The organism is Chryseobacterium sp. RU33C (genome assembly GCF_900156015.1).
Lineage (GTDB): Bacteria > Bacteroidota > Bacteroidia > Flavobacteriales > Weeksellaceae > Chryseobacterium > Chryseobacterium candidae.
In genome coordinates, this window is record NZ_FTMT01000005.1 from 57,672 (window position 1) to 115,342 (window position 57,671).

The 57,671-nt window shown below is 37.0% G+C and carries 49 protein-coding genes and 1 riboswitch (2 of these 50 cut by a window edge); of the genes, 32 read left to right on the forward strand and 17 right to left on the reverse strand.

What is annotated here, in order from left to right; genetic code table 11:
• The 17 genes from BW946_RS06385 to BW946_RS06465 form a co-directional block, all read left to right on the forward strand.
• Nucleotides 1-760 carry the 3' portion of a hypothetical protein gene (locus BW946_RS06385; protein ID WP_076595372.1) on the forward strand. The gene continues 245 nt to the left of window position 1, outside the view, so the window shows 760 of its 1,005 coding nt (coding positions 246-1,005); its start codon lies off the left edge, out of view; it ends in the stop codon at nucleotides 758-760.
• Nucleotides 761-815: 55 nt separating this feature from the next.
• The gene (locus tag BW946_RS06390) at nucleotides 816-2,423 is read left to right on the forward strand and encodes a fumarate hydratase (RefSeq protein ID WP_076595373.1); all 1,608 of its coding nucleotides are present in this window, start codon (nucleotides 816-818) and stop codon (nucleotides 2,421-2,423) included.
• A gap of 93 nt (nucleotides 2,424-2,516) precedes the next feature.
• Nucleotides 2,517-2,801, forward strand: coding sequence for a hypothetical protein (locus BW946_RS06395; protein ID WP_170872059.1), 285 nt, complete (start codon nucleotides 2,517-2,519; stop codon nucleotides 2,799-2,801).
• 249 nt (nucleotides 2,802-3,050) lie between these two features.
• On the forward strand, nucleotides 3,051-5,888 hold the full coding sequence (locus BW946_RS06400) for an alpha-amylase family glycosyl hydrolase (RefSeq protein ID WP_076595374.1): 2,838 nt from the start codon (nucleotides 3,051-3,053) through the stop codon (nucleotides 5,886-5,888).
• A 92-nt stretch (nucleotides 5,889-5,980) separates the two neighbouring features.
• Nucleotides 5,981-6,085: riboswitch (SAM riboswitch) on the forward strand.
• 92 nt (nucleotides 6,086-6,177) lie between these two features.
• Nucleotides 6,178-8,610, forward strand: coding sequence for a TonB-dependent receptor plug domain-containing protein (locus BW946_RS06405; RefSeq protein ID WP_076595375.1), 2,433 nt, complete (start codon nucleotides 6,178-6,180; stop codon nucleotides 8,608-8,610).
• Nucleotides 8,611-8,617: 7 nt separating this feature from the next.
• Nucleotides 8,618-9,916, forward strand: coding sequence for an APC family permease (locus BW946_RS06410; protein ID WP_076595376.1), 1,299 nt, complete (start codon nucleotides 8,618-8,620; stop codon nucleotides 9,914-9,916).
• Nucleotides 9,917-10,235: 319 nt separating this feature from the next.
• Nucleotides 10,236-11,321 carry a peptide chain release factor 1 gene (gene prfA / locus BW946_RS06415; protein WP_076595377.1) on the forward strand — a complete coding sequence of 362 codons (1,086 nt, stop codon included), beginning with the start codon at nucleotides 10,236-10,238 and terminating at the stop codon, nucleotides 11,319-11,321.
• Nucleotides 11,322-11,398: 77 nt separating this feature from the next.
• Nucleotides 11,399-12,076, forward strand: coding sequence for a hypothetical protein (locus BW946_RS06420; RefSeq protein ID WP_076595378.1), 678 nt, complete (start codon nucleotides 11,399-11,401; stop codon nucleotides 12,074-12,076).
• 92 nt (nucleotides 12,077-12,168) lie between these two features.
• The gene (locus BW946_RS06425) at nucleotides 12,169-14,271 is read left to right on the forward strand and encodes a prolyl oligopeptidase family serine peptidase (RefSeq protein WP_076595379.1); all 2,103 of its coding nucleotides are present in this window, start codon (nucleotides 12,169-12,171) and stop codon (nucleotides 14,269-14,271) included.
• A 137-nt stretch (nucleotides 14,272-14,408) separates the two neighbouring features.
• Nucleotides 14,409-17,462: a reprolysin-like metallopeptidase gene (locus tag BW946_RS06430; protein WP_076595380.1), complete on the forward strand. Its 3,054-nt coding sequence runs from the start codon at nucleotides 14,409-14,411 to the stop codon at nucleotides 17,460-17,462.
• A gap of 138 nt (nucleotides 17,463-17,600) precedes the next feature.
• Nucleotides 17,601-19,721, forward strand: a complete 2,121-nt coding sequence (gene scpA / locus BW946_RS06435; RefSeq protein ID WP_076595381.1) for a methylmalonyl-CoA mutase — start codon at nucleotides 17,601-17,603, stop codon at nucleotides 19,719-19,721.
• Between the two features lie 42 nt (nucleotides 19,722-19,763).
• Nucleotides 19,764-20,750 (forward strand): M28 family peptidase, encoded by a 987-nt coding sequence (locus BW946_RS06440; protein WP_076595519.1) that lies wholly within the window; start codon nucleotides 19,764-19,766, stop codon nucleotides 20,748-20,750.
• A gap of 406 nt (nucleotides 20,751-21,156) precedes the next feature.
• Complete coding sequence (locus BW946_RS06445; protein ID WP_076595382.1) at nucleotides 21,157-21,891, forward strand: hypothetical protein; 735 nt, start codon at nucleotides 21,157-21,159, stop codon at nucleotides 21,889-21,891.
• 27 nt (nucleotides 21,892-21,918) lie between these two features.
• Nucleotides 21,919-23,310, forward strand: coding sequence for an RtcB family protein (locus BW946_RS06450; RefSeq protein ID WP_076595383.1), 1,392 nt, complete (start codon nucleotides 21,919-21,921; stop codon nucleotides 23,308-23,310).
• Nucleotides 23,311-23,382: 72 nt separating this feature from the next.
• The gene (locus tag BW946_RS06455; RefSeq protein ID WP_076595384.1) at nucleotides 23,383-23,928 is read left to right on the forward strand and encodes a hypothetical protein; all 546 of its coding nucleotides are present in this window, start codon (nucleotides 23,383-23,385) and stop codon (nucleotides 23,926-23,928) included.
• Between the two features lie 3 nt (nucleotides 23,929-23,931).
• Nucleotides 23,932-24,630 carry a peptide chain release factor H gene (gene prfH / locus BW946_RS06460; protein ID WP_076595385.1) on the forward strand — a complete coding sequence of 233 codons (699 nt, stop codon included), beginning with the start codon at nucleotides 23,932-23,934 and terminating at the stop codon, nucleotides 24,628-24,630.
• The gene (locus BW946_RS06465; protein ID WP_076595520.1) at nucleotides 24,617-25,123 is read left to right on the forward strand and encodes a tetratricopeptide repeat protein; all 507 of its coding nucleotides are present in this window, start codon (nucleotides 24,617-24,619) and stop codon (nucleotides 25,121-25,123) included. The genes prfH and BW946_RS06465 overlap by 14 nt, the downstream gene beginning before the upstream one ends.
• 158 nt (nucleotides 25,124-25,281) lie before the next feature.
• Here BW946_RS06465 and BW946_RS06470 read toward each other — a convergent pair whose 3' ends face one another.
• Together BW946_RS06470 and BW946_RS06475 are read right to left on the reverse strand one after the other, a co-directional pair.
• A complete protein-coding gene (locus BW946_RS06470) occupies nucleotides 25,282-25,569 on the reverse strand; it encodes a c-type cytochrome (RefSeq protein ID WP_076595386.1) in 288 nt (95 codons plus the stop codon).
• A 22-nt stretch (nucleotides 25,570-25,591) separates the two neighbouring features.
• Nucleotides 25,592-25,885, reverse strand: a complete 294-nt coding sequence (locus BW946_RS06475; RefSeq protein ID WP_076595387.1) for a c-type cytochrome — start codon at nucleotides 25,883-25,885, stop codon at nucleotides 25,592-25,594.
• Nucleotides 25,886-26,080: 195 nt separating this feature from the next.
• On the opposite strand from BW946_RS06475, the gene meaB reads away from it, so the two are divergent.
• A complete protein-coding gene (gene meaB, locus BW946_RS06480) occupies nucleotides 26,081-27,073 on the forward strand; it encodes a methylmalonyl Co-A mutase-associated GTPase MeaB (protein ID WP_076595388.1) in 993 nt (330 codons plus the stop codon).
• Here meaB and BW946_RS06485 read toward each other — a convergent pair.
• Nucleotides 27,070-27,618, reverse strand: coding sequence for a DUF4251 domain-containing protein (locus BW946_RS06485; RefSeq protein WP_076595389.1), 549 nt, complete (start codon nucleotides 27,616-27,618; stop codon nucleotides 27,070-27,072). The two genes, meaB and BW946_RS06485, sit on opposite strands and share 4 nt — an antisense overlap.
• Nucleotides 27,619-27,723: 105 nt before the next feature.
• Between BW946_RS06485 and BW946_RS06490 the strand changes: the two genes are divergently transcribed.
• Together BW946_RS06490 and BW946_RS06495 are read left to right on the forward strand one after the other, a co-directional pair.
• Complete coding sequence (locus BW946_RS06490; RefSeq protein ID WP_076595390.1) at nucleotides 27,724-28,530, forward strand: M48 family metallopeptidase; 807 nt, start codon at nucleotides 27,724-27,726, stop codon at nucleotides 28,528-28,530.
• Between the two features lie 85 nt (nucleotides 28,531-28,615).
• On the forward strand, nucleotides 28,616-28,927 hold the full coding sequence (locus BW946_RS06495; RefSeq protein WP_076595391.1) for a hypothetical protein: 312 nt from the start codon (nucleotides 28,616-28,618) through the stop codon (nucleotides 28,925-28,927).
• 36 nt (nucleotides 28,928-28,963) lie between these two features.
• Here the strand turns inward: BW946_RS06495 and BW946_RS06500 are convergent, their stop codons facing one another.
• The 11 genes from BW946_RS06500 to BW946_RS06550 form a co-directional block, all read right to left on the reverse strand.
• Nucleotides 28,964-29,575: an outer membrane beta-barrel protein gene (locus BW946_RS06500; RefSeq protein ID WP_076595392.1), complete on the reverse strand. Its 612-nt coding sequence runs from the start codon at nucleotides 29,573-29,575 to the stop codon at nucleotides 28,964-28,966.
• Nucleotides 29,559-30,374, reverse strand: a complete 816-nt coding sequence (locus BW946_RS06505) for an ABC transporter ATP-binding protein (protein WP_076595393.1) — start codon at nucleotides 30,372-30,374, stop codon at nucleotides 29,559-29,561. The genes BW946_RS06500 and BW946_RS06505 overlap by 17 nt, the downstream gene beginning before the upstream one ends.
• Nucleotides 30,374-31,126 (reverse strand): MlaE family ABC transporter permease, encoded by a 753-nt coding sequence (locus tag BW946_RS06510; RefSeq protein WP_076595394.1) that lies wholly within the window; start codon nucleotides 31,124-31,126, stop codon nucleotides 30,374-30,376. The genes BW946_RS06505 and BW946_RS06510 overlap by 1 nt, the downstream gene beginning before the upstream one ends.
• A gap of 103 nt (nucleotides 31,127-31,229) precedes the next feature.
• Complete coding sequence (locus tag BW946_RS06515) at nucleotides 31,230-32,600, reverse strand: exopolysaccharide biosynthesis polyprenyl glycosylphosphotransferase (RefSeq protein ID WP_076595395.1); 1,371 nt, start codon at nucleotides 32,598-32,600, stop codon at nucleotides 31,230-31,232.
• Nucleotides 32,601-32,643: 43 nt separating this feature from the next.
• Nucleotides 32,644-33,273 carry a 7-carboxy-7-deazaguanine synthase QueE gene (locus BW946_RS06520; protein ID WP_076595396.1) on the reverse strand — a complete coding sequence of 210 codons (630 nt, stop codon included), beginning with the start codon at nucleotides 33,271-33,273 and terminating at the stop codon, nucleotides 32,644-32,646.
• 7 nt (nucleotides 33,274-33,280) lie between these two features.
• A complete protein-coding gene (locus BW946_RS06525; protein WP_034692667.1) occupies nucleotides 33,281-34,165 on the reverse strand; it encodes a bifunctional 5,10-methylenetetrahydrofolate dehydrogenase/5,10-methenyltetrahydrofolate cyclohydrolase in 885 nt (294 codons plus the stop codon).
• A 47-nt stretch (nucleotides 34,166-34,212) separates the two neighbouring features.
• Nucleotides 34,213-35,853 (reverse strand): glucose-6-phosphate isomerase, encoded by a 1,641-nt coding sequence (gene pgi / locus BW946_RS06530; RefSeq protein WP_076595397.1) that lies wholly within the window; start codon nucleotides 35,851-35,853, stop codon nucleotides 34,213-34,215.
• A 208-nt stretch (nucleotides 35,854-36,061) separates the two neighbouring features.
• The gene (locus BW946_RS06535; RefSeq protein ID WP_076595398.1) at nucleotides 36,062-36,667 is read right to left on the reverse strand and encodes a hypothetical protein; all 606 of its coding nucleotides are present in this window, start codon (nucleotides 36,665-36,667) and stop codon (nucleotides 36,062-36,064) included.
• Nucleotides 36,657-37,166, reverse strand: coding sequence for an RNA polymerase sigma factor (locus BW946_RS06540; RefSeq protein WP_076595399.1), 510 nt, complete (start codon nucleotides 37,164-37,166; stop codon nucleotides 36,657-36,659). Before BW946_RS06540 ends, BW946_RS06535 begins: the two co-directional genes overlap by 11 nt.
• A 24-nt stretch (nucleotides 37,167-37,190) precedes the next feature.
• Complete coding sequence (locus tag BW946_RS06545) at nucleotides 37,191-38,060, reverse strand: TraB/GumN family protein (RefSeq protein ID WP_076595400.1); 870 nt, start codon at nucleotides 38,058-38,060, stop codon at nucleotides 37,191-37,193.
• Between the two features lie 154 nt (nucleotides 38,061-38,214).
• Nucleotides 38,215-39,126, reverse strand: coding sequence for a DUF4349 domain-containing protein (locus BW946_RS06550; protein WP_076595401.1), 912 nt, complete (start codon nucleotides 39,124-39,126; stop codon nucleotides 38,215-38,217).
• A gap of 207 nt (nucleotides 39,127-39,333) precedes the next feature.
• On the opposite strand from BW946_RS06550, the gene BW946_RS06555 reads away from it, so the two are divergent.
• Entirely contained in the window at nucleotides 39,334-40,692 is a 1,359-nt protein-coding gene (locus BW946_RS06555) for an acyl-CoA dehydrogenase family protein (RefSeq protein ID WP_076595402.1), read from the forward strand.
• 113 nt (nucleotides 40,693-40,805) lie between these two features.
• Here BW946_RS06555 and BW946_RS06560 read toward each other — a convergent pair whose 3' ends face one another.
• Entirely contained in the window at nucleotides 40,806-41,183 is a 378-nt protein-coding gene (locus BW946_RS06560) for a DoxX family protein (RefSeq protein ID WP_076595403.1), read from the reverse strand.
• Nucleotides 41,184-41,335: 152 nt separating this feature from the next.
• Here BW946_RS06560 and BW946_RS06565 point away from each other — a divergent pair, with 152 nt between their 5' ends.
• Entirely contained in the window at nucleotides 41,336-41,584 is a 249-nt protein-coding gene (locus tag BW946_RS06565) for a bacteriocin-like protein (RefSeq protein ID WP_076595404.1), read from the forward strand.
• Nucleotides 41,585-41,663: 79 nt separating this feature from the next.
• On the opposite strand, the gene BW946_RS06570 is transcribed toward BW946_RS06565, so the two are convergent.
• Complete coding sequence (locus BW946_RS06570; RefSeq protein WP_076595405.1) at nucleotides 41,664-42,776, reverse strand: AI-2E family transporter; 1,113 nt, start codon at nucleotides 42,774-42,776, stop codon at nucleotides 41,664-41,666.
• A gap of 203 nt (nucleotides 42,777-42,979) precedes the next feature.
• A complete protein-coding gene (gene lon / locus BW946_RS06575) occupies nucleotides 42,980-45,385 on the reverse strand; it encodes an endopeptidase La (protein WP_076595406.1) in 2,406 nt (801 codons plus the stop codon).
• A gap of 260 nt (nucleotides 45,386-45,645) precedes the next feature.
• Between lon and BW946_RS06580 the strand changes: the two genes are divergently transcribed.
• From BW946_RS06580 to BW946_RS06625, 10 genes are all read left to right on the forward strand, one after another.
• Nucleotides 45,646-47,799 carry a SurA N-terminal domain-containing protein gene (locus tag BW946_RS06580; RefSeq protein ID WP_076595407.1) on the forward strand — a complete coding sequence of 718 codons (2,154 nt, stop codon included), beginning with the start codon at nucleotides 45,646-45,648 and terminating at the stop codon, nucleotides 47,797-47,799.
• A 129-nt stretch (nucleotides 47,800-47,928) separates the two neighbouring features.
• Complete coding sequence (locus BW946_RS06585; protein ID WP_076595408.1) at nucleotides 47,929-48,879, forward strand: MlaD family protein; 951 nt, start codon at nucleotides 47,929-47,931, stop codon at nucleotides 48,877-48,879.
• Nucleotides 48,880-48,887: 8 nt separating this feature from the next.
• Entirely contained in the window at nucleotides 48,888-50,225 is a 1,338-nt protein-coding gene (locus BW946_RS06590; protein WP_076595409.1) for a 4Fe-4S dicluster domain-containing protein, read from the forward strand.
• A gap of 89 nt (nucleotides 50,226-50,314) precedes the next feature.
• Complete coding sequence (locus tag BW946_RS06595; protein WP_076595410.1) at nucleotides 50,315-51,100, forward strand: (Fe-S)-binding protein; 786 nt, start codon at nucleotides 50,315-50,317, stop codon at nucleotides 51,098-51,100.
• 20 nt (nucleotides 51,101-51,120) lie between these two features.
• Nucleotides 51,121-52,257, forward strand: coding sequence for a hypothetical protein (locus tag BW946_RS06600; RefSeq protein WP_076595411.1), 1,137 nt, complete (start codon nucleotides 51,121-51,123; stop codon nucleotides 52,255-52,257).
• An 86-nt stretch (nucleotides 52,258-52,343) separates the two neighbouring features.
• On the forward strand, nucleotides 52,344-52,832 hold the full coding sequence (locus BW946_RS06605) for a hypothetical protein (RefSeq protein WP_076595412.1): 489 nt from the start codon (nucleotides 52,344-52,346) through the stop codon (nucleotides 52,830-52,832).
• A 99-nt stretch (nucleotides 52,833-52,931) separates the two neighbouring features.
• Nucleotides 52,932-54,065 (forward strand): glycosyltransferase, encoded by a 1,134-nt coding sequence (locus tag BW946_RS06610; RefSeq protein WP_076595413.1) that lies wholly within the window; start codon nucleotides 52,932-52,934, stop codon nucleotides 54,063-54,065.
• Between the two features lie 5 nt (nucleotides 54,066-54,070).
• Nucleotides 54,071-55,324 (forward strand): lipopolysaccharide biosynthesis protein, encoded by a 1,254-nt coding sequence (locus BW946_RS06615; RefSeq protein WP_076595414.1) that lies wholly within the window; start codon nucleotides 54,071-54,073, stop codon nucleotides 55,322-55,324.
• A 66-nt stretch (nucleotides 55,325-55,390) separates the two neighbouring features.
• A complete protein-coding gene (gene asnB / locus BW946_RS06620) occupies nucleotides 55,391-57,289 on the forward strand; it encodes an asparagine synthase (glutamine-hydrolyzing) (RefSeq protein WP_076595415.1) in 1,899 nt (632 codons plus the stop codon).
• 38 nt (nucleotides 57,290-57,327) lie between these two features.
• Nucleotides 57,328-57,671, forward strand: the 5' portion of a protein-coding gene (locus tag BW946_RS06625; protein ID WP_076595416.1) for a hypothetical protein. 175 nt of this gene lie beyond the right edge of the window; only the first 344 of its 519 coding nucleotides appear in the window; it begins with the start codon at nucleotides 57,328-57,330; its stop codon lies off the right edge, out of view.

Here is a 57,671-nt window from a genome sequence, read left to right on the forward strand (position 1 = left end):
TACCGATTTCATGAGTGATAAATACTCATTTGCAACGGTGGATGGGAAGATAGTGGAGAAAAATATCTCAACATCTATCTATACTTATTTTTCTTTTTTTACATTCGATATGAAAGAAAAAACGAAAGAAATTGAGAAATTTTTAAGCAAAAGCAAAAAGAAGGAGGACTATGATTTATTTGAAAAGTATAGACAGTATGTAGGGGGATTTTATTTGTTTCAAAAAGGGGAATTAGTACAGTCATCATACGCTAATTCAATTAAAGAAACCTCTAAATTGGCACAGTCTGAAGACATATTTTTTAATTTTAAACCAGGGTTTTTGAAAAATTATTTTCAATCTGTTCAAAAAGGGATCAGTGATAAAGCGGCGAGTAGTGTGTACGATGTTTTTAAAACTCCTGAATTAAAAAAACTTCAAACAGCAACTTTATATGTGCCCAATTATATTGGAATCAAATTTAATCCCAATCTATATAAACTTGAGGATAAGGAGCGGAGCGAAGAGGATAAGGCAGATTTATTTTCAAAATATGAATTTAAATATGAATACATAGATGACAATGCATTGAGTGAAAAGATTTTGAATAATGAAGATATTTATTATTTCCGTTATGTGAGAATGAATAACGGGAAATTTTTAAATATAGTAGAAGCAAAAACAGGAAAAATTATCTACTCTGAAAGTATCTTTGGAATGTCGTACAATTTAAAGCCTGACTATATTAAAGATATTAAAACAGCAATAAAGAAGTTCTAATCTAAAATGATTCTTAGTAGTATAATTCTTAATTTTGCACAAACAAAAAAATTGAATGGATTTTAGATATCAGGATCCGTATCCTATTCAGAAAGATGATACGGTGTACAAAAAACTTACATCAGACTATGTAAAGGTGGATAAACTGGGTGACAGAGAAATTTTAACAATTGATCCGAAAGGGTTGGAGTTATTGGCTGAAGAAGCGATGGCAGATGTTTCTTTCATGCTTCGTTCTTCACACCTGGAAAGCCTTAGAAGAATCATTGATGATCCTGAGGCTACCGATAATGACAGATTTGTTGCCTATAACCTTTTGCAGAATGCTGCAGTAGCTGTAGAGGGAGCTCTTCCTTCATGTCAGGATACAGGTACAGCTATTGTAATGGGAAAAAAAGGAGAAAATGTTTATACAGGAGTAGATGATGGTGAATATCTAAGTAAGGGGATCTTCAATACCTATCAGAAAAGAAACCTAAGATATTCCCAGGTGGTTCCTTTGACGATGTTTGATGAGAAAAATTCAGGATCTAACCTTCCTGCACAGATTGATATCTATGCTAAAAAAGGAGATTACTACGAATTTTTATTCTTAACAAAAGGTGGAGGTTCTGCCAACAAAACATTTTTGTATCAAAAGACAAAATCTTTACTGAACGAAAAATCTCTTGAAGAATTCATCAAAGAAAAGATTTCAGACCTTGGTACGGCTGCATGCCCGCCTTACCACTTAGCATTGGTAATCGGAGGAACTTCAGCAGAAGCCAATCTTGCAGCTGTTAAAAAAGCATCAGCAAAATATTATGACAATCTTCCTACAGAAGGAAATGAAGCCGGACAGGCTTTCAGAGACCTTGAATGGGAAGCAAAAGTTCAGAAAATCTGCCAGGAAAGTGCCATCGGAGCACAGTTTGGAGGAAAATATCTTACGCATGACGTAAGAGTAATCAGACTTCCAAGACACGCAGCATCCTGTCCTGTAGGAATGGGAGTTTCTTGTTCTGCAGACAGAAATATCAAAGGGAAAATCACAAAAGAAGGGATTTTCCTTGAGCAATTGGAACAGAATCCGAAAAGATTCTTACCTGATACTCCTCCACACCTGGAAGAAGCTGTTGAAATTAACCTTAACAAGCCAATGCCGGAAATTCTTGCTGAACTTTCCAAATATCCGATCAAAACAAGATTAAAACTGAACGGAACATTAATCGTAGCAAGAGATATCGCTCACGCAAAAATTAAAGAAATTATCGACAGCGGGAAACCAATGCCGGAATATTTCAAAAACCACCCAATTTATTACGCAGGGCCTGCAAAAACTCCGGAAGGAATGGCTTCAGGAAGTTTCGGACCTACTACTGCCGGAAGAATGGATGTTTACGTAGACGAATTCCAAAGCCATGGCGGAAGTATGATCATGCTGGCAAAAGGAAACAGAAGTAAAGATGTTACCAATGCCTGCGGAAAATACGGAGGTTTCTATCTTGGATCTATCGGAGGGCCGGCCGCTATCCTTGCCAAAGACAATATTGTATCTGTAGATGTTGTAGACTTCCCTGAATTAGGAATGGAAGCCGTAAGAAAAATTGAAGTAAAAGACTTCCCTGCATTCATCATTACCGATGATAAAGGCAACGATTTCTTCGCAGATCTTGCCCACTAATTAGTTTAAAATTAAAATAAATAACAAAATAGAACGCTGATCTTTTGTGTAAAAAGGAAAAAAGTTCTATTTTTGCCTAAAATCTTTAAGAGAATGATAACGATATTATCAGCATTTTGGCCGTTCTACCAGTTCCTTTGGACTATATTCTTCATTACTATGTTCTTAGTAGGATTCTGGTGTATTTTCATGTTCTTCGGATTAGTAATCCCAATGTGGCTAACTGAAGGTTTGAAAGAGTATTTCGGAAAAGTAAAGCCTTTCGACCCTGAAGATATCAGAAGAAAGCTTATTTCTGAGCAGGAAGGTGTAGAAGTTATCTATAGCGAGCCTAAAGGAAACGGACCTTTCCTTCACGATCACGGACATCATCATTAATTGATTGTCATTGCTTTTTCACCTGAATTCTGAAAAAGTAATATCAAAGCAAAACAACATATATAAACCGCTTAAGCAATTAAGCGGTTTTTCTATTTATTATTTCTCAGACTTTCCGGAGATATTCGAATTTGTTTTTGAAGGGCCGCGTAAAGTTTTTTTTCTTCTGTAAATGAAATATTTGATGTACAGCGATGAAAATACTCGTTATGAAGAAAAATTTATACTATATTCGATAAAAAATAATAAATGAAAAAGTTTTATTCTGTTGTTTTTCTGCTGATTACATTGAGTGTTTTCGGGCAGATCAATTATACGATTTCTCCCAATCCATTCAATGAATCTGATGCTGTTACGCTTACGGTTCCGGGAGATCAGATTGACGAATCTGCATGGGGAGTTTCCAATAATGCCATTTACATCTGGACATGGTCGTTTGATACCAATTATCAGAATAGTCAGGATTGTCCTACCAATGGAAGCTGGAACAATTCCAATGACCTGAATAAGCTGAATTATAATGCGGTAACAGACAGTTATTCACTTACTTTTACTCCCACAGCTTTTTTTGGAAGAACAGGGATCGGAAGGTTTGGTTTTTTATTAAAAGATAAGACGGGATCACACCAGACTTTACCTGATATTTTTGTAAACGTAGGTACTTTAAGCTTAACGCTTACAAATCCATTAGTAAACAGCCTCACTTCGGTTCCTGTAGGAAATTCCATTACTATTACTGCTACAACCAGTACCAATGCAACATTTCAGTTAAAAGCAAACGGAACTGTTATCAATTCTACAACAACTCCTTCACAATCTTATTCTTACAGTTATACAGTCACTCAGGATGCCAGTATGGAACTTGTGGCAACACAGGGAACCAATTCCAAGGCTGCGGCATTCATTGTGCAGGTTCCAAGAAATGTAGTGTCCCAGTCAATACCAAACTGGATAAGGCAGGGAATTAATTATGATCCGGCAGATCCTACCAGGGTGGGATTGGCTTTATATGCTCCGGGGAAAAGTTTTGTACATGTTATAGGAAGTTTCAATAACTGGACGGTGAATGATACATATCTGATGAATAAAGATACCACAAATCCTGATCTGTACTGGATTGAGCTCAATGGAATTACCCCTCAGCAGCTCAATACTTTCCAATACAGAACCAATGATTTAAGAAAAGTAGCAGACCCCTATTCGCCGCAAATCTTATCTTCCTATGATGATCCATGGATTTCGGCTTCTACCTATCCAAACTTGCCTGCATTTCCTGCCGGACAGGGCTTTGAAGTGTCAACATTTAAAACAGGTCAGACCGCTTATAACTGGCAGGTTACCAATTTTCAAAGACCTGCGAAACAGGATCTTGTAGTCTATGAATTACTATTGAGAGACTTTACACAGGAAAAGAACTGGCAGTCATTGATCGATAAAATTGCTTATTTAAAAAACTTAAAAATCAATGCCATAGAATTAATGCCCATCATGGAATTTGATGGAAATCTTTCATGGGGATACAATACTTCCTTCCATTATGCATTGGACAAAGCCTATGGTACTCCCGAAAAATTCAAAGAATTTGTAGATCTATGCCATCAGAACGGAATTGCAGTCATTCTGGATGTAGCATTTAATCACGCTACAGGACGTTCTCCTCTGGTAAGACTCTGGAATGTAGATCCGGATGGCGATGGCTATGGCGATGTTGCGGCCAACAATCCTTACTTCAATCAGGTTCCGAAACATTCATACAACGTATTTAATGATTTTAACCATACAAGCCTTTCAACGCAATATTACGTTGAGAGATGTCTTGAGCAATGGCTGACTGAATATCACATAGACGGATTCCGCTGGGATTTGACAAAAGGATTTACACAAAGCTGTTCCGAAAATGATGAAGCCTGTACCAATGCCTATCAGCAGGACAGAGTGGATATTATGAAGCATTACGCAGACAGGCAATGGGCTATTGATCCCAACTCTTATATGATCTTTGAACATTTGGGAACAGATGCGGAAGAACAGCAATGGGCCAACTACAGAATAGCAGAAGGAAAAGGTGTTATGCTTTGGAATAAGCAGACAGATCCTTACAATCAGAATACGATGGGATATAAGGAAAACAGCAACTACGACCGTATGAATCACAGTCTTCACGGCTTCACCAATATGAGTGCCGTAGGTTATGGAGAAAGCCATGATGAAGAGAGACTGATGTTTAAAAATCTTGCCTATGGTGCTATAAACGGAAGTTACAATGTGAAAGACCTGAATACCGCTCTTGAAAGAATGAAAACCTTCGGGGCAACTTTCTTTACTATTCCAGGTCCGAAAATGATCTGGCAGTTTGGAGAATTAGGATATGAATTCAGCATCAACAGATGCGCAAACGGTACCATAGACAACGGATGCAGAACCGATGAAAAACCCGTGGCATTCACTTTAGGATATGATACCAATGCGAACAGAAAGGCTGTTTATGATACATGGGCTAAAATCATCAATATCAGAAATACCTATCCGGTTTTTAAATCTAAAACCTACAGTATAGAATCCAATAACCTTACGAATGATCCTAATGGTCTCATTACAAGAATTTATGTGTACGATGCAGCTATTACTACAGGAATAAAGAATGTTGTCGTATTGGCTAATTATACTACTTCCGCACAGAATGTCGTGCCTTATTTTCCTTACACAGGTCAATGGCAGAATCTGATGGACAACAGTATTTCAAATGTAGCCTCCACAACAGCTCCAATCACTTTACAACCTGGAGAATTCAGAATCTTTGGAAATTATGCGGGCGCTTTGTCAACTGTAGATACCAATGCAGTCAACAAGCTATCCCTTCAGATTGCAGATAATCCGGTTCGGAACGGAATCGCTAAACTCATTTTCAGTAAAGCAAAAAACGGAGAGATTTCAATTTTTGATATGACGGGTAAAAAACTGGATACTTTCAAACTGGATAAAGAGAATGGAGCTTATAATATGAAGGTTAATTATCCGGCAGGAACGTATCTTGTACAGCTGAAATCAGATACAGGAATAGCCATTCAAAAGATGATGATTCAATAAGCTAAAACATAGAATAATAATAAAGGCAAATTTGCAGATCAGCAGATTTGCCTTTTTTTGTAAGTTCAGAAAAATAGTCTACTTTTGCAGTAGATTTATCAAGAAAGGTGGAGGGATTTGGCCCGGAGAAACCTTAGCAACCTGCACGGTTCCAGAGTGTAAAGGTGCTAATTCCAACCCTTTGGGGGAGATAAGTGAAGTCAATACTCTATATGAATTCCATTTCTTGAAGTCTTGTGTATCTGCGGAAAGATCCGTCAGGTACGTATTATTAATTGGCAGGAATAACATGAAAAAATTAATCACAGCTGTACTATTGCTTGGAGCAATTCTCGTAGCTGCTCAGGAAAGTGAGGAAAAAGGAAAACAGATCGAAGATATCATCATCGTCGGAAACCGAAATGTTAAAAGAACAAAGCTGGAAACGCCGGTTCCTGTAGATGTTATCAATATCGACAAGATCCAGAGAAGTTCTCCGCAAATGACCGCCCAGGATCTCCTGAATTATGTGATCCCTTCATTTAATGCAGTGAGACAGTCTGCTTCTGATGGTACCGAACATATTGACCCTGTTACTTTAAGAGGGATGGGTCCTGATCAGGTTTTAGTATTGCTTAACGGAAAAAGAAGACATACTACTTCTTTGGTGAATTATCAGAATACCGTCGGAAATGGCTCTGTAGGAACAGATTTGAGCACTATTCCGGTTATTGCTATTGACCGGATTGAAGTCCTGAGAGACGGAGCCGCCGCACAATATGGCTCTGATGCTATTGCGGGAGTCATCAATATTATTCTTAAGAAAAATGCAGGAGCTTCGGCAAGTCTTACCTACGGATTAACCGGAAGAAATGATGGAGATACTTACCAGGCAGGAGTTAACTATGGAACTTCATTAGGAAAAAAAGACGGTTATATTAATCTTTCCCTGCAATTAAGCCACAGAGGAAAAACCACAAGAACGCAAAATCACGATCTGGATATTTTCGGAGATAATTTCGCTTATGAATTTGCAGGTGACGCTGAAGCCGTAAAAGCTGCCAGGGCTGCAGATGATGCAGAAATTGAAAAAAGAGGATTAACGCGCGACGATTTTAATTTTCAGATCGGAGATGCCCAGATCAGACAGGGACAGTTGTTTTTCAATTCAGAATACCCTTTTAATGATAATTTTAAACTCTATTCTTTCGGAGGTTTCAGTATTAAAGAAGGAGAAGGGTTTGGTTTCAGAAGACTTCCCAGTGAAAAGTCTAATGTGGCTTCATCCATTTACCCGAATGGTTTTCAGGCAATTCTTGGATCTCAGGTATATGATATTTCTTATGCTGTAGGAGCAAAATATAATGTTAATGACTGGCTATTCGATGTAAGTAATACATTCGGGAGCAATACCTTCAATTATAATGTAAGCCATACCAATAATGCTTCTCTGGGAGCAAAATCACCAACAGATTTTTATGCCGGAGCACACAGCTTCCTTCAGAATACGGTGAATCTTGATGTTTCCAAAAATATAAACCGCTTCAATATTGCTTTCGGTGGTGAATTCAGGTTTGAGCAATACCAGATCAAAGCGGGTGACGAAGCATCTTATACTCAATATGACGTCAGTGGAAACGTTGCCACTGAAGGATCTACAGTGTTGGGAGCAGGCGGATCTCAATCCTTTATCGGATTTTCTCCCAACAATGCACTAAAAAAAGACAGACATTCCACCGCGGTATATGCAGATATTTCTTATGATTTAGATAAAAAACTCAATATTGATGCCGCTGCCAGGTTTGAAAATTATTCGGATTTCGGAAATACCTTGAATGGAAAACTTGCGCTACGATATGAGTTTGTAAAAAATTATGCAATAAGGGCAGCGGTAGGAACAGGCTTCAGAGCGCCTTCCCTTCAGCAGCAGTATTTCAATAATTCCTATGCGGATATTTCTACTTCCGGTTCAAAGATTGTGACCAAAGGAATATTCAGCAACGATAGCGAAGCCGCTAAAATTCTGGGATTTGATAAACTCAAACAGGAAACCTCAGTCAATGCAAGTGCAGGATTTACTCTGAAGCCATTTAATAAGTTGACTGTTTCCATAGATGGATACTGGATCAAAGTAAAGGACAGAATTGTGATCACCAGCAATATTACAGATCCAAGATTAGATCAGTTTAAGGTAGAAAGCGGAAGGTTCTTCGCCAATGCTATTGATACAGAAACGAAAGGAGTAGATATAGTGCTATCCTATGACTGGATTCTCGGGAATGGAAAATTAAATATGAATCTTGCCGGAAACTATACGGAAACTAAAATTACAGACTTTCATTTTCCTGAAAACTTAGGAACACCTCAGGATCAGTTTTTTGGCCCGGATCAGATCAATATCATTGAAACTCTGTCTCCAAAAACAAAAGCTTCATTAGTATTAAATTATGGAATCGGGAAATTCAGTTTTCTCGTAAGAAATACCTATTTTGGTAAAGTAATAAGAGATGGTTATCCTTTTGGAGACGTGCAGGAGTTTTCTCCAAAAGTTGTAACAGACATCAGCGTTGGGTATGATATCAACAAAAATATCAATTTTACCGTAGGTGCCAACAATGTATTTGATGTCTTCCCGGACCGTCAGATTTATAAAAATTCATATTATGGAGTATTCAAATATGCGCCGGTGCAGATGGGAACTTTGGGGAATTATTTCTTCGGAAGGCTTAATTTTAACTTTTAATCATTAAATGAGTACTGCCTCACATCAGATTGGCTGGAAAACAGCCGCAGCCATTGTCGTTTCCAATATGATCGGAACCGGAATTTTTACCACCCTGGGATTTCAGCTTTCTGATATTACCAATACCTACAGCATTTTCCTGCTGTGGAGTATCGGAGGAGTACTCGCTTTGTTCGGAGCTTTTTGTTACGCAGAACTGGGTTCCCATTTTAAAGGAAACGGAGGCGATTTTATTTATCTCAAAGAAACCTATCATCCCATATTCGGATATCTCATAAGCTGGATTTCACTCATCATAGGATTTTCCTCTCCCGTAGCGCTGGCAGCTTTGGCTATGTCAAAATATCTTTCGGTATTTGATTATAGCTTCGGAAACGGTTTTGCGATAGCTGTGATCTTTCTGGTTGCGGCCGCACTTTCATTTAGCTTGAAAACATCCAGCAGGTTTCATAACTTTTTTACCTTCATTAAGATAGCTTTTATTATTGTACTGGTTATTCTTGGAGTAGGGATTTCAAATTCACCACAGATGGGCAATAGTCTTAATTTCAGTGACAGCTGGCAGAATGAGATTATGCTTCCTGCCTTTGCGACTTCCCTGGTATTTGTGACCTATTCCTACACTGGCTGGAATTCCGCATCCTATATCGCCGGAGAAATAAAAGATGTTCAGAAAAACCTCCCCAAATCACTCATCATAGGAACTGTTTTTGTGACGGTAAGCTATATTCTGGTGAATTATATTATGCTGAAACACGCACCTGTCAATCAGCTGGCAGGAAAAGAAGATGTGATGGGAGAAGCAGCGGTCAATATGCTGGGGCCGGCTTTCGGAAAGATTGTCAATATTTTTATTGCCCTGCAGCTGGTGGCAACCATAAGCGGATACTTGTGGGTAGGCTCAAGATTAACACAGGCTTTTGCAAAACATACCAACATCTGGGAACCCTTATCTGCAGGAAACGAAAAAGGAATTCCGGTAAAAGCTGTTTTTACCCATGCCGTGATTGCAGCCATCATTATTTTAACGGGAAGCTTTAAAGAAATTTTTGTGTATACTGCTTTTATTTTACAGCTTTTCGCAAGTCTTGCAATCTCAACGGTTTTCTTCCTGAAGAAAAAAGACAGGAAAATCTTTAAATCTAATGCTTTTCATATTTTTCCGGCTGTTTTTCTGTTATTCAGTATGTATATCCTTTATTTTACATTCATTCATAATCCTAAAGAAAGCCTGATAGGATTAGGAATTATTGCAGTAGGAATTATTTTATATGTAATAGACAGAAGACTCTCCAAAAGATCTTAGAGTCTGAATTCAATATCATACACCATTTTATAATTAAGTTTTTCGCCTATCCCTTTTATTGATAATAGCTTCGACAGGCTCAGTCTGACAATGCTCAAAAATTTGGGTTGGTATTCGGCTTGTCACCCTGAGCCTCTGGAAGGGTTTTCAATAAGAAAACCTTTGTTAATCATTAATCTCTAGTATTGATTAAAAGGATAAGTCAGAAAGTTTTTTTGACTGTTTGTCCTTTTACCCCTAATGCTCAAAAATTTATGATGATTCGGAATTTTAATTTTGAATTAATAATCCTTATCTTTGCACCCACAAAATTTCTACAATGTCTAAATCATTAATTCCAAAATTAGAAGCTATAAAACAAAGATATAATGAGGTGGCAGACCTTATTATACAGCCTGATGTCATTTCAGACCAAAAAAGATATTCTTCTTTGAACAAAGAATATAGTGATTTGGGAAAAATTGTAAGAGTTTATGACCAGTACAAAGGCGCTTTGGACAGTATCGCAGAATCTGAAGAAATCATTGCAGATGGTTCAGACAGAGATCTGGTAGATCTGGCTAAAGAAGAAAAAATGGAAGCTCAGGCTAAACTTCCGGGATTGGAAGAAGAGCTGAAAGTATTGCTGATCCCTAAAGATCCTGCCGATGACAAAAACGTTATCGTAGAATTACGTGCCGGAACAGGAGGTGATGAGGCAGCTATCTTCGTGGAAGATATCTACAGAATGTATACCATGTATTTCAAAACAAAAGGATGGAGACATGAAGTGACAGATTCTAATGAAGCTGCAAAAGGGTACAAAGAACTGATCATGAAAGTGGAAGGAGAGGGTGTTTACGGAATCATGAAGTTTGAATCAGGAGTTCACCGTGTGCAGCGTGTACCTGAAACAGAATCTCAGGGAAGAGTACACACTTCCGCCATTACCGTTGCTGTTCTTCCTGAAGCTGAAGAAGTAGATTTCGAACTGAATCCTGCAGATATTGAAATGCAGACTTCCCGTTCAGGAGGTGCCGGAGGTCAGAACGTAAACAAAGTTGAAACGAAAGTTCAGCTTACCCACAAGCCTTCAGGACTTGTTGTGGTTTGCCAGCAGGCTCGTTCTCAGCTCGCTAACCGTGAGTTGGCAATGGAAATGCTGAGAACAAAATTATACGATATCGAATTGCAAAAAGTACAGGGAGATATTGCAGCACAGCGTAAGTCTATGGTGTCTACAGGAGACCGTTCTGCAAAAATTAAAACCTACAATTACCCGCAAGGTAGAGTTACAGATCACAGAATCAATAAGTCTATGTACAACCTTGACGCCTATATGAATGGTGATATTTCTGAAATGATTGATGCAGTAATCATGGCAGAAAATGCAGAGAAGATGAAAGGGGAAGAAGAGAATTATTAAAATTACAATCAATAAAAACAAAGCCTCTGACTTTTCAGGGGCTTTGTTTTTTCCAATAACAAAACAAAATATTAACTATGAAAAACTACAAAATTATTTTCCTGCTGCTGCTTACCGTGATGGGACAGCAGCTGATGGCGCAGACAGAAGTAAAAAAACCTAAAGAAGCCTTTGAACTCTTCTTTGGAACTTTTGTGAATAATGATGACACAGCATTGAATAAACTTAATGATTATTTAAAACCTACAGTAGACGGACAGACTGCCTATCAGGTGGATTTTAAAGAAACTTCACAGGAAATGATCAATGGCAGTGTAGATAATTTTCTCGCTGCTTTCCCTAAATCTACGGCCGCAGATTGTAAAAAAGAAGCTGAAGATTATTTCAAAGCTATGTTTGGAAACTTTAAAACCGGAAAACTTACCGTTAAAGACGTAAAAGTAGTTCCGAATGAATATGTTGAAGGGCAAAAAATTGCAGAAATAAACTATTCCGTAAGCTTCCTGGTGCCATCAAAACTGACTTCGGGGCCCAAAGGAGATCTGAAAAAAATAAAAACGGAAGACCTTAAAAAATATTTAATTCAGGCAGTTCAGGACTTTAAAAAGGCTGATAAAACCGTTACGACAGATCAGAAATTCAGCTTATACGAACTGAAAGAAGGTGATAAAATATATTACTGGAACGGAAGCCCGGATGAGATTGTTTCCAACCTTACCGATTTTTATTTTGAAAGCTTCGGAGCCAATGAATAACCATATAAGATTATAAAGAATAGAAAGTCCCGATATAACGGGACTTTTTTTATTTCATATACTTTACGTATTTTTGAGAAAAACCGATCAGTATGAATTTTAAACCTATATTGTTAACGGCTGGAGTACTATTTTCAGCATCTTTTTATTCTCAGAAAATGAATTATCCTAAAGCGTTAAAAGGAAGCCAGACAGATACCTATTTTGGTACCGCCGTTTCTGATCCCTTCAGAGATCTGGAAAATGATTCCGAGCCTACCAAAAAATGGGTGGACGAAGAAGTAGCTTACAGCCAGAATTACCTTTCTAAAATTCCGTTCAGGGATAAAATTAAAAATCAGTTGAAGGAAATCTGGAACTATGAAAAGATTTCAGCACCTTTCAAAGAAGGAGATTATACCTATTATTATAAAAATGACGGTCTGCAGGCGCAATCTGTTTTGTACAGAACAAACAATAAGACCAATGCTACAGAAGTATTTTTAGATCCTAATAAATTTTCAGAAAAAGGAACTACTTCACTTTCCAATCTTTCATTCAACAAAAAAGGAAATCTTGCGGCGTATTCTATTTCTGAAGGCGGAAGTGACTGGAATAAGATCATCATCATTGATGCTGTTACCAAGAAACAAATTGACGAGACTTTACTGGATGTGAAATTCAGTGGAATTTCATGGCAGGGAGACGAAGGTTTCTATTATTCAAGCTATGATAAACCGAAAGAAGGAACTGTACTTTCCGGAATGACGGATAAGCATAAAGTATACTTTCACAAATTGGGAACAAAACAGTCTGAGGATAAACTGATTTTCGGAGGTGAAAAGACACCAAGAAGATACCTGAGCGCTGGTGTTTCTGAAGACCAGAGATACCTTATCATTTCTGCAGCTAATGCAACCAATGGTAATGAATTATATATCAAAGACCTGAAAAAAGGAGGAGACTTTGTACAAATTGTAAGCGGATTTGATATCAATGCTGACATTGTAGATACACAAGGTGATGACCTTTTCATTTTTACCGATAAAGATGCCCCGAATATGCGTCTTGTAAAAACTACAATCGCTAATCCGGCTCCTGCAACATGGAAAGATGTAATTCCACAGACAGAAAATGTACTGGGAATCTCTTCCGGGGGAGGCTATTTCTTTGCAACTTATATGATTGATGCCATCGATCAGGTAAAGCAGTTTGATAAAACAGGAAAACTGGTTAGAGAAATTACACTTCCCGGTAAAGGAAATATTTCAGGATTCGGAGGAAAAGAAAAAGAGAAAGATGTTTATTTCTCTTTCAGCAATTATATTACACCAGGAACTACTTATAAATTTAATGTAGACTCAGGAAAATCTGAAGTCTATCAAAAGCCTAAAGTGAAGTTTAATCCGGATGATTATGTTTCAGAACAGGTATTTTACACGTCAAAAGACGGGACAAAAGTTCCTATGATGATCAACTATAAGAAAGGAACAAAGCTGGATGGTAAAAATCCTACTATTCTATACTCTTACGGAGGTTTCAATATCAGTCTGCAGCCTTCATTCTCTGTAGTAAACGCTATCTGGATGGAAAATGGCGGCATCTATGCTGTTCCAAACATCCGTGGAGGAGGAGAATATGGTAAGAAATGGCATGATGCAGGAACAAAACAGCAGAAGAAAAACGTTTTTGAAGACTTTATCGCTGCCGGAGAATACCTTCAGAGTAAAGGATATACTTCAAAAGAATACATGGCGTTGTCAGGAAGATCAAACGGAGGATTGCTGGTAGGGGCAACAATGACCATGAGACCGGATCTGGCAAGAGTTGCCTTCCCTGGAGTTGGAGTTTTGGATATGCTGAGGTATAATAAATTTACTGCCGGAGCAGGATGGTCTTACGACTATGGTACTGCAGAGGACAGCAAAGAAATGTTTGAATACCTTAAGTCCTACTCTCCTGTACACAATGTAAAAGCAGGAACATGCTATCCATCTACAATGATCATCACCAGTGATCATGATGACAGAGTAGTTCCGGCACACTCGTTCAAATTCGGAGCAGAACTTCAGGAGAAACAGGCATGTAAAAATCCTATTCTACTGAGAATTGAGAAAAATGCAGGTCATGGAGCCGGAAGATCAACAGATCAGGTAATTAGTGAAAATGCAGATCTTATATCATTTGCTTTATTTGAGATGGGAATAAAGAAATAATTCTAAAAAAGAATAATATTTATCAAACCGGCTATTTTTTTTAAAATTAACCGGTTTTTTTATGGAGTTATTGTTTATAATTCTTATTTTTATGCCGGATATTTAAAGTTTATTAATTCTAAATTAATTAGGTAATTATGAAAAAAAGAATTTTACTGGTTTGTGCATTGGCTGCTGGGCTGTCCAGCTTTAATGCGCAGAGGTGGGAACCGGCCTCGCAAAGAACATCAGAGATCAGAAAAGAAGTAGAAGTTCAGTATTCTTACAGGTTTGATTTGCAGTCTCTTAGGAATATTCTGAAAGACGCTGTAGAAACTGGAAAAGGAGCTCAGGCGGTTATTGTATCTCTACCAACTGCGGAGGGAAAAATTGAAAAATTTGCTGTTTATAGTGATCCTGTTATGGAAAAATCTATGGCAGAAAGATACCAGTTGGGTTCTTACGTTGGTGTAGGAGTAGATGATCCTGGTAAATATGTAAGATTCAGTACTGCACCTACTGAAATGCAGTCGATGATTATCAAAGACGGGAAATTTCAGTTTATAGAACCTATTACTACAGATAAGCAGGTTTATGGTGTTTTCTATAAAACGAAAAGAACAGAAAGCGAGCACGGATTTGAATGCTCTACGGACGAAAAGAACTTAAAAGACATAAAGTCATTAGAAGCCAATGGAAAAAAGACTCTTTCTAATGTAGGAATCACAAGCCGACCGTCAAGTACAAAATTCAGAACGTACAGATTAGCAATTTCTGTTACAGGAGAATATACCCAATACTTTATGAATTTGGCAGGTGTACCAGCCACAGCTACAGATGATCAAAAGAGAGCTCCGGCATTGGTTGCAATTAACAATACGATGAGCCGTGTGAACGGAGTATTTCAAAAAGACTTTGGAATAAAATTATTGGTTCAGAATTTCCCAAATATTATCTATACAGATCCAAATACAGACCCTTATTCAATTGCTGATGATGGTGTAGATGGAGCTTGGAATCTGGAACTTCAGAATGCTATGACGGCTCAGGTAACCAATGCCAACTATGATATCGGACACTTATTTGGTGCTTCAGGAGGAGGTGGAAATGCTGGATGTATCGGTTGTATATGTGTCGATCCAACCACTAGTGTACCTGCGGGTAAGGGATCAGGATTTACTTCGCCATCTAATAACGTTCCAAGTGGCGATTCTTTTGATATCGATTATGTTGCTCACGAAATGGGGCATCAGTTAGGAGGAAATCATACATTTTCAAATAAATCGGAAGGAAGTAATGTTAATGTAGAACCAGGAGGAGGAACTACAATAATGGGATATGCAGGGATTACAAGCGATAATGTTCAAATGTCTTCGGATGCCTATTTCCATTACAAATCCGTAGATCAGATTTTAACAAATTTGGAAGGTAAGCCTGCTACATGTGGTACATCAGAAAATATTACTAATAATACACCTCCTGTAATAGCAGCGCTTACATCATATACAGTTCCTAAAGGAACCGCTTATTATCTTGATGCATCAGCAACAGATGCAGAAGGAGATGCAGTTAATTATACTTGGGAACAAACAAATAGTGTTACCGGACTAGCTTCAATTTCCGGAGACACAGGATGGGGATACAATACACAGGGTGCTTTGACTAGATCCCGTTTTGGAACAGCTAGTGGAAGAAGGTATTTCCCAAGCCTTCCTCTAGTGATGAATGGAATTCTTACCAATAAAACAGACGCAGCAAATAATCCAAATCCAAACTGGGAAACTGTATCTTATGTTCCTAGGACTTTGAGCTATGCTGTAACCGTTAGAGATCAAAATGCACAAAGACCAATGTTGTCTTCTTCAGAAGTTAATACGGTTATTGGTAATGATGGGCCTTTTAAATTTAACGGACTTACCTCATCATCAGTACTTTATAAAAATGCTAATAACATTATTCAGTGGGAAGTAGCTAATACAAATGCAGCTCCTTACAATTCACCTACTGTAAAGATAGATTACACTTCTGATAACGGTACAACCTGGACAGATTTGGTTGCTTCTACTCCTAATACAGGTAGCTTTACAGTGCAGATGCCAAACACCATTACAACACCAATTAAGTTGAGAATATCATCTATTGGTAACGTTTTCTATGCTGTTTCTCCTCAGGTTACTGTTGCAGATGCACCTACTTCTACCACTGCAGCACCAACAGGGCTTACTACAATAAATACAGAAGTATTTAAAACAACAGCAAGAGTTTCATGGAACAGTGTACCTGGAGCATCTTATTCTGTTAACTATAGAAAACAAGGAACTTCAAACTGGTCAAATACAACAAGTACAACAAATTCGGTTATATTAACAGGTCTTGAAGATGAAACAAATTATGAAGTACAGGTTGCTGCTGTTGTAAACAGTGTTCCTGGAACATTCTCTAATAATTATATATTTAAGACAAACGGCTTAAAGACTGGAATTGATTACTGTTTAATGAACTCAGGAACATCTTATGTAGGAGCAATCAGAAAAATAACAGTATCTAACCTTGTTTACGACGACCCTTCATTAAGATCATATAAAGATCTATCTGAGGATCCTAGTAAGATTGTTAACCTGGTTCAGGGAACAGCCTACACCATTACACCTGTGGTAAGACAAGCGTTTAGTAGCTCAAATGTACCTTTAAATGTTTCTGTTTGGATTGATTACAATAGAAATGGAGTATTTGAACTATCTGAAAGAGTAGTTACTGTTTCAGGACTTGTCCCTCCAGGAAGTGTGAGCTTTGGAGCGCAAAACTTTACAGTACCTTCAACAACATATGCTGGAGACAAACTTTTAAGAATGAGAATTGTTACCAAGTATAACACTGGTGCTTTAGCTAGTGCATGTGGAGACATTACAACAGGAGGTGGTTCAGTAATGGATCTGCCTGTGAAAATTACAGGTACTCTTGCTGTAAACGAAACAAAAGATGTAAAATCATCTGAAATTTCGATTTACCCGAACCCTGCAGATACTTTCGTAGAAGTTAAAAATCTGAAAGGAAAAGCAGATTATAAAATCTACACTGCTGATGGAAGATTAGCTCAGGAAGGACAGATTGATGGACAAAGAATTAATGTTGCTTCATTAATCAAAGGGATGTATGTGATCACTATCAAAGATGATAAAAATACTTACAATACGAAGCTTATCAAAAAATAAGCAGACGATATACCAATAAGAATGGCCGGGCATTTGCCCGGCCATTTTCTTTTGCTAAATTAAAGTAAAACAGAATATTAACATAAGTTTCATGTTTCGTTCAAAAAAATTAACTTTACGGGGACAAAAATAATTGGAATGCGAAAGACAATTTCTGTGAAAAAACCGGATTTTAGTGTATCATCTCATGAAAGAGAGATTTACAATTTTGAAAAAGATGGTCTTGAACTCAAATCATCCTATGAAAAAAAAGATGTAAAAGATGAATCATTAACGCAGACTTCTCCAGGAATTGCTCCCTATCTGAGAGGGCCGTATTCTACCATGTATGTTCAGAAGCCATGGACCATCCGTCAGTATGCGGGATTTTCCACTGCCGAAGAATCCAATGCCTTCTATAGGAGAAACCTTGCCGCAGGTCAGAAAGGCCTTTCAGTTGCATTTGACCTTGCAACACACAGAGGATATGATTCCGACCATTCAAGGGTGGTAGGAGATGTAGGAAAAGCAGGAGTAGCCATCGACTCTGTGGAAGACATGAAGATCCTTTTCAATGAAATTCCACTGGATCAGATTTCAGTATCCATGACCATGAACGGTGCTGTACTTCCTATTCTGTCTTTCTACATCGTAGCGGCAGAAGAGCAGGGGGTAAAACAGGAACTGCTTTCAGGAACTATTCAGAATGATATTTTGAAAGAATTCATGGTGAGAAATACTTACATCTATCCGCCGGCACCTTCTATGAAGATCATCGCAGATATTTTTGAATATACTTCTCAAAACATTCCGAAATTCAACTCTATTTCCATTTCCGGATACCATATGCAGGAAGCAGGTGCTACACCGGTACTTGAAATGGCTTACACGCTGGCAGATGGTCTTGAGTATGTAAGAACAGGAATAAAAGCAGGAATGAACGTAGACGATTTCGCTCCAAGGCTTTCTTTCTTCTGGGCAATCGGGATGAATCATTTCATGGAAATTGCGAAAATGCGTGCTGCAAGATATATCTGGGCAACCCTTTTAAAACAGTTTAATCCTCAGAATCCAAAATCTCTGGCGTTAAGAACCCATTCACAGACTTCAGGATGGTCTTTAACAGAGCAGGAGCCTTTCAATAATATTACAAGAACAGCTATTGAAGCCTTATCTTCAGCATTAGGAGGAACGCAGTCTCTTCATACCAACGCACTGGATGAAGCCATCGCCCTTCCTACAGATTATTCGGCAAAAATTGCAAGAAATACACAGATCATTCTTCAGCAGGAAAGCGGAATATGTGATGTGGTAGATCCGATGGGTGGAAGCAACCTCGTGGAAAGCCTTACTCAGCAAATGATTGAAGAGGCGATGAGGTATATTGATGAGGTAGAGCAGGAAGGAGGAATGACCAAAGCCATCGAAGCCGGAATTCCAAAAATGAGAATTGAAGAAGCTGCCGCGAAAAAACAGGCTAAAATCGACAGTGGTGAGGAATTCATTATCGGAGTCAATTCATTCAAATCCTCACTGAAGCAGGATCAGATTGAAATCTTAGACATTGACAATACCGAAGTTCGCAGAAAACAGATTGAAAGACTGAATACAATCAAAGCAGAAAGAAATACTGAAGCTGTAGAGCAAATCCTGAACGAAATCCGCGAAAGCGCTAAGACAGGAAAAGGAAACCTGCTGGCATTATGCATCGAAGCAGCCAGAAGAAGAGTTACCCTTGGTGAGATGAGCGATGCCATGGAAGAAACATTCGGAAGATATAAAGCAAATATTAAAACAATCTCTGGTGTATACGCAATGAATGCCGGTAAAAATGAATACTTTGAAAAAGCCCTTCATCTGACTCAGAAATTTGAAGAAGAAGAAGGACGCCGCCCAAGACTTATGGTCGCTAAAATGGGACAGGATGGTCACGACAGAGGTGCTAAAGTTGTAGCCACAGCATTTGCAGATATGGGATTTGACGTGGATGTTGCTCCATTATTCCAGACCCCTGAAGAAGTGGCGAAACAGGCTGTAGAAAATGATATCCACATTTTAGGTGTTTCTTCATTAGCCGCCGGACACAAAACATTAGTTCCGCAGGTTGTTGAAGAATTATCCAAACTGGGAGCAGATGATATTACCATCGTTGTGGGAGGAGTAATTCCGCAGCAGGATTATGAATTCCTGTATGCCAATGGGGCAGATTTTATTTTCGGACCAGGAACCAATCTTCCGAAATGCGCAGTGGAAATTTTAGAAAGATTTTTAGAAAAATAATCAGAAAAGCTTTAATTTCAGGTTGAAATTAAAATGCAACCTATGAATCTGAAAAATATAATAAAGCCTGCAAGGAAAAAACTGTTTCTTCTTGTAGGCTTATTTATTATCGCTGGTGTTGTCCTGTTAGCGTCTGGAAACGAAAGTATATCCATACAAGACTCAAAAATTGTGGCAGATACTTCTTTGGTAAGAAAACATTTAACAGCTCTTACCCAAACACCGCAATTTAGAAACTATAAAAATATAGACCAGCTAAATGCGGTTGCAGACTATATCCATCAGACTTTTAATACGTATGGTGACAGCACCGCTTACCAGGAATATAAAGTAGATGGAAAAATATATAAAAACGTAATCACTTCCTTTGGAACAGAAAATAAAAAAAGAATTATCATAGGGGCTCATTACGATGTCTGTGGAGATCAGCAGGGTGCAGATGATAACGCCACCGGAGTTACAGCGCTTTTGGAGCTGGCAAGAATGTTGAAAGAGCAAAAATTGAAGTACAGAGTAGATCTTGTAGCCTACACATTGGAAGAACCTCCTTATTTCAGGACCGAAAACATGGGAAGTTATGTCCATGCAAAATACTTAAAAGACAACAATATCGATGTGTATGGAATGGCCAGCGTGGAAATGATCGGCTATTTCAGAGATGAGAAAGGATCGCAGAGCTTTCCTTTAGGAATCCTTTCGTGGTTTTATGGAGATAAAGGAGATTTTATTACTCTGGTTAAAAAGTTCAGTGGGGCAGGCCCATTTGTAAAAAACTTTATCAACAATTTTAAAGGTTCAGGGCAGATTAAAACCGAAACATTTTCAGCCCCCAAATTTGTTGCAGGAATAGACTTTTCCGATCATCTTAACTATTGGAGTTTTGATTTCCCCGCACTCATGATCACTGATTCATCCTTTTTCAGAAATAAAAATTATCATGAACCCACAGACACTCTGGAAACCCTCGATACAAAGAGAATGACAAAGGTTGTTGATGCCATTTTTCTCAGCATTATTCACCTTAAGTGAAAAAAAATATTTTGATTTTCAGAAAAATGTATATATTTGCACCTGAAAATCAAGTTTAACCAATAAAAAACAACGAAGCAATGTTCAGAACAAAACAGAATTCTACAGTTGGATTGCCACTTATGGTGGTAGGGCTTCGCGGTTTGGTACATTCTTAGAATAACAGTACAATGAAATATCAAAACCCGAAGTCGTAGAGATTTCGGGTTTTTTATTGCGCAATATTTCAAACTTCAAGTTTCCCCGAAATCTTTTTTAGTGTCATTAAAGACAAAATAGGATGAAGTATATTACTCAGAACTATTATTGTCTATTATTAATCCATTCAACTAGTGTTTTAGTTGATTGAAAGTTGTGTGAGATAAAATAAAAACATTTATGATCTCACATCATACTTCTGTGAACAATGGAAAATGATAACCTTCTGTTCTCCCGCCTGAGAAGCGTGAGAAGCAGAAAAAGAACAATTAGAAAAGATGTAGAAAGGCAGATAAGAGCAAAATACGAACGTAGTAGAGAACTCTGGAAAATAAGAAAAAATCTTCCGTTGATGCCATTGGATAAACCCTATCAAAAAGGATTTGTAAGATTCTTTGTAGTAAGAAATGATGTAAAACAATCCAAAGACAGAGATTTTTTCGAAGGAATTTTAAAGAAGATCAATACCTATATGTATTCTGATAACCGAAAATTTCTAAAAAAGAAAAGAAAATTTGGAAGGAAAATATATGTAGAAAGAGAGCAGAAGCTCAGGTATATTACTTCATTTTCCTGGAATTATCCAAAATTAGAACTTACCGATAGAGAAAGACAATACTTTGAAAAGAAAGAAGATTATTACCCTGTCCGTAAGATATTCGGAACCTACTACCAATTTACTGAACCACGGAGATTTACTCTGAGGGTAAAACCCAATATGATTACCCATTACAAACCCCTGGATTTGGAGCTGGAAAAAGAATATGCGGCGCTGGATTCCTATTTGGGACAGCATAAGGTAATAGGGATTATTCACAAGACTATTTTATGTAAGTCGAATCCATGGAAAGAAACGTATCAAAGAAAACTTATCAAAAGCAGGAAATATGTTACCTGCACAATGTCTGCAACAGAGATTGCAGAAAGCTTAGAGGACTTATAAGTCCAACTGTTATTTAAAACAAAAACAATGGGAAATTTAAAACTAAAAGAAAAAGATATATTAAAACTGGGCTATCCAAATAACCAAAGCGTAAACGTAGCCCTGGAAGTTATGAAAAGAAATTTTGCAACGAAGAATATTCACCACGTAAAATCTCTTTTAAAGGAAATCCTGCTGAATCCGGAAGAATTTGAAAAAGATCTCACCTTCGGACAAATTGCAGAAACCTTGCTTTCATCCAAAAAAACAGAAAAAAGAATGCTGAATTCACAGCGTGCTTCCTTTCAGATTTTTGGTACCAACATTTCAGAAGAGGCAAAAAATCAGTTATACACTGCTTTGAAACTGCCAATTTCTACTCAGGGAGCATTAATGCCCGATGCCCACAGCGGCTATGGACTTCCCATCGGAGGTGTCTTGGCGGTGGAAAATGCAGTAATCCCTTACGGAGTAGGAATGGATATAGGCTGCAGAATGAGCCTCAGTATTTTGGATACACCCGTTTCATATCTTGAAGGAGCAAGAGATAAATATGAAAAAGCGCTTGCCGAACACACAAAATTCGGAATGTATGAGACTCATAAATCTCACATAGACCATGAGATATTTGAAAGAGATACATTCGATATGATCCCGATCTTAAGGAGATTAAAGGGAAAAGCCATCAAACAGATGGGATCCTCAGGCGGAGGAAATCACTTTGTGGAATTCGGAGAAGTGGAAATCACTGAAGAAGACGAACAGATTGGCCTGCCTAAAGGAAAATATCTGGGAATACTTTCTCACAGCGGTTCAAGAGGCCTGGGGGCGGAAATCGCACAGTATTATTCAAGAATGGCTACAGAGCAATGTCCGTTACCGAAAGAAGCACAAAACTTCGCATGGCTGGATTTGAGTACCCATCTTGGATTGGAATACTGGACAGCAATGAATCTGGCCGGAGATTATGCTTCAGCCTGTCATGATGATATTCACAGAAGGCTGGTAAAAGCCGTTGGTGGAAGAGTAAAAGCCAGAATTGAGAACCATCACAACTTTGCCTGGAAAGAAATCCATAACGGTAAAGAAGTGATTGTTCACCGAAAGGGTGCTACGCCTGCCAATGAAAATGAATTAGGAATGATTCCTGGATCAATGACAGCAAAAGGATTCATTGTTCGCGGAAAAGGAAATCCGGGATCTCTGAACTCCGCATCTCATGGTGCAGGAAGAGCACATTCCAGAGGAGAATGCAGAAGCCTTTTCACTCAGCATGATATCAAAAAAGAATTGAAGCTTAAGAATGTCACACTGATGGGCGGAAATGCTGAAGAAGCTCCTATGGCTTACAAAGATATTAATGAAGTGATGAATGCACAAAGTGAGCTGGTAGATATTCTGGGAACATTCCAGCCGAGAATTGTGAGAATGGACAAATAATTAGCCTGATACCTTACAACCTTATAGGTTTCAATGTAAGGTTTAATCAGGAAACATTTAAAAACAAAAAAAATGGGAGCACCACATAACATAAAAAGATACGGTGAAGTCTGGCCGGAATTCAGAATTCGGTTCGGACTCGAAATTTTAAATCAATTAAAAGATAAAGTCATTATATCAGGGGGCTGGGCGTGGCATTTTATGTCGGAAAAAGGACATACGGAATACAAACATGCCCATGACCACAAGGATATTGATGTTTTTGTAAAAAAAGAAAATGTAGCAGAAGTAGTTATCATTCTTCAGCAGAAAGGATTCCAGAAAGTCTGGACCCGATATGACCATCTGCCAAGTGAAGAAAACTTTCGCAGGTATGAAAAAACGGTTGAGCTGGAAAATGAAAAACTTTACAGAATTACCATAGATTTCTTTGAAAGAGATGATCTAGAGACATTAGAAACCAATGGTTTTACCGTTGTGAGGCCTGATATTTTACTTTCTTTTTACAGAAATATTCACTCCAGTGATAAATGCTGGGCAGTGATGGCCGCAAAAGAACTATTACAAAAGGGAATAAATCCGGTAGGAAACCCTTTATTAAGCAAAATGCCAACATAAAAAATGGAAAAATTAATACAGATCACTTCAGGAAGAGGTCCTTTAGAATGCCAGTGGGTAGTAGCCAGGGTTCTGAAGACTTTTCTTGAAGAGGCAAAACAAAATACAATAGAATACGAAATCATTCATCGTGAAAACGGTGATGAAAATCTCACTTTGAAATCAGTGACTGTGCTTTTAACAGGAAAAGACCTAACCCCATTCTTAAAAAACTGGCTGGGAAGCGTCTGCTGGATTGGAAAAAGTACCTTCAGGAAGCTGCATAAAAGAAGCAACTGGTTCATCGGAATTTTTGAACTGGAAAATGTAAAAATGATTGATTTCAATGAAAAAGATATCCGGTTTCAAACAGCGAGAAGCCAGGGAAGCGGAGGACAAAACGTAAACAAAGTGAATACTGCAGTGCGTGCCACTCATATTCCCACTAAAGAAACTGTTTTTGTACAGGATTCCCGTTCACAGCTTGAGAATAAAAAACTATCCATTAGCAGATTAAAAGAAAAGGTAACGGCAGTTTATATCCAACAGCTGGAAAGAAAGCTGAAAGAAACCTGGGCACTTCAAATGCAGGTAGAACGCGGAAATCCGGTTCGTACATTTTCAGGAACAGATTTTAAAAAGAATTATGAAGACAAGACATTCAAAAAACAAAGGAATGCCTTGAAAAATGACCTTAAAAACTACAAAAATGACCTTAACTAAAAGCAAATATTATTTTGAAGCATTAGACTATTTTCCATTCAATCTTTCTGAATGCCTGGATGCGCTGAACTACGCACTGTCTTATGAGCCTGAAGATGCAGACAGCCTGTGTCTGATGGGAAGAATATATTCCGAAGAACTGAAGGATTATGAAACAGCAAAGAAATACTTTGATGAAGCCATGCAGAGTAACATTTCAAATATCAATATTCCCAAATATTATATTGAATGTCTTTTGAATAATGAAGATTACAAAGAAGCAGAAAAACTGATTGAATTCGCTCTGAAATTAAAAGGAATAGATAAGTCGGAAATTCTGAACTGCATGTCTCTTCTTCATGAAAGAAACTTTGAATACAAGCAGGCTTTAGGAATTCTTAAAGAAGCCAAAAAATTTGCTTACACCCGCGCTGCACTTGAAGTGATTGAAGACAGAGAAAAATTAGTCAAAGGAAAGGTTACCAGAACACGAACCGTAAAAAAGGCAGAATAATCTGGCTTTTGACTTATAATAGAAATAGTGTGACTGCCTCAAAAGCTAAATCATTTGATTTTTGTCATTCTGACGAAGAAAGAATCCCATTGATAACAATAAACATGAGATTCTTTACTCCATTTTATTTCATTCAGAATGACAATTTTGAGGCAGTCTTATTTCTTATTAACGGAGATAAGATAATCATACACCATTTGATGCTGGTCATCAGTAAGCTTAGCCTTTGGAGCCATTCTGCTTAAAGTGTTGATCCATCCTTTGTCATCATGCTTGGTAGGTTCCGGCAGCTTATGACATTTTGCACAGGAATTTTCGAAAATCGTTTTTCCTTGTGCCAGCTGCTCAGATGAGGTATATTTGGGCCCTGTAACAGCCACACTTTTTGGTCCGCACGATACCAGTAATGCGGATGCTGCAATACCTGTTAAAATGAATTTTTTCATATCCTATGATTTTGTTTGATGATTATTTCTTCACAGAAACAATATAATCATAAACCCATTGATGCTGTTCATCCGTTAATTTTGCTTTTGGAGCCATAGAATTCATGATTCCTACCCACTGTACAGGATTGTGTGAAGCAGGATCAGGTAATTTATGACATCTTCCACAAGAGTTTTCAAAGATTGTTTTCCCCTGTGCAATCTGTTCCGCAGTAGATGTTGAAGTACCTGGAGCAGCACTGGATGTAGCAGCTTTCGGCGTACAGGAAACCAGCAAAATTGCAGTAAACGATGCCGCAGCGATGAGTTTTTTCATGTTTCTTTTTTGATATATAACAAATGTAATAAATTCCTTCAGCCTTTGATACAAGCTGTTCTAGTTTTAATTTAGAAGAAATAAAAATTAAATCAATGAAAAATTGCAATATTAAATCAAACAATTTTAGTCTTTTAGCCGATCAATATAAGCCGGGTATTGACCATTCGCATTTTAATTGTTAATTTTGAATCAATGAAATTTTCTACAGAAGAGTTAATAGAGGGAATACAGTCAGGAAACAAACGCCTGATTGCAAAAGCTATTACATTGGTTGAAAGTAAAAAAGCAGAACACAGAGTACAGGCGGAAGAACTTTTGAAGAAAATTATGCCTCTTACCGGAAACTCTGTGAGAGTAGGAGTAACGGGAGTTCCCGGAGCAGGAAAATCTACTTTTATAGAAAACTTCGGACGCCTCGTAATTGCACAAGGCAAGAAAGTGGCTGTTCTCGCTATTGATCCTAGTTCGGCCATCAACAAAGGAAGTATTTTGGGAGATAAAACCAGAATGGAGGAGCTTGCCAAAGAAGAAAACGCATTCATCCGTCCTTCTCCCAGCTCAGGATTTCTTGGAGGAGTAGCCAATACTACTTTTGAAACCATGATGATCTGCGAGGCTGCAGGATACGATTATATTTTAATAGAAACCGTAGGAGTAGGGCAGTCTGAAGTACTGGTAGCTGATATTACTGATGTTTTTTTATTCCTTAAAATCATTGGGGGAGGAGACGAACTTCAGGGTATTAAACGAGGAATTATGGAAATGGTTGACCTTATTTTTATCAATAAAGTGGATCAGGATAACCTTCAGAAAGCGAAAAATACAAGACTTGAACTGAAAAGAGCTTTAGATTTCATTCCCCCTAAAGAAAAAGGCTGGAAGATCCCTGTGCTATTAGGATCTGCTCTTCATAACGAAGGATTACAGGAAGTCTATGATACAATATTCGAATTTATTGACCTCAAAAAGAAAAGCGGCCGTTTTGAAGAAATCCGCGTTCAGCAGGCTGAAAAACGATTTGAATATTGGGTTCAGGAATATATTTTATCCCTGATGAAAAAGAGTGATGCATTAGAAGAAGCTTATCACATGCATAAAAAAAATGCTTCAGCTATGATTTCCAATCCAAGTACTGAAGCAAAATTATTTGTTGAGAAGTTCTTATCTAACGAAAACAGGGATTAAGGTTTCTCTTTTTCCTGCTTTATCTCCGTTTTTGAAACATATCCGTCATAAGTAATTGGTTGTCTGTCGTTACTTCTCATAGAAACGAAAGCCTTACCGTTTTTAAAAATTTCTATATTTACTTCATCTACATTTCTTGCATCTTTAGGCTTGAATTTTAAAGTCCAGGTTCCCTTTTTATTCTGAGTTTTAGTTACGGTAAAATCTTTTGAAGTAAATCGGTAGCTGTTATCACTTGTGTTTCCGTAAGTTGGATTGAAAAGTCTTCCAAAATAGGGTAATACCACATCCAGTGTATTTTTACTGACATCAATGGTATAGTCTCCATTCAGATTCAGCATTCTTGTTGCAGTAGAATTAGGCATTGAGTTCATGACATTAATAACATCATAATTCGTAGGATTGGCTCTTTGTGCATAGAAGGTAAACTCCTGGGAATTCACCAAAGTGTCTACTGTTTTCGGATCTAATGAACCTTGTGAAGCACAGCTCTGAAATAAGAACAGGAATCCAAAAATCATCAGTAAAGAAATATACTTTTTCATAATGATATAATTATTAAATTTAAACAGCAAAATGTATGCAAATATATTCTTTCTGAAATATTTTGGAATAAAAATTGTTAATGTTGAATTATTAACACTCAAAATATGAAAGTTACACATCTATTAGGAATGGGAGCTATTGCTCTGTCGGCTGTTGCCTGTACTACAAACCCTATTACGGGCAGGTCTTCTTTACAGCTGGCCAACAATTCGGAAATTTTAACAATGTCTTCACAGGAATACAGAACGACATTGTCTAAAGGTAAAGTAATTACCGGTACGGCAGATGCAAAGAGAGTGGTAAATGTAGGAAACAGAATTAAAAATGCAGCAGAAAGATATTATCAGAGTATTGGAAGATCAGCGGATCTTGCAAGTTATAGCTGGGAATTCAATCTTTTGCAAAGCAATGAGCTGAACGCCTGGTGTATGCCTGGTGGAAAAGTAGCAGTTTATACCGGAATATTACCGGTAACAAAAGATGATAACGGACTTGCCGTAGTAATGGGACATGAAGTTTCTCACGCACTGGCAGGCCACGGAAACGAAAGAATCTCTCAGGCAATGGTAGCTCAGTATGGAGGTGCAATCCTGGGAGGAACAATATCAAATTCACAATGGGCAAGTGTTTTCCAGAAGGTGTATCCTATCGGTTCACAGGTTGCTTTATTGAAATATGGAAGAGGTCAGGAATCTGAAGCCGATGAAATGGGTCTTTACCTGATGTCTATGGCAGGATATGATCCGAGAGCGGCCATTCCTTTCTGGAACAGAATGGAAGCAGCATCTACAGGAGCAAGGCAGCCTGAGTTCTTATCTACCCACCCGAATCCGGAAACAAGAATTTCAGATATCAATAAGGATCTTCCGAAAGCATTGCAATATTATAAGGCTGCGGGAGGTAAAATATAATTAGAATTTTAATCTTGAGTAAGGCCTTATTAAATTTTTAGTAAATTTGGTAAGGCTTTTTTATAAATCACCTAAACACAATATTATGAAGAGTTTATCAATTACCGGACTTATACTTTTAGCAGTTTCTGCATTGCTTTTTTATCTTACAACTGATTTTGCCGTAGAACAAATAAAAATTTCCCACATTATGGGAATAATGGCAGGAGTTGGAATAGGTCTTATCATTGGAGGAATGGTAGGGTATCTAAGCAAAGGAAGTGCTATGAAAGCGGAACAGAAGAAAAAAGAATTCAAACAGTTGCAGAAAGACAAAGAAGAGCTTGAAAAACAGGCTGCAGAAATTGCAAAACGCCAGGCTGAGCTTGAAGAGCAAAATAGAAACCCTCAAATTTAAATTTGAGGGTTTACAGTTGTTATTTTCGATAATTTATTAGAATTTATATCCTAAACCTACCATAAAAAGGTTAGGTCTGTTGTCATATCTGATTTCCGAACCGGAAACTTTGTTGATGAAGTTTCTTTCGTCTTTACTGAAAGCGCCTTCATATCTTGCATTTACAATAAGCTTTTTAATTTCAAGCTGTGCTCCAAACTGATAGCCTACGGTAAAATCATTTTTAGCATTTTCTTTGAAATCGTTGTAAGTATTGTCTTTGTTTAAGTTAAAACTTCCTACAGGTCCTACAAAAACCCCAAGCATATTCCCCAGAAGGTTATATCCTAAAAGAACAGGAACATCAATACGGTTGCTTTTTACATCAAATGTAGTATTTTCCGTAGTAAACTCATTTTTAAAGTGAGTATAATAGATCTCCGGCATCACAAACAATGAAGTAGGAAGACCTACTTTTAATGAAAGCCCAACGTTGAAACCTACATTATTTTTACCTGTTCCGGCAATCGCATCATTCACTGTTCCTTTAATATTGGACCAGGAAGGTGAGCCTATCGGAAAAATTAAGTTGGCTTTACCTGCCAGTGAAATCTGTGCAGAAGCCCACATTGAAAACCCTAATAACGCTATACTAAGTACCTTTTTCATTATCGTCTATTTTTGTATTTGTCGTTTCAATCGTTTTATTATTCTCAAGTAAATATTCTCTCAGCTCTTTAAAAAGTTCTGAAGAATAAACGAAGTCAATCAGATTTTTATTGCCTGCAGTAATAAGAATGTCTTTGTTTCCTTCCCATTCTTTAATTCCCAGCCTTAGGTATACAATTTTCTCACCAATCGTCATTACAGAGTTCATATCGTGGGTATTGATGATGGTGGTGGTGTTGTATTCTTTTGTGATTTCGTAAAGAAGATCATCGATTACTTTTGAAGTATAGGGATCAAGTCCAGAATTGGGCTCATCACAAAACAGATATTTGGGATTGTTCACAATAGCTCTCGCAATAGCGACCCTTTTCTGCATTCCTCCCGAAATTTCAGAAGGGTATTTTTTGTCGGCTTTATCAAGATGTACTCTTCCTATTACCTCAAAAACCCTTTTCTTTTTTTCTCTGTAGGTAAGATTGGTAAACATGTCAAGAGGAAACATGATATTTTCTTCCACAGTTAAGGAGTCAAATAAAGCACTTCCCTGGAATACGGTCCCGATTTCTGAACGTAGATGCTGTTTTTCATCTCTGGTCATGGTATTGATATCCTTACCATCAAACAGGATTTCTCCGGAAGACGGCATGTAAACATTCAACAAACTTTTTAAAAAAACAGTTTTCCCGGAACCACTCTGCCCAATGATTAAGTTTACCTTTCCTTTATCAAATGAGGTTGAAATTCCCTTAAGTACTTCAACTTCATCAAAACTTTTCTTAAGATCTTTTACCTCAATCATCAGCTTAATATTAATTGGGTTAAAATTAATTCAGAAATGATAATGAATACCATTGTCCACACCACTGCCTGCGTACTGGCTCTACCTACTTCCAAAGATCCTCCTTTCACAAAATATCCGAAATAAGAAGGTACTGTTGCAATAATAAAGGCGAAGACTGTTGTTTTGGTAAATGCATAGTAAATAAACAAATTAGGCATATACATTTGAATACCCGTAATATAGTCGTTCTCCGTCCAGTTTCCTGTTAAAATTCCGGCAATATACCCTCCAAGAATACCAAATACAATACTGATGGCAATAAGGAGAGGATTAAAAAGCATACAGGCGATGATTTTCGGAAAGATCAGGAAGTTGGGTGAGTTTACTCCCATAATATCCAGTGCGTCAATTTGTTCTGAAACTCTCATCGTTCCGATACTGGAAGCAATATAGGATCCTACTTTACCGGCCAGAATAAGGCTGATAATGGTAGGCGCAAATTCCAATACCAATACCGCTTTTGTAGCATATCCTACAAATGACGGCGGAATAGGGAATGAAGAAGCATCAAAGTTGTTGAACATCTGAATAGCAACTACAGCCCCCACGAAAATTGAAGTGAAGACTACGAGCCCGAAAGAATTTACTCCCAAATCATTAATTTCTCTCATAAACAGCTTCCAGAAAACCCTCATTTTCTGAGGTTTCTGCAGGGATTTTCCCAAGAGGATAATGTATTCCCCTATCGCTGTGAAAAACTTTTTTAACATACTGCTAAATTAGACTTTTTTATTTAATTGGGCTAGAGTCAAGAATAAGACCAAAGCTTAGTTTTGTGTTAAAATTATTTCGATGTTTATCCTGTCCCGCTTTTTATTTCGCATTTTTATCTCCTCCAATGACTAATAAAACGGTTTTTAAAATAATGACCAGATCGAGCACGAAACTCCAGTTCCTTACATAGAAAGCATCAGCCAGAACTCTTTTTTTCATTTCTACTTCTACATCTCCGAAGTCACCACGCAGTCCATTGGCCTGTGCTAATCCTGTAATACCCGGATTAACCCTGCTTCTTAAGCTGTATCTTCCGATTTTGGGTTTGTAATAATTGTCAACCGCCAGCATATGGGGGCGTGGCCCTACTACAGACATCTCACCTTTCAAAACATTAATAAATTGAGGAAGTTCATCAAGACTGGTTTTTCTTAAAAACTTACCCACTTTGGTAATTCTGGAGTCATTTACGGATGTGGTTTTGGTGGTAGATTCATCATTGACAACCATTGTTCTGAATTTAATACAATTAAAAACCTCTTCATGAAAACCATATCTTTTCTGAAGGAAAAAAACAGGGCCTTTGGAAGTTGTTTTGATCAAAATCGCAATGATTGGAAATACCCATGAGCAGATTAAAACCAATATAATAATAGAAAAGAAAATATCAAATGTTCTTTTCATCAGGAAATTAGAATAATAATCTAATGGATATCTGGCCTGATTAAGTACTGGCTGGGTTTGTATATATCCAAGGTCATAAAGGAAAAAATCGCTTTGTGTAATGCTTGGGATTAATGAAATATGAATCTTATTATCCTCAGCCAGTCTGAAAATTTCATTTTCTAGAGTTTCATCATAGGAGTTTTCCATAGATAAAAATAAGGTATGAATTCCGTTTTTTTTCCAGAAAGAAACCAGTTCATTGATCCTGACGCCTGAATATTCGTATTCGAATATTCTGTATCCATAGTCTTTACGTTCTGTAAAGATATTTTTAAGAATTTCTGTGGAGTGGCTGTCTCCCAAAAACATGACATTCCTGTAATTCGCTCCAAGGGATCGTAAATACTTGATTGCGAAATACACTAATGATTTCACAAGGAAGATGGAAATAAAAAGGTAAAGAGAAAGCCAGTAAATATCCGAATTGAAAAATACATTATTACTTACCTTTCCTATAAGCAGCACACCCAGTATAAAAAAAAGGAAATGGATTAAGAGGCGTTCAAGAAACAGGGTATAAGTAAGATTCCTCGGAATATTATATATTTTTGTTCTACCGCTCAGCAGCACCCAGAACAAAAACAACAGCATGAGAGAGAAACTATTCTGATACCAGGTTTCTTCATTATATTTTAAACTTTCGTTTCTGCTTATAAAAAAGAATATGAAGATAGATGCAATAACCATGAGGTCAAGCAACATAATGATTGATTTCAGGTATCTGGAGTATCGAATTCTCTGCATCTATCGGTATTATAGCGGATAAGCTTGGCTAATTTACATTTTTTTACGGTATATTCAGATATTTGTGAGTCTGAACAGAAGCTTGCCATTCAGGGTTTTCCAGGATGAAATCTGTAATCTTAGGATACATATCATTTCTTTTGCTCCATTCACTCTGAAGATAAAGCTTACAGTTTTCAGAAACTTTTGCAGCCTGTTCCTGAGCAAAAGTAAAGTCATGCTGATTGAAAATGATTACTTTAAGCTCATTAGCCTTTTGATAAATTTCTTCTTTAGGAAGCCCGGTTTTCTTTGGTGAAAGAGTAATCCAGTCAAGCTGTCCGCTCATAGGATAAGCTCCTGAAGTTTCGATATGTACTATACAGCCCAATTCTTTCAGTCTGGAGGTCAGGATATCTAAATTCCACATTAAAGGTTCACCGCCAGTCAACACTATTGTTTTACAGTGTTTAGCCGCAGTTTCTGCAATTTCCTCAGCATTCATCAGGGGATGAAGTTCCGGATCCCAGCTTTCTTTTACATCACACCAGTGACATCCTACATCACAACCTCCCAGCCTGATAAAGTATGCTGCTTTTCCGGTGTGTGCTCCTTCTCCCTGTAAAGTATAAAAATGCTCCATCACAGGGAGCATTTTACCTTCTTTTAATAAAATATCTTCTTCTTTATTCATTTTAAAATTAGTCGTTATAGACCGAAGTTTTATAAGCAATGATGGTGTTTTTCATCAACATTGCTCTTGTCATTGGGCCTACACCTCCAGGTACCGGAGTGATCCAGCTTGCTTTTGCAGCACAGCTGTCAAAATCTACATCACCTGCAAGGTAATATCCTTTCGGAGAGTCATTATCTACTCTTGTAATACCCACGTCCACGATTACTGCTCCTTCTTTGATCATATCTCCTTTTAAGAAGTGAGGATCTCCCAAAGCGGTAATGACGATGTCTGCTTTTCTTGTATATTCTTCAATGTCTTTTGTGTATGAGTGCGTAAGGGTAACGGTAGAATTTCCAGGGAAATCTTTTCTCCCCATAAGGATACTCATCGGTCTTCCTACAATTTTACTTCTTCCGATAATGACACAGTCTTTTCCTTTTGTTTCAATATTGTATCTTTCCAATAATGTTAAAATCCCGAAAGGAGTTGCCGGTAAGAAAGTATCCATTTCAAGAGCCATTTTTCCGAAGTTTTCAGGGTGGAAACCATCTACATCTTTTCTAGGATCAATAGCGTTGATGATCTTCTCCTGATCAATCTGATCAGGTAAAGGCAGCTGAACGATAAATCCGTCTACTGCTTTAGATTTATTAAGCTCATCAATTTTTTCCAACAGTTCAGATTCAGAAACAGTGCTTGGAAACTTGATTAAGCTGGATTGAAATCCTACTTCCTCACAGTCTTTCACTTTAGAATTTACATAGGCCTTGCTTGCTCCATTATTTCCTACAAGAATAGCCACCAAGTGTGGAGCTCTTCTTTTGCTTGCGAGAATCTTTTCTACTTCAACCTTGATCTCTGCTTTTATTTCCTTGGATACTTTAAGTCCGTCAAGAATTTCTGCCATTTTTACTTTTTTACTTTATAGATTTACTTTTACTTTCTTTTTACTTACTATTTATTTTCTTTATAGTAATTGATCAATCCGTTGGTAGAGCTGTCATGAGAGCTTATAGCTTCATTATTTTCAAGCTCAGGAAGGATTTTATTGGCTAATACTTTTCCTAATTCCACTCCAAACTGGTCAAAGCTGAAAATATTCCAGATGACACCCTGAACAAAAATTTTATGTTCATACAGAGCAATCAGCTGTCCTAGTGAAAAAGGAGTTAATTCCTTGAATAATATGGAGTTAGTTGGAGTGTTTCCGTGGAAGACTTTGAAATTGATCAGTCGGTCTATTTCTTCGTCAGATTTTCCGGAATTTCTCAATTCTTCTTCCACTTCTTCTTCCAGTTTTCCAAAGGCAAGTGCTTCAGTCTGAGCGAAAAAGTTGGCTAATAATTTATCCTGGTGATCAGAAACATGGTTAGGGCTTTTTGCATAGGCAATAAAATCTGCAGGAATCAATTCTGTTCCCTGGTGGATTAATTGATAAAACGCATGCTGGCCGTTTGTACCTGGTTCTCCCCAGATGATTGGTCCGGTTTCATATTCTACGAATTCACCGCTTCTGTCTACACATTTTCCGTTACTTTCCATATCTCCCTGCTGAAGATAAGCTGCAAATCTGTCCAGATATTGAGAATAAGGCAGGATTGCATACGTTGTAGCAGCATAGAAATTACGATACCAGATTCCCAAAAGTCCCATTAAAACAGGAACATTTTCAGAGAATTCTGCCGTTTGGAAGTGCTGATCCGTATCATAAGCCCCTTTTAGAAGCTGTTCGAAATTTTCATATCCTACGGAAAGCACAATACTTAATCCAATGGCGCTCCAAAGGGAATATCTTCCGCCTACCCAGTCCCAGAACTCAAAAATATTTTCTTCTGCAATTCCGAACTTCTTAACTTCTTCAATATTAGTAGATAAAGCAACGAAGTGTTTCGCTACATCTTCCTGTTTTCCTGCTTTCAGGAACCAGTCTTTAGCTGAATTGGCATTCGTCATTGTTTCCTGAGTCGTGAAAGTTTTGGAAGCAATGATAAATAAAGTGGTTTCAGGATTTAAATCTTTCACCACTTCTGCGATATGATTTCCGTCTACGTTGGAAACAAAGTGAACGTTTAATCTTGTTTTAAAATGCTTTAAAGCCGAACAAACCATTACAGGACCCAAATCTGATCCTCCGATCCCGATGTTGACTACATCTGTAATTTCTTTTCCGCTGAAACCTTTATGTTCTCCTGAAATAATCTTCTCAGAAAAAGACTTCATATGCTCAAGAACTCTCTTGATCTGTGGTTTGATGTTTTCTCCATCTACGATAACTTCACGGCCGGAGAAATCTCTTAATGCCGTATGAAGAACTGCTCTTCCTTCTGTTTCATTGATTTTGTCACCAGAGAACATTTTGGAAATAGCATCTTTTAACTGGCTTTCCTCGGCCAACTGCAATAAAAGATCTTTTGTTCTGGAGTCGATCAGGTTTTTAGAATAATCAAAAAGATAGTTGTCCTTGTGTAGAGAAAATTCATTAAAACGGTTCGGATTATACTGGAAAAGAGTTCTAAGATCAAAGTCATTTCCACCGAAGTGTTCATCAAGTGCTTTCCAGCTGCTAGTTTGTGTTGGATTTATTTTTGATAGCATATTACAGAATTTTTATCGCTCATAAGATCATATATTGGATGAGAATAGCCCATCATCCATAATGATTTATTTCTGATTTGCAAATTTACGGAAAAATAAAACCTCAGATAAATTTGAAGATAATAAATAACGATTTTTTAAAAAAAACAAAACCTCAGAACAGATCTGAGGTTTGATAAAATGTGTTTTGTGACATGAATTTTCAATGTTATTCATCCATTTCTTTAAGAATGTTTTCAAGTTCTTTGGCACTCTTTCCGTAGATATACTTTGTCCATAAAACGATACTCGTTATGATTGCTAAAGTTCCGATGAGTACTGTGATAATTAATCCCTGTTGGTGAGAAGTGGTAAGTTCTGTAAGAGATTTTCCCTGTTTTTCCATCGTGTTATAAATAACCAATCCTACTGTTATCAGGAAATGGGGAAGTAATAAAAATCCGAAAGACTGATATCGTTCCATATTCAGACGAAGCTCATGATATATTTTCCAAAGACTGTTTTTGGTGTTTCCTGTGTAAAGTTCCGTCTGTTTATAAAATTTATAAAATCCTAGCAGATAGTATGATGAGATAACGACCATCATGGTATAGGAAACATAATAAATAATATACTGTGAAGATGGAAACTGAAACTGGAGAGGAAAAAAAGCGATAAGAATAATAGCAAGAATCTGCATGGGAAATTCTCTTTTCATATTTTTCTGAATCTTTTCTATAGGGTGTTTGCTTTCCTTTAATTGCTTTATGGTGTCAGGAATATGGACGTCACTGTCTTCTTTATTCCACTGTTCTTTTAATTGATCAAAATTCATAACCTGATTTTTTTATGATTTGCTGTATTTTATCTTTTGTTCTGTTAAGCTTTACGCGGGCATTACCTTCACTGAGTCCCAAGTTATTTCCTATTTCTTTGTGTGACATTCCTTCCATGAAATAAAATATGACGGCTTTTTCCAGAGAGTTCAGCTCCTGAACGGCACTGTAGAAAATTTCCAGCTGCCTGTCCTTTGCAGGGTTGTAATCCTCCTGCTGCACCTCAAAATGAGAAGGAGCATCCGTATGGTTATTGGATCTCTGTTTTTCCTTTTTTAAAAAGGTAATGGCGGTATTAATTGCAACCCGATACATCCAGGTAGAGAATTCACTGTTTCCCTTAAAATTCTGATAAGATTTCCAAAGCTGGATAAGAATTTCCTGCTGAAGGTCTTCCCTGTCCTCTACGGAATCTGCATAAATCCGTGAGGCTTTGTATAGAATGCCCTTGTGCTGATTGACAAGCTTTAAAAAAGTGGTTTCGTTTAAACTGCTCACAATTGTTTCATGGTTTGGTTATGGTTACAAGCCTGATACAGGTTTTACGGTAAACCCCTTTGCCTGAAGGAGAGGGATAATTCCGTTTTCACCCATAAGATGAGACCCTCCGACAGCAAATAAAGAGCTTTCTTTTTTCATCATATCCGGCATTATTTTTACCCAGTTTTGATTTCTATTGGTAAGCATAGCCTTTTCCTGGTGATCATTCATGAATCTTTCATCCTTAAAAAGACTGTAAAGGGATTGTACATTTTCATTTTTAAAAGCTTCAATCATCTGTGTGAACAATATTTGGTATTCTTTATCCATTTTCAATTGAGTAATGATGCTCTTCAGATCATAAGCTTCATTGATCGATTTCATCTGATCTTCTACTTTTTCAAGTCCTTTGATGCTTTTTTTATCTTTCATTGCTTTCTGAAGAAGTTCCATTTCGTAAAGTTTAACTTCGTTCTGAGGGCAGGGAATTGCTTTGGTAGAAAGAAGAGCATACAATGCCTGAGGGCTTGAAGAATCTATACTTTTCAAATCAGTTCCGTAATTGGCAAGAACTGTATTAAGTTCCCTGGCTTCTTCAGGTGAAAGCTGATCCGATATTTTTTTATCTGCTTTAAACATTTTTTGAAGTGACATCATTTCAGCAGCATCTGTATAGTTGATTTCCATGACAAAGTTTTCAGATTTCTCAAGAGCTTTCAGTACCTTAGGTTTAATCTCAAAATCTTTACTGCATAAGATATGAAAAGTCCCGGTAATATAAGAAGGCTTAGAAAGACCGTTCCCGGATACTTCCCAAAGCAGGCTGTTGTCTTTGTTTTTACTTTGTGCGTTGGCTGTTATAGAATTCAATGACAATAATGCCGCGAATCCAAGTTGTATTAAATTTTTCATTGTATTAATTTTTTGATTTTCTGTTCTTTTAAACAGTAGGTAAGACAGTTGTTTTAATCGTTACAGTTTTTTTCAAAAAAATAAAAACCTCCCGTAAACAGGAGGTTGTAAAATCTAAAATTATGATGATAACCAATTGGTTAGGATAGCTTTTTTATTCCTGGATTTTTGAATGTTCAGGTTTTGAAATTTTTCTTTTTCTTAAAAAATAGAGGATTGCAGCAGCAATCAATACCAGAGGCCACACATTGATAAGGCCCACTATAATTCTCTGAATCAGATAAAAGCCGTACACAAATCCATCTTTAGCATCATAAATGAAATTGTATTTATATTTATTGTCAATGCTTGTTGTATTGGTAACAGCAATTTCAGCAATACGCAATTGAGGTTCTTTGATGTAAATGTCAATCGTACTGTATTTCAAATCATCTGTCATGTTCATGCTGGAGAGTTTTTGAAGATTTCCTTCAGACATATTTTCATCATCCAGTGTTACCTTATCTTTATTTGTTTTCAGCTTGCTGATGTTCTCAGAAGTCTTTTGATTCCTTTTTCCTTCCAGTTCAGAGTATTTGATGTTGGCTGTTACATCTTCTGCATTAATGGATCTTGAATTAAGAAATAACTTGTTTGTATTGATTGCTGTTAAAAGTTCCCCAAGTTTTTCCGTCGGAATACGCACCTGCATTCTGTTCTCTGTCTGGTATTTCTTAATCAGCATAGCCTCTTCGTCAGAAGTATTGTAGGTGTTTTCGGAAACTACATTGCTTTGCAGATTACTATTGGTAACAAAACCTCCGAGTTCCTGCACAGATTTTTCAATAGCAATCGTTGCATTATATACATCTTTTACTTCCATATTCACATCCGCAGTCTTGATAAACTGCTTGTCTTTTACTTTCATTTCTGCAACAGATGAAATACTGTCGGAAGCAATAGCAGAGACAGAGTCTGTTGTAGCGTATGCTTCAAGGTCTGTGGAAGCTACTTCTCCTTTTTTACATGAATAAATTCCTAATAAAAGAACGGCTGACAGAGATAATGTAATGTAAGTGGTTTTCATAGCGTTGATTTTTGTTGTTTTGCTTGAGTCAAAGTTCAGTCAGGATCTTTTGTAACATTTGAAAATCAAAAGTAAAAATCTTGTAAATAAAATTTCAGTTGTAATGGGTTGAAATGTAGTGTTTTGTAAAATATGCTTGGGCTTTAGTGATTGCTTTCGGAGCAGTTTTTGCTTATCATTTACAAACCAAAACTACAATCTATCACTATGTCAAATACTTTTTCCAAAATCAGAAACGCAATAGAATTATTTAGATCCATAGATTTCGATCAGTTGAGTACCATTTCTCAAAAGGTAGATCTGCCAAAACTGATGCAAAATTTCTCAAAACTGGATGATAAACAGCTTTCCGGACTTATGAAAATGCTTGATCCGGAAAAGAAAAAGAAAGAATTACCACCTATTGATGGCGACTTTTATGATATATACCATACCCTTACTCCAGAACAGCGTGAAATTCAGCTTAAAGTAAGAGCGTTCATGGAAAAAGAAGTCAAGCCTCTGGTTAATCACTATTGGCTCAGAGATGAATTTCCTTTTGAACTGATTCCAAAATTCCAGAAACTGCATATCTGCGGCGTTACTTATGAAGGATATGGCTGCCCGGGAATGCCTTTCCTGATGGAAGGTGTTATTGCGATGGAAATGGCAAGAGTAGATGCTTCTATTGCCACATTTTTCGGAGTACAATCCGGGCTGGCAATGGGTTCTATTTATATCTGCGGATCTGAAGAACAGAAACAAAAGTGGCTTCCGCAGATGCAGAAATTTGAAAAAATAGGAGCTTTTGGGCTTACAGAGCCGGAAGTTGGATCAGGAGCTGCGGGCGGACTTACAGTAACCTGTAAAAAAACACCGGAAGGCTGGATTCTTAATGGTCAGAAAAAATGGATTGGGAATGCTACTTTTGCTGATCTGGTTATTATCTGGGCAAGAGATCTGGACAGCGGAGAGGTGAAAGGATTTATTGTTGAAAAAGATAATCCGGGATATTCCGTAGAGAAAATTAAAGGAAAAATGGCTTTAAGGATTGTCCAGAACGGATTGATTACCTTAAAAGACTGTCTTGTAACCGAACAAAACCGTCTGCAGAATGCCAATTCCTTTAAAGATACCGGGAAAGTACTGAGAATGACCAGAGCAGGAGTAGCATGGATGGCTACAGGCTGTGCCCGCGGAGCTTATGAAAGCGCATTGGATTATACCCGCAAAAGAGAGCAGTTTGGAAGGCCTATTGCTTCATTCCAAATGATTCAGGGACATCTGGTAGAAATGCTATCTAATCTTACTGCCATGCAGACAATGGTTTTCAGACTGTCTGAAATGCAGGATGAAGGCATTTTAAAAGATGAACACGCTTCTTTAGCTAAAGTTTTCTGTACCCTCAGAACAAGGGATATTGTTTCCCGAGCAAGAGAAGTAATGGGAGGAAACGGAATTCTGCTGGAATATGATGTGGCCAGATTTGTTGCCGATGCGGAAGCTATATATTCTTACGAAGGAACAAAAGAAATTAATTCGCTCATCGTAGGACGATCAATTACAGGTTTCAGTGCTTTTGTATGATACAGGTAGCAGATGATAGGTTATAGTTTATGGGCTGTGCCAATGTGATTCACAACAGTAAATTTTAATTGAACGCTATAAAAACTGCAACCTGCAGCCTATTATCTGCAGTCTTATGAAACTAAATGCTTATATTTTTCCTTATTGTCAATAATCATCCAAAGGTTGATCAGAAACATTACCCCTGCAATACCCATTCCCATAGGAGATTTATCCATTGTGAATACATGGGTAACAATTCCTACCATGACAGGTAAAATAACAATAGCTCCCAACGCTCTTGTTTTTGGGAAAATAAATAATAATCCGCCAATGATTTCTGCAATACCTACTAAAGGCATCAACCAGCTGATTTCTCCAAAAGCAGCGAAAAGTTTCATCTGCTCAGGAGTAGGTTTTTCCATAGGCATATAATTAAAAAACTTGTTTAATCCGGCATTAATAAACATAAGCCCGAAAAGCAGACATAAGATGAGTTTTATTAATTTCATGATTGGTTATTTTATATCAAATGTAAAATAAAAATGGTATATTCTGTATTTAATTTGATATAAAATGTAAAATTAGTTGTTAATATGCGTTAATTGATGTTTTTATGTGATTTTTATTCTGTACCTTACAGAGGTAAACTAATATAAAAATCATGCTAAAAAATCTTAAAAAATTAAACCGTACGGATTTAAGAGAAATCCAAGGAGGAGGAGGTATTGGAAAATGTGATATAGGGCCTATAGGATGTCCCTGTAAAATTCCACCTGGAGATTCTTGTTTAGGAGGTCCGGGAGGAGATCCGGAAGGGCCTGCTTATGGATATTGTCCGGATAGCCAATCTTATATTCTTTGTACGGAAACTTGTCCCAATGGAACAAGTCCGTTGTGTCCTCTTTCATAAAAATATAAAAGACTGTCTTGAAAAAGGCAGTCTTTTTATTCTACATTAAAGTTGGGTTATGTCAATTATTACTCATTGCCTAATCCATTTCCTTCAACGTAATATTCTTGGAAATCTTATAGCTTTTTTTCTTCTTATGAGGTTTTGGCTCTTCGCCGAGTAATCTTCCCCAAGGTTTGAGATCGTCTACTCTTTCACAGATAATTTTTATAATAGCAATTGCTGGGATACACAGGAACATGCCCGCAATTCCCCAAAGGTGTTCTCCTAAAAGGATTCCAATAAAAGAAAATAAAGCATTGATCTTTACTTTAGAACCCACTACAAATGGAAGAACAATATTGCCATCTACAGCATGAATAGCGATATAGCCCAAAGCAACATAAATACATGTTGAAGGCGTAGAAGTGGCAAACGCTATAAAACAGGAAATCAGAAGAGAAATAAAAATTCCCAGATAAGGAATGACGTTTAATAATCCCGTGAGAACTCCCAGAAGAATAGCATATTTCACTCCCAGAATAGTAAGAAGGATTGAAGTAAGAACAGATACAATAATCACCTGAAGGAAAAGACCAAAAATATATTTCTTGGTCATAACCCTGATTTCACTTACAGCTTCCTGTACACTGGCTTTATGTCTTTCGTTGAAAACTGTAACGATAAAATTGTTTAATAGTCTTCTGTAATTTAGAATAAAGATAAAAAACAGAGTGAAAAATATAATAAATCCAAATCCTGTTGAGAATATCCCAAATGTAAACCCTAAAATCACCCCTGATGAAGACAGAAGCTTATTCAATCCCTGATTGATATAATCTACCTGTTCATCTACTTTCACATTGAATGTTTTGGAAACCCAATGCTGAAGACCATTGAAAACAGTGGTGAACTGTTCTTTGAGATGTGGAAGATCTTTGCTAAAGTCAGAGAGCTGATTGGTAAAGAAGTAAATAATTCCGCCTAAAATCATCAGCATAATGAAGACTGAGGTCATTGTGGACATTGATCTTGGAAATCTCAGCTTTCTTTCCATAAAAGTTGCCGCAGGCAAAAAAAGCATAGCCATCAGGAATGCCAGGAAAAACGGAGCTAAAATACTCTGTCCTAATGCCAGAAGATAGCCAAGTCCAATGATGGAAATCACCACGAGGGTAAGCTTGACAAGGAAAGGAAGTCTAAGAAAATTCATAATCTATAAATATGCGGTGTGGAATAAAAATAAGAAAACCCGTCTGAATTGAAAAAAAATTATTCAATCCTTCGGAATTATCTAGTGTTCAGCAAATTTTATTCCACCTGGCAGAACAATCTGCTTTTTTGTAAAAATAAAAACACGCACTGAATATCAGAACGTGTTTCATTATTGAGAAGTTAATATGTTATAAATTGTTTTTATTCTTCAATGGCAATGTCAATGACTTCTTCCATTCTGTTGACATAATGTACTCTCAGATTTTTCAGATAATCTTTTTTGATCTCTTCCACATCTTTTCTGTTAGCTTCGCAAAGAATTACGTCTTTGATTCCTGCTCTTGTTGCTGCAAGAAGTTTTTCTTTGATTCCTCCCACCGGAAGCACTTTTCCTCTTAAAGTAATCTCTCCCGTCATCGCAAGGTGAGGTTTTACCTTCTTGTTTTTAAACGAAGAAACCATTGAAGTCAGCATGGCAATACCTGCAGACGGTCCATCTTTAGGGGTTGCTCCTTCAGGAACGTGTACGTGGATGTTTTTCTTTTCAATATCTTCCTGGGAAATTCCCAGTTCATCATACTTAGCCTTAATGTATTCCAAAGCAATAGTTGCAGACTCTTTCATCACCGTTCCAAGATTTCCGGTCATTGTTAAAGTTCCTTTTCCGTTGCTCAAAATACTTTCAATATAAAGAATATCTCCTCCTACGCTTGTCCAGGCAAGACCTGTTACCACACCAGGAACTCCCGTAATCTCAGATAAACTCTTCGGTCTTGGAACGCCAAGAATTTCATCCACTTTTTCCAATGAAATTTTGGGGTCATACTCCTTTACCAAAGCAGTCTGAAGAGCTACCCATCTCCCAATGGCTGCAATTCTTTTCTCCAAAGTTCTTACTCCACTTTCTGAAGTATGAGCTTCTATAATATGCTTAAGTTCTGCATTTCCGAGTTTGAATGATTTTGCATCCAGACCATTTTCTTCCTGCTGTTTCCTGATCAAATGTCTTTTGGCTATCTCAATCTTTTCTTCCAATGTATAACCGGCAATCTGAATGATCTCCGTTCTGTCCAAAAGAGGAGTCTGTATTGTTGAAAGTGAGTTGGCAGTAGCAATAAACATCACCTTTGAAAGGTCATAGCCCATCTCCAGGAAATTATCATAGAAAGACTTATTCTGCTCTGGATCAAGAACTTCCAAGAGTGCTGAGCTTGGGTCCCCATGAAGACCCTGTCCGATTTTATCAATCTCATCAAGAACAATTACCGGGTTAGAAGTACCTGATTTTTTGATAGACTGTAAAATTCTTCCCGCCATAGCACCAATATACGTTTTTCTATGCCCGCGGATCTCACTCTCGTCATGAAGACCACCTAATGATAATCTTACATATTTTCTTCCCAATGCATCAGCGATAGACTTTCCTAAAGATGTTTTACCAACACCCGGAGGTCCTACCAATAATAGGATGGGAGACTTCATATTGTTTTTTAGCTTTAAAACAGCCATGTGCTCCAGAATTCTTTTCTTGATATCTTCCAATCCGAAGTGTGCTTTGTCAAGTACTTTTTCAGCTTTAGCAATATCGAAAATATCTTTCGTATAGGTTTCCCAAGGTAGATCTGTAAAGAAATCAAGATAATTTCTCTGTACATTATAGTCCGGGGAATTAGGGTTCTGACGTTGAAGCCTGCCGATTTCCTTCTGGAAATGGTCTTCTACCTCCTGATTCCATTTTTTTGTTTTAGCCTTAGCAATAAGGTCTTCCACATCACTTTCAGGTCCGCCACCCAGCTCTTCCTGGATCGTTCTGATCTGTTGATTAAGAAAATATTCTCTCTGCTGTTTATCAAGATCTTTCGATGTTTTCTGATGAATCTGATTTCTCAGTTCCAGTTTTCTGAAATCTTCATGCATCATTTCATAGCACTGGTTGGCTCTTGTCATCAGACTTTTTTCTTCAAGCAGTTTTTGTTTTGCTATTGAAGAAAAATTAGCATTCGTGCAGATGAAATTCAGAAGATCATCATTATTGTTAATGTTTTTGATTGCGAAGTTTGCCGCATTTGGTATATTGGGATCAAGCTCAATAATCTTTAAAGCAAGATCCTTGATGTTCTCCAATAATGCTTCATACTCTTCCTGATCTTTAGGTCGGCTATCTTTTAATTTCGATATTTCCGCTTTAAAATAGGGTTGGTTATCGATGATTTTTTTAATCTTAAACCTGTGGAATCCTTTGGTAATAGCTGTAATATTGCCTTCCGGAAGCTTAATGATCTTAATGATCTTTGCCAGTGTACCGGTGGTATATATATCTTTTTCGGAAGGTTGTTCCATATCCGAGTTTTTCTGGCTTACAATTCCAATAAAATCTCCGTTCTTCTGTGCCTCTTCAAGAAGCTGTATGGAGGTTTTTCTTCCTGCAGTAATAGGAATTACAACATTAGGGAACATAACCATATTTCTTACTGGAAGTATAGGGAATATTTTCTGTTCGGAATTTTTATCAGTCTCTGCGAAGTCGGAAAGATTGATTTCTTCAGTTACGATATCAAATCCGTCACTGATCATTTCTTCTAAACTAATATCTTCAAATTCTGTCATAGTCAATCGAATGACAAATTGTCATTTTCGTTTTTTATCATTAAAGGGAATTTTTATAATATACTCTGAAAACGTGTGGCATATTATAATGTTTTAAAAATGCACAATACTTATGCCATTTGTTTTTTACTTAAAAATACGGTCAAAATTTCCTTTTTTAGTTAATCTTTGCATTAAAAATCAAAATAAAGCAGTTCTGTTTCTGTAATTTCTTAAAAATGTGTATTTTCGCAAACTGATAAAAAACTATAATTTATAAAATGGCAATTTTAGGACAGATTAGGAGTAAGCCTTGGCTTTTAATGGGAGTAATAGCCTTAGCGCTTTTGGCGTTCCTGGTAAACCCCGAGAGTATCGACAAGGTTTTTGGTAAGAATCCTGACGTTTTAGGAAAAGTAAACGGTGAGAAAATCACCCGCGAAGAGTTCAATGATCAGCTTTTCGTGTTGCAGCAGCAGGCTGAACAGCAGGGTCGTCCGAAAAACGGTCTTGAAGAGCAGGCATGGCAGTTACTTGTACAATCTAAACTTATCAAACAACAGTTTGAGAAATTGGGCTTTGAAATGACTGATGATTATTTCTGGAATCAAATCCAGTATGATCAGATGTTTGCTCAGAATCAACAGTTCTTTGATGAGAAAGGTAATTTTAAAACTCAAGAGCTTAAAAAAGAAATTGAAACATTACAAAACACCAATCCCCAGGGGTATACTCAATGGTTGAAAACAAGAAAGACAATTGAGTACAGACTAATGGCAAGACAGGTGTTTACCAATCTTTCAGCAGGTATTACTACAGGTAAGAAAGAAGCTGAAGAATTGATGAAGCAGAGAGATCAGCTTGCAGATATCGACTTTGTAAAAGTAGATTATGCAGCTTATCTTCAAAAAACAAAGATCAATGTTACCACACAGGATCTTGCTGATTACATCAAGAAGCACCCTGTAATGTTCAAAGCTGAGCCAAGCAGAAATATTGGTATTGTATTTTTCCCATCTAAACCTAGTGCAGCAGATGATGCGGCAGCCCTGAAAGAAATTACAAAATTATATTCAGGAGGTACAGATGCGAGTGGAGGAACTGAAAACTTCCAGAATACTAAAAACGATTCTATGTTTGTAGCAGCAAATTCTGATGCACCGTTCAATCCTCAGTATTTGAATCCTGCTCAATTGCCTCCAACCATCAAAAATCAGATCACTACAGCAGCAGTAGGTCAGACTTTTGGTCCTTATAAAGAGCAAGATGTATATGTAGTCTCTAAATTGGTTGGTAAAAGACCTTCAGATTCTACCTTATCAAGACATATCCTTATTGCATTCAAAGGAAGCCCTGCAGGTGAAGGGGTAACAAGAACTAAAGAGCAGGCTAAGAAACTGGCAGACTCAATTGGTGCTATTGTAAAAGCTGCTCCTGCAAAATTCACAGAATTCCTTAAGCTTTCAAGCGATCCTAATTCTGCCGCTCAGGGTGGAAGCCTTGGATGGACAACACCAGAGACGCCTTTCGTTCCGGAATTCCTTGCTTACCTTGCAAGTAATCCTAAAGGAGCTACAGGGGTGGTAGAAACACAGTTCGGTTACCATATCATCAATATTGAAGATAAAAAATCAGGATCAATGGGGTATAAAGTTGCGAACCTTGTGAAAGCAATCAAACCTTCAGATGCTACTGAGGCTGAAACAGACAAAAACTCAAGAAAATTCATTCAGCAGGTTCAGGGGAAATCTTTCAATGATTTCGTGAATATTGCTAAGAAAGGAAACTATCAGTTCTCTAATCCAAAAGCAGCGAAAAGATTTGAAGGTCAGCTTCAGGGCTTAGGAACTGAAAAAGATGCTGATATCCTTACCTGGGCTTTTGATAAGAAAAGAGAAAAAGGAGATACTGAATTATTTACAGTAGAAGGAACAGGAGATAAAATTGTAGTGTATCTGAACGGAAAACAGGAAGCAGGTCTTGCTGATCCGGAATCTGTGAGAGATCAGATCGAAGTTATTGTTAAAAATAAATTGGCAGCAAAACAAATTTCTGATAAGATTACAGCAGCAAAAGCTTCCAGCTTAGATCAGATTGCTAAATTGTTTGCCACTTCAAAACAATCTGCTCAGGTGAACTTATTGAATCCTTCAGTGGCAGGTGCTATGGAACCTAAAGTTGCCGGTGCAGCATTCGGTGTTGCAAAAGGTAAACTTTCTAACCCTGTTGAAGGAGGAACAGGAGTTTATGTTTTGATCAAAAAATCAGAAACTGTAAACAAGCAACCTGGAGATCTTAAACAGTTTACAGAATCTCTTACCCAAAGAAGTGCCGGAATGTTCGGACAGGCCTGGATGAAGAGCCTTCAGGATAACGCAGATATCGAAGATTATAGAATCGAAATCTGGAACAAGCTGGGAAATCAGCAACAATAAGAAAATCATTTCAATGATATAAAAAGCGACAAATTTTTTTGTCGCTTTTTTTTGTATTTAACGCAGAACAATAAAGGAAAAGATTTATTTAAAATGTATTATATTTGCTTATTAGAAAAAAATTAGCAAGTGAAGTTCAGTAAAGAATTAAAAGCTGGTGTGATTGCACTTCTAGCTATCGTAGGCTTTGTGGTATTGTTTCAGTTTATGAAAGGGAAAAGCCTTTTTACTACCGATAATATATTTTACGCAAAATATGACAATGTAGAAGGCCTGGCGCAATCTTCTGCAGTTTCTATTAATGGTTTGAAAGTAGGACAGGTAGACAAGATTATTCCTATTACCGCAAAAGATGGAAAAATTAATTTTGTCGTAAAAATTACAGTTGACAACAAATTCGAATTTTCAAAAAACTCATCATTGGAGATCTTTGAACCCGGATTAATGTCTGGTAAAGAAATGAGAGTGAACCTTATGTATGGAGGGCCTACTGCAAAAGACGGTGACACTTTAAAAGGAGCTTTCAAACTGGGAACGCTGGGAAGTCTTTCTTCTCAGATGGGTCCGGTAAAAGATCAGCTACAGGTGGTTCTGCACAGAGTCGATTCTTTAATGGCAAATGCCAATCAGGTTTTTGATGCTCAGAACAGAGCTGAAATAAAAGCTTTATTGGCCAACCTTAATAAAACAGTAGGAGCATTACAGGCTACAGCAGGAAGTGTAAATACGCTTGTAGGACATAATGATCCAAAACTGCAAAAGGTGCTGGATGATGCAAGCCTTACCATGCAGAGCGGAAAAGTTACCCTGGATAAATATGGAAATCTGGCGCAGAGCATAGATACTAAACAGTTAAATGCTACTATTGCCAATCTGGATGCTACAGTAGGGAAGTTAAATCAGGTTATTGGAGGGATAGATAAAGGAGAAGGAAGTTTAGGTAAACTGATGAAAGATGAACAGCTTTACAACAACCTGAATTCAGCATCTTCCAATTTGAATTCATTAATTGAAGATATGAAAGCGAATCCGAAGAGATATATCAACTTCTCGGTTTTCGGAAAAAATAACAAAGACTAATACGCCTTATGCAGTACATCGATAACATTATTTTCCTGATTTTATTAGTGGCGGGATTTGGGCTGTTTGCCAAAAGCCTGCAGAAAATTTATAGAAATATCAGGTTAGGTCGCGAAATCAATAGAAACGACAGAAAAGGAGAACGTTGGGAAACGATGGCCCGTGTAGCCATGGGACAGAGTAAAATGACAGCACGTCCTGTTGCAGGAGTTTTACACCTTTTTGTATATGTAGGTTTTGTGATTATTAATATTGAATTAATAGAAATTGTTGTTGATGGAATATTTGGTACTCACCGTTTTTTATCAAGTATTTTCGGTCACACATTTTATAACTTCTTTACGGCAACATTAGAAGTTCTGGCACTTTTAGTAGTGATTGGAGTTGTCATTTTCTTTATCCGTAGAAATTTTTACGGAGTGAAGAGATTGACGATGAAAGAACTTTTCGGATGGCCAAAAAATGATGCAAACTGGATTTTGATTATTGAATTCGCCTTAATGATGGCTTTCTTTAAAATGAATGCTTCAGATTTTATTTTACAGTCCAGAGGTATTTTCCCGGAACATGGAAGTTTCCCGATCAGTGAGATGACTTTTGTTCCGTTCTTAGAAATCTTCAATTTTGATAACGGGTTTTTGATATTCACAGAGAAAGCTGCATGGTGGTTCCACTTCGTGGGGATTCTTTTCTTTATGAATTATCTCTATTACTCAAAACATTTACATATTATCCTTGCGTTTCCAAGTACATGGTATGCAAATCTTGATAAAAAAGGAAAATTCAACAACCTTGAATCTGTAACAAAAGAGATCAAATTGATGATGGATCCCAATGCAGATCCTTACGCTGCACCAGCTGAAGGAGCAGAAGCGGACGTGCCTTCTAAATTTGGGGCTGAGGATATCTTCGATCTGAATCAGGTGCAATTGCTTAATGCATATTCATGTACAGAATGCGGACGCTGTACTTCTGTTTGTCCGGCAAATATTACCGGGAAAAAGCTTTCTCCGAGACTGATCCTGATGAAAACCAGAGACAGACTGGAAGAAGTAGGAAGAAATATCGATCAAAACGGAAAATTCGTTGATGACGGTAAAAAACTGTTGAACGATTATATTACCAAAGAAGAACTTTGGGCTTGTACCACATGTAATGCATGTACAGATGCCTGTCCGGTATTGCTTGACCCGCTTTCCATTATTTTTGAAATGAGAAGATTCCTGGTGATGGAACAGTCTGCTGCTCCACAGGAACTGAACCTGATGATGACCAATGTGGAAAACAACGCAGCTCCTTGGCAGTATAATCAGGCTGACCGTCTGAACTGGGCATCGGAAAACTAGATAATTAATCAATTTGAAAATTTGAAATTGATTATTGTCTATATCACTTTCAAATTTCCAAATTCTCACATTTTCAAATTGAAAAAGAAATGGATTTCACTATAAAAACAATGGCAGAGTATGCTGCCGAAGGAAAAGCACCAGAAGTTTTATTCTGGGTGGGATGTGCGGGAAGTTTTGATGACCGTGCCAAAAAAATTACAAAAGCATTCTGCAAGATATTAAATAAAATAGGGGTAGAATTTGCCGTTCTGGGTCAGGAAGAAAGCTGTACCGGAGATCCTGCAAAAAGAGCCGGAAACGAATTCGTATTCCAGATGATGGCTCTTACCAATATCGAAGTGTTAAATGCTTACGAAGTAAAGAAAATCGTAACGGCTTGCCCACACTGTTTCAATACCCTTAAAAATGAATATCCAAGCCTTGGCGGACACTTTGAAGTAGTACACCATACTCAGTTCCTTAAAACCTTAATGGAAGAAGGAAGACTGAAAATTGAAGGTGGAGCATTCAGAGGGAAAAAAATTACTTTCCACGATCCATGTTATCTGGGACGTGCCAATGATGAATATGAAGCTCCAAGGATGCTTCTTGAAAAACTGGATGCTGAACTTGTAGAAATGAAACGCTGCAAAACCAACGGACTTTGCTGTGGAGCAGGAGGTGCACAGATGTTTAAAGAACCTGAAAAAGGAAATAAAGACATCAACATTGAAAGAACAGAAGAAGCGTTATCTTTTGAACCTAAGGTAATTGCAACTGGATGTCCTTTCTGTAATACCATGATGACGGATGGAGTAAAACATTTTAATAAAAATACTGAGGTAGCCGTAAAAGATATCGTAGAACTTCTTGCTGAAGCAGAAGACTTATAATTGTAATCTTATACAGGTTTATGAAGCTGAAATGGAGGCTCTCCTTTTTGTTTATCATTTCTATACTTGCTCTTCTTACATTCTGGAATTATAAGAACAGAGTATATGATTGGGATATGCCCGGCTATATGGGATGTATGTATACTTCCGAGTTCCCGGATTCTCCGGATAAAGTCCGGATCATTACGTACGAAGACATAAAAAAAGAAGCTCCAGCAGAACACTATACAGACATCATCGGAATAAAGCAATGGGACATTCCAAGGCAGTATTTCGTAAAAAATACACAATCTTTTACAGAACAATTACCCTATTTTCAAATCAAAGTAGGGTATATTCTTGTAATAACTCTTTTTTATAAGCTTGGCTTCACAGCGCCAATGGCAGTTCTGTTTACCAGCCTTATTTCTTACTTTTTTTCAGGAGTATTACTTTTTTATATCCTGAAACTTCTGTTCCCAAAGAAATATGGGCTTGCGATGATTGTAACGGTTGCCGCAATGCTTTTACCTCCAATGACTTATATGTCGAGGGTTTCTACGCCGGATATGTTTATTTTTCAGTTTATGCTGATCTTTATTATCGGTTTAATTAAAAAATGGAACAAATGGGGAATGTTTGTACTTTTATTCGGTATTACTTTTATTCGGCCGGATTATATTACATTCACGCTGACTTATATTATCGCTGTTTTCTTTTTCCATTATTTTCAGGAAAAGAAAATTGATGTTTCTTTTATTGTTCAGGGAACAGTGCTTCTGGCAATGTATCTCGCAATCATTAAGTTTTATCATTATCCTGGATGGAAAGATCTGTTTTATGATACTTTTATTGACCGAAGACCTATTATTTCAACACATCCCATCGATGTTACTTTAAAAGACTATCTAAGCATTATTTATATCAAAATCATTTATTTTAAAAAAGTAACTTTATCGTTAGCCATTATGATCGGAGTGATCTTCTGGCGTTCCAAAGACGTGTGGGTGAGGATGATTTCAGTTCTTTTTGTGGTGAATGTCTATATCAAATTCTTTTTCTTTCCACAGTCGGCAGCTTTAAGGTTCTTCTTCCCTTTTATCTTCCCGGTTTTTATTATGATGCTTTACGTACTGAGTATAAAATACAATGATCTTAAACTCGGGAAAATTGCGTAATTTTGTCTTTACAATGATACGGACATTCAATAGTAATTAAAATAAAAATTGATTGTTCAATGTGTTGAAAAATAAATACTTACATTATGAAAATCGAAGAATCTAATATTGTAGAAACCAACGACTACAGAGTCATTATATATCCGGCTTCAAGACCTTTCGAAACCAAAGAAGCAAAAGCCGTTACCGAGAAACTATTTGATTTCCTTGCAACATGGGCAGCTCATGGAAAACCGCTTTCTTCTTCTTTTAAAATTGAAAAGAACCAGTTTATCATCGTATGCGTGGACGAAGAAAAAGAAATGGCTTCAGGATGCAGCATTGATGCTTTAGGAAAGGTGATGAGAGAAATTGATGAAGAATATCAATTGGGTCTTTTTGACAGAATGAAAGCAAGCTTTGTAGAGAATGGTGAAGTAAAGACTTTAAAATTAATTGATTTTAAAACAAAACTTAGAAATGGAGAGTTATCAGACAATATCCAGGTTTTTGACTTCTCCAAAAATACTTACCTTGACTTTTTAAGCCACTTTCTCCTTCCTTTGGAAAAGAGCTGGGCAGCTTCTATAAAATAATCGCTGTAGAGCTGATACAAAAGAAATAATCATAAAGTGGAAAATATATTTCCACTTTTTTGTTTTAATGTATATTTGTACAGATTCGAGCAGATACTAATGCCTAAAGTACTTTTTTTAACGACCTCCCACAGCTATAATGATGACCGCATTTTTTATCATCAGGCAAAAGCTCTTAGAGATAACGGGTATGAAGTAAAAATATGCAGTTTATACACAGACTATAAAGGTATTATGGATGGGATTGAAATAGAATCTTTCGCCGTTCTTGAAGAAAGTATAGGAACAAAAATGGAAACTTTCAGAAAAGTCTGCCTTGCTTTTCATCCGGATTGCATCATTGGCTCTGAACCTCTGGCCATAGTAGCAGTAAAGAAATTTGTAAAAGAGCATAAGATAAGCTGTATCTATGATGTTACAGAATGGTATCCTTCTATGTCAATGCTTCAGAAGTACAGGTTTCCGGCTAAAATTTTTCATGCTTTAAAGTTTTCTCTTATTCAGCTGTATGCCGGATTTTTAAGTACTCATTTTATTTTTGGTGAAAGAACCAAGAAGTTCCCTTTAGCCTATTTCTTTGGATTTAGAAAGCAGATCATGCTTCCTTATTACCCTGATTATCTTTACATTAAAGAAAGCGTAAAGCAACTCGATCCAAACGTCATCAAGTTATGTTATACCGGTCAGATTTCTAAGGATAAAGGAATTGATAATTTTTTCAATGCAATAGATAGGCTTCGTCAGAAACTGCCAGCACTACAAATCAGGATTCTGATTATTGGCTCAACTATACAGGAAAGCGATAAGTTCTACTTTTCATCATTACTGCAGAAATATACTTTTGATGATATTGAAATCAGAAAACCAACAAGTTTTGAAACATTTACAGAAGCATTTGCAGAGGCAGATCTTTGTTTTGATCTTAGAGAAATCAATTTTGAAAACAATCATTCGCTGCCAATAAAACTGTTTTATTTTATGGGAGCAGGAAAACCTGTGATTTATTCAGATTTGAATGGGATCAGGAAGCATATGGGAGAGCTTTCTTTTGGAAGCCTGGTTAACCCTCATGATGCTGAAGCAATTTCGGATATTATCATCCATTATATCAGGGATCCGGAATTCTATCATTCCCATGCCGTCAATGCACGAAAAGAATTTAAAGAAAAATATAATTGGGAACTTATAAAAGATTCCTTCGTTGATTTTGTAAAAGAGTCTATTGATCAATAATCACTATGCAGCTTACTATCCTTAAAACCTTTGTCTCCCGTTTTCTTATTCTGATCCTGAGTTTCGGACTGGTGATCTATTCTACGAATATGTGGGGAAGTGAAGGTAAGGGAACCATTTCTATTGTGGTGGCCAATGCTGCAGCAGTAAGTTTTTTCAGCAGTATCTTTTCCGGAAGCAGTGCTTCATATTTCGCATCAAGGTTTAAAATAGAAAAGGTTTTATTGTATGCCTATCTGTGGTCTCTTCTGACTGGTCTTTTAATTCCTTTTTTATTCAGTATAGCTTCTATTCAGGGTGAATATCTATTGTATCTGATCGGAATATCTGTTTTTTCTTCACTCTTATCTACCAATATCAGCTTGTTTATTGGAACACAAAATATTAGAAAGTTTAATGTGTATACTGTTTTACAACAGTTGGTCCATATTATCTTTATAGGAATATTGGTATATGGGTTTGGAAAGAAAGATGTTACTGTGTATTTTCTTGCACAGATTGGCTGCCTGGCACTTCTTTTTATGACCAGTTTTTTTCAGATTATTAAAAAATGTAAGATTTCTGAGATATCATTCTGTAAAGACGTGGCCAGGAATATGTTTGAATATGGCTGGAAAACCCAATTAAGTGCTTTTGTTCAGTTTTTGAATTACAGGCTTTCGTTTTATTTCTTAGAATATTTTGAAGGCATAGCCAGTGTTGGAATATTCTCCGTCGGAGTTACTTTCTCGGAAGCAATATGGACCATTACCCGCAGTATTGCTGTCATTTTATACTCAGATGTTGTCAATAGTAAAAGCAGGGAAGAATCTATAGGGAAAACCAAAGAATCTTTGAAACTGACTTTTTTTCTGATGATAGGTTTTGTATTGGGGATCATTATCATACCGTCTCAGGTTTACGAGTTGATTTTCGGAAAAGAATTCAGAGAGACCAAAGAAATAATGCTGCTTTTATCCCCGGGAATTTTTGCCATTGCGGTAAGTGATATGGCGGGACATTATTTTTCAGGAATGCGGGAACTTAAAATATTGAATATCAAATCAATTGCGGGTCTTTTGGTTACCGTTGTTTTTTCCTTCATTGCAATACCCAGATGGGGAATTTTGGGAGCATGTATTGCAACTACATCTTCCTATTTTGTTTCTGCGTTTCTGTTATTCAGAAAATTTTATAATTCCACTCCCTTTAATTTGAAAGACTATACGGTTACAAAAGAAGAGATACAGCTCTTAAAACAGAAATTTTGGAAGAAATAATTACTTCCGGCACCACTATAAAATAAAGTCATTTTCCTATTTTTACAGATATATTAACTCATCACTATGTGCGGAATCAGCGGTTACTATTCATTTCATAAAAGTATTTCCTCAAAAAATATTCTGGAAATGAATAAGGCAATCAGACACCGTGGGCCGGATGATGAAGGATTCTGGATATATAATAACGGAGAGAGGGTTTCTTTTTCAGGAAATGATTCCACGCAAAAGATCAAAGAACAGTTTCCGGTTTTAAAAGATGAGAATTCTGCTATTGCTTTAGGTTTCCGAAGATTATCTATTATTGATCTTTCTGAAAAAGGGCATCAGCCTATGCTCTCGGAAGATGAACAGATCATTATTACCTTTAACGGAGAGATTTATAATTTTAAAAAGTTAAGAACTGAACTTGAATCTTTAGGACATTTCTTCCGTAGCAATTCTGATACTGAAGTTATTCTCAAAGCTTATCAGGAATGGGGAAATTCTGCCTTTGCAAAATTAGATGGGATGTTTGCCGTTTGTATTGTAGATCTTTTCTCGCAAAGACTTGTACTGGCAAGAGACAGGGTAGGAATGAAGCCTCTTTTTTACCATTACAGCAAGGACGGTCTGGTTTGGGCATCAGAAATAAAAGCATTGCTGAAGAATGAACTGGTAAAGCCTGAAATCAACTGGAATGGAGTCTATACCAATTTTCTTTTTCAGACAACGTTGGCTCCGCAAACCTGTTTTCAGCATATTTTCTCTCTGGAATCTGCTTCTTTTATGACTGTTGATTTAAACAATCATAAAATCATCAAAGATAAATTCTGGGAGATGCCTTCGCCGTCTGAAAAAAATATTTCTGAAGAAGAGGCTGTGAGAACAATAGATCAGCTGCTTTCCGAAAGTATTTCAGAACAATTGTATGCAGATGTTCCCGTAGCAGTAATGATGAGTGGTGGAATTGATTCAACGTTAATTGCTTCAAAATCAAAGTCTTTCAGCGATCATATTAATACATACACAGTAAGTTATCCGTTTTCGGAAGAAGAAGTACATAATGCATCTCTGGCCGCCAGACATTTTGGAGTTCTGCATAAGATAAAAAAAGTAAATGATGATGAAGCGCTGAAAGATCTTAAAGAAAATATTCAGCATTTTGAAGAACCTTACAGCAGCTTTGAAGTCTTGATTAATGCCGCAAAATATGCACATGATCAGAATTTTAAAGTCGTATTAAGCGGAAATGGTGCCGATGAACTTTTTGCTGGCTATTCCCATACGCTGAAGCTGAACAGATGGCTTCTGATGAGGAATTTTAATTTTATGAGCCCTTTTATCTTTACAAAAGATAAGTTTTCACAACGGGTTAAAAATTATTTCTCTCAGGATAATATGTTTGATTTCTTCCGCCAGAGCCAGATCAGTATGATGCCTTTCGAAGCTAAAAGTCTTATAAAACCGGATATTTATAGTAAAATTGATTCAAATCTTTCAAAATATCATCTTTCAGAAACAAAAAACTATTCCGGATACTTTGAATATGATATGAAATATTCTCTTTCATCCCATCATGTTTTCCGGGATGATCTGAGTGCCATGAAATACAGTGTTGAATTTCGTTATCCCTATTTAAGTAACAGTTTAATAGACTATGTTTCATCACTGCCTCAGAACATCAGATTTAATGGAACTCAGAATAAACCTTTATTGCGTAAAACAGCTGAAAAATATCTCCCTCATGAAGTGTTGAATATGCCTAAAAAAGGATTCTCATTTCCTGTCAATTATTTCATTAAAAACGAAAAAAGAGTAAGAGACTTTATCACGGAAAATCTTGAATGTTTAAAAAAAAGAAACTTCTTCAATGCTGAAGTAATTGACCAGTGGTGGAATCATCAGGAACATGAGTATGACTGGGTAAAAATATGGCAGCTGGTTACATTTGAGTTATGGTATCAGAAATATTTTGAAAAATAAAGCAGGAGTCTATAGATTAATATTTTACCTTTGTATTTATGATGAAATATTTTTGCGGCATTTTTGTAGCGTTTTTTGCACTCATCAGTTGTAAAAATGATGATGATTCTTTGCAGAGAATAGATCAGGCACTTAATATCTATATGAAAAACAGTGCGGGTCAGGATCTTCTGAACAGTAAAAAAAACGGATCTTTTACAGGATATTCGGTGAATGATATTTTTGGAAATAAAGATAATTCTCCGGTAAATATATCATTAAGGATGACAACCGATTCATTGTTTTATATGGATTATCTGGCAGGAGCTAAAAGAAGAAAGCTGGATTCGATAAGCCCGGAAAATCCTGGGACAGGAACTTCCTATCATTCCAAAATGTTGAT

Bases quoted from the DNA above. Each gene is read 5' to 3' on its own strand.
- BW946_RS06500 (WP_076595392.1), bottom strand. From the start codon at position 29,575: ATGAAAAAGGTACTTAGTATAGCGTTATTAGGGTTTTCAATGTGGGCT.
- BW946_RS06485 (WP_076595389.1), bottom strand. From the start codon at position 27,618: ATGAAAAAGTATATTTCTTTACTGATGATTTTTGGATTCCTGTTCTTA.
- BW946_RS06535 (WP_076595398.1), bottom strand. From the start codon at position 36,667: ATGAATTTTGATCAATTAAAAGAACAGTGGAATAAAGAAGACAGTGAC.
- BW946_RS06420 (WP_076595378.1), top strand. From the start codon at position 11,399: ATGAAAAACTACAAAATTATTTTCCTGCTGCTGCTTACCGTGATGGGA.
- BW946_RS06400 (WP_076595374.1), top strand. From the start codon at position 3,051: ATGAAAAAGTTTTATTCTGTTGTTTTTCTGCTGATTACATTGAGTGTT.
- BW946_RS06450 (WP_076595383.1), top strand. From the start codon at position 21,919: ATGGGAAATTTAAAACTAAAAGAAAAAGATATATTAAAACTGGGCTAT.
- BW946_RS06510 (WP_076595394.1), bottom strand. From the start codon at position 31,126: ATGTTAAAAAAGTTTTTCACAGCGATAGGGGAATACATTATCCTCTTG.
- BW946_RS06525 (WP_034692667.1), bottom strand. From the start codon at position 34,165: ATGGCAGAAATTCTTGACGGACTTAAAGTATCCAAGGAAATAAAAGCA.
- BW946_RS06550 (WP_076595401.1), bottom strand. From the start codon at position 39,126: ATGAAAACCACTTACATTACATTATCTCTGTCAGCCGTTCTTTTATTA.
- scpA (WP_076595381.1), top strand. From the start codon at position 17,601: ATGCGAAAGACAATTTCTGTGAAAAAACCGGATTTTAGTGTATCATCT.
- BW946_RS06545 (WP_076595400.1), bottom strand. From the start codon at position 38,060: ATGAAAAATTTAATACAACTTGGATTCGCGGCATTATTGTCATTGAAT.
- BW946_RS06410 (WP_076595376.1), top strand. From the start codon at position 8,618: ATGAGTACTGCCTCACATCAGATTGGCTGGAAAACAGCCGCAGCCATT.
- BW946_RS06590 (WP_076595409.1), top strand. From the start codon at position 48,888: ATGCAGTACATCGATAACATTATTTTCCTGATTTTATTAGTGGCGGGA.
- BW946_RS06610 (WP_076595413.1), top strand. From the start codon at position 52,932: ATGCCTAAAGTACTTTTTTTAACGACCTCCCACAGCTATAATGATGAC.
- BW946_RS06520 (WP_076595396.1), bottom strand. From the start codon at position 33,273: ATGAATAAAGAAGAAGATATTTTATTAAAAGAAGGTAAAATGCTCCCT.
- meaB (WP_076595388.1), top strand. From the start codon at position 26,081: ATGAAATTTTCTACAGAAGAGTTAATAGAGGGAATACAGTCAGGAAAC.
- BW946_RS06565 (WP_076595404.1), top strand. From the start codon at position 41,336: ATGCTAAAAAATCTTAAAAAATTAAACCGTACGGATTTAAGAGAAATC.
- lon (WP_076595406.1), bottom strand. From the start codon at position 45,385: ATGACAGAATTTGAAGATATTAGTTTAGAAGAAATGATCAGTGACGGA.
- BW946_RS06560 (WP_076595403.1), bottom strand. From the start codon at position 41,183: ATGAAATTAATAAAACTCATCTTATGTCTGCTTTTCGGGCTTATGTTT.
- BW946_RS06390 (WP_076595373.1), top strand. From the start codon at position 816: ATGGATTTTAGATATCAGGATCCGTATCCTATTCAGAAAGATGATACG.
- BW946_RS06445 (WP_076595382.1), top strand. From the start codon at position 21,157: ATGGAAAATGATAACCTTCTGTTCTCCCGCCTGAGAAGCGTGAGAAGC.
- prfH (WP_076595385.1), top strand. From the start codon at position 23,932: ATGGAAAAATTAATACAGATCACTTCAGGAAGAGGTCCTTTAGAATGC.
- BW946_RS06425 (WP_076595379.1), top strand. From the start codon at position 12,169: ATGAATTTTAAACCTATATTGTTAACGGCTGGAGTACTATTTTCAGCA.
- prfA (WP_076595377.1), top strand. From the start codon at position 10,236: ATGTCTAAATCATTAATTCCAAAATTAGAAGCTATAAAACAAAGATAT.
- BW946_RS06465 (WP_076595520.1), top strand. From the start codon at position 24,617: ATGACCTTAACTAAAAGCAAATATTATTTTGAAGCATTAGACTATTTT.
- BW946_RS06555 (WP_076595402.1), top strand. From the start codon at position 39,334: ATGTCAAATACTTTTTCCAAAATCAGAAACGCAATAGAATTATTTAGA.
- pgi (WP_076595397.1), bottom strand. From the start codon at position 35,853: ATGCTATCAAAAATAAATCCAACACAAACTAGCAGCTGGAAAGCACTT.
- BW946_RS06490 (WP_076595390.1), top strand. From the start codon at position 27,724: ATGAAAGTTACACATCTATTAGGAATGGGAGCTATTGCTCTGTCGGCT.
- BW946_RS06440 (WP_076595519.1), top strand. From the start codon at position 19,764: ATGAATCTGAAAAATATAATAAAGCCTGCAAGGAAAAAACTGTTTCTT.
- BW946_RS06605 (WP_076595412.1), top strand. From the start codon at position 52,344: ATGAAAATCGAAGAATCTAATATTGTAGAAACCAACGACTACAGAGTC.
- BW946_RS06515 (WP_076595395.1), bottom strand. From the start codon at position 32,600: ATGCAGAGAATTCGATACTCCAGATACCTGAAATCAATCATTATGTTG.
- BW946_RS06595 (WP_076595410.1), top strand. From the start codon at position 50,315: ATGGATTTCACTATAAAAACAATGGCAGAGTATGCTGCCGAAGGAAAA.
- BW946_RS06580 (WP_076595407.1), top strand. From the start codon at position 45,646: ATGGCAATTTTAGGACAGATTAGGAGTAAGCCTTGGCTTTTAATGGGA.
- BW946_RS06430 (WP_076595380.1), top strand. From the start codon at position 14,409: ATGAAAAAAAGAATTTTACTGGTTTGTGCATTGGCTGCTGGGCTGTCC.
- asnB (WP_076595415.1), top strand. From the start codon at position 55,391: ATGTGCGGAATCAGCGGTTACTATTCATTTCATAAAAGTATTTCCTCA.
- BW946_RS06615 (WP_076595414.1), top strand. From the start codon at position 54,071: ATGCAGCTTACTATCCTTAAAACCTTTGTCTCCCGTTTTCTTATTCTG.
- BW946_RS06570 (WP_076595405.1), bottom strand. From the start codon at position 42,776: ATGAATTTTCTTAGACTTCCTTTCCTTGTCAAGCTTACCCTCGTGGTG.
- BW946_RS06405 (WP_076595375.1), top strand. From the start codon at position 6,178: ATGAAAAAATTAATCACAGCTGTACTATTGCTTGGAGCAATTCTCGTA.
- BW946_RS06495 (WP_076595391.1), top strand. From the start codon at position 28,616: ATGAAGAGTTTATCAATTACCGGACTTATACTTTTAGCAGTTTCTGCA.
- BW946_RS06505 (WP_076595393.1), bottom strand. From the start codon at position 30,374: ATGATTGAGGTAAAAGATCTTAAGAAAAGTTTTGATGAAGTTGAAGTA.
- BW946_RS06600 (WP_076595411.1), top strand. From the start codon at position 51,121: ATGAAGCTGAAATGGAGGCTCTCCTTTTTGTTTATCATTTCTATACTT.
- BW946_RS06395 (WP_170872059.1), top strand. From the start codon at position 2,517: ATGATAACGATATTATCAGCATTTTGGCCGTTCTACCAGTTCCTTTGG.
- BW946_RS06475 (WP_076595387.1), bottom strand. From the start codon at position 25,885: ATGAAAAAACTCATCGCTGCGGCATCGTTTACTGCAATTTTGCTGGTT.
- BW946_RS06455 (WP_076595384.1), top strand. From the start codon at position 23,383: ATGGGAGCACCACATAACATAAAAAGATACGGTGAAGTCTGGCCGGAA.
- BW946_RS06470 (WP_076595386.1), bottom strand. From the start codon at position 25,569: ATGAAAAAATTCATTTTAACAGGTATTGCAGCATCCGCATTACTGGTA.